The 53,901-nt window shown below is 69.6% G+C and carries 48 protein-coding genes and 1 pseudogene; 20 read left to right on the top strand and 29 right to left on the bottom strand.

Annotated elements, in window-relative coordinates:
- A partial coding sequence (locus TSO221_RS17690) for an acireductone dioxygenase (protein ID WP_109119839.1) occupies positions 1 to 426 on the bottom strand: 426 nt, incomplete at its 3' end.
- Between the two features lie 52 nt (positions 427 to 478).
- Positions 479 to 1,669, bottom strand: a complete 1,191-nt coding sequence (locus tag TSO221_RS17695) for an MFS transporter (RefSeq protein ID WP_109119840.1) — start codon at positions 1,667 to 1,669, stop codon at positions 479 to 481.
- 168 nt (positions 1,670 to 1,837) lie between these two features.
- Here TSO221_RS17695 and TSO221_RS17700 point away from each other — a divergent pair, with 168 nt between their 5' ends.
- Entirely contained in the window at positions 1,838 to 2,092 is a 255-nt protein-coding gene (locus tag TSO221_RS17700) for a hypothetical protein (protein ID WP_199229520.1), read from the top strand.
- Complete coding sequence (locus TSO221_RS17705; RefSeq protein ID WP_109119842.1) at positions 2,089 to 2,544, top strand: SRPBCC family protein; 456 nt, start codon at positions 2,089 to 2,091, stop codon at positions 2,542 to 2,544. The genes TSO221_RS17700 and TSO221_RS17705 overlap by 4 nt, the downstream gene beginning before the upstream one ends.
- A gap of 8 nt (positions 2,545 to 2,552) precedes the next feature.
- Here TSO221_RS17705 and TSO221_RS17710 read toward each other — a convergent pair whose 3' ends face one another.
- From TSO221_RS17710 to TSO221_RS17730, 5 genes are all read right to left on the bottom strand, one after another.
- Positions 2,553 to 3,269: a histidine phosphatase family protein gene (locus tag TSO221_RS17710; protein WP_109119843.1), complete on the bottom strand. Its 717-nt coding sequence runs from the start codon at positions 3,267 to 3,269 to the stop codon at positions 2,553 to 2,555.
- Positions 3,266 to 3,607, bottom strand: coding sequence for a DUF6285 domain-containing protein (locus TSO221_RS17715; protein WP_109119883.1), 342 nt, complete (start codon positions 3,605 to 3,607; stop codon positions 3,266 to 3,268). Before TSO221_RS17715 ends, TSO221_RS17710 begins: the two co-directional genes overlap by 4 nt.
- A gap of 146 nt (positions 3,608 to 3,753) precedes the next feature.
- Positions 3,754 to 4,776: a phosphotransferase family protein gene (locus TSO221_RS17720; protein WP_109119844.1), complete on the bottom strand. Its 1,023-nt coding sequence runs from the start codon at positions 4,774 to 4,776 to the stop codon at positions 3,754 to 3,756.
- A gap of 2 nt (positions 4,777 to 4,778) precedes the next feature.
- A complete protein-coding gene (locus TSO221_RS17725) occupies positions 4,779 to 5,975 on the bottom strand; it encodes an acyl-CoA dehydrogenase family protein (protein ID WP_109119845.1) in 1,197 nt (398 codons plus the stop codon).
- Between the two features lie 12 nt (positions 5,976 to 5,987).
- Positions 5,988 to 6,755: a glucose 1-dehydrogenase gene (locus TSO221_RS17730; RefSeq protein WP_109119846.1), complete on the bottom strand. Its 768-nt coding sequence runs from the start codon at positions 6,753 to 6,755 to the stop codon at positions 5,988 to 5,990.
- 100 nt (positions 6,756 to 6,855) lie between these two features.
- On the opposite strand from TSO221_RS17730, the gene TSO221_RS17735 reads away from it, so the two are divergent.
- Positions 6,856 to 7,569, top strand: coding sequence for a TetR/AcrR family transcriptional regulator (locus tag TSO221_RS17735; RefSeq protein ID WP_109119847.1), 714 nt, complete (start codon positions 6,856 to 6,858; stop codon positions 7,567 to 7,569).
- Here the strand turns inward: TSO221_RS17735 and TSO221_RS17740 are convergent.
- Positions 7,532 to 8,119 carry a TetR/AcrR family transcriptional regulator gene (locus TSO221_RS17740; protein WP_158284126.1) on the bottom strand — a complete coding sequence of 196 codons (588 nt, stop codon included), beginning with the start codon at positions 8,117 to 8,119 and terminating at the stop codon, positions 7,532 to 7,534. The genes TSO221_RS17735 and TSO221_RS17740 overlap by 38 nt on opposite strands.
- 99 nt (positions 8,120 to 8,218) lie before the next feature.
- Between TSO221_RS17740 and TSO221_RS17745 the strand changes: the two genes are divergently transcribed.
- The 5 genes from TSO221_RS17745 to TSO221_RS17765 all read left to right on the top strand — a co-directional run bounded on the left by TSO221_RS17745 (position 8,219) and on the right by TSO221_RS17765 (position 12,149).
- Entirely contained in the window at positions 8,219 to 9,331 is a 1,113-nt protein-coding gene (locus TSO221_RS17745) for a branched-chain amino acid ABC transporter substrate-binding protein (protein WP_109119849.1), read from the top strand.
- 172 nt (positions 9,332 to 9,503) lie between these two features.
- Positions 9,504 to 10,781, top strand: coding sequence for an acetylornithine deacetylase/succinyl-diaminopimelate desuccinylase family protein (locus TSO221_RS17750; protein WP_109119850.1), 1,278 nt, complete (start codon positions 9,504 to 9,506; stop codon positions 10,779 to 10,781).
- Positions 10,782 to 10,843: 62 nt separating this feature from the next.
- On the top strand, positions 10,844 to 11,029 hold the full coding sequence (locus TSO221_RS17755; protein WP_109119851.1) for a hypothetical protein: 186 nt from the start codon (positions 10,844 to 10,846) through the stop codon (positions 11,027 to 11,029).
- A gap of 2 nt (positions 11,030 to 11,031) precedes the next feature.
- A complete protein-coding gene (locus TSO221_RS17760) occupies positions 11,032 to 11,217 on the top strand; it encodes a hypothetical protein (RefSeq protein WP_109119852.1) in 186 nt (61 codons plus the stop codon).
- Positions 11,218 to 11,483: 266 nt separating this feature from the next.
- Positions 11,484 to 12,149 carry a hypothetical protein gene (locus tag TSO221_RS17765; protein ID WP_146208838.1) on the top strand — a complete coding sequence of 222 codons (666 nt, stop codon included), beginning with the start codon at positions 11,484 to 11,486 and terminating at the stop codon, positions 12,147 to 12,149.
- 190 nt (positions 12,150 to 12,339) lie between these two features.
- Here TSO221_RS17765 and clpB read toward each other — a convergent pair whose 3' ends face one another.
- Positions 12,340 to 14,988: an ATP-dependent chaperone ClpB gene (clpB, locus tag TSO221_RS17770; RefSeq protein WP_109119854.1), complete on the bottom strand. Its 2,649-nt coding sequence runs from the start codon at positions 14,986 to 14,988 to the stop codon at positions 12,340 to 12,342.
- 211 nt (positions 14,989 to 15,199) lie between these two features.
- Between clpB and TSO221_RS17775 the strand changes: the two genes are divergently transcribed.
- Both TSO221_RS17775 and TSO221_RS17780 read left to right on the top strand, forming a co-directional pair.
- Positions 15,200 to 16,123 (top strand): BON domain-containing protein, encoded by a 924-nt coding sequence (locus TSO221_RS17775; RefSeq protein ID WP_109119855.1) that lies wholly within the window; start codon positions 15,200 to 15,202, stop codon positions 16,121 to 16,123.
- Between the two features lie 60 nt (positions 16,124 to 16,183).
- A complete protein-coding gene (locus TSO221_RS17780) occupies positions 16,184 to 16,549 on the top strand; it encodes a hypothetical protein (RefSeq protein WP_109119856.1) in 366 nt (121 codons plus the stop codon).
- A 4-nt stretch (positions 16,550 to 16,553) separates the two neighbouring features.
- On the opposite strand, the gene TSO221_RS17785 is transcribed toward TSO221_RS17780, so the two are convergent.
- From TSO221_RS17785 to TSO221_RS17875, 20 genes are all read right to left on the bottom strand, one after another.
- On the bottom strand, positions 16,554 to 18,239 hold the full coding sequence (locus TSO221_RS17785) for a histidine kinase dimerization/phosphoacceptor domain -containing protein (protein ID WP_109119857.1): 1,686 nt from the start codon (positions 18,237 to 18,239) through the stop codon (positions 16,554 to 16,556).
- Positions 18,229 to 18,606: a response regulator gene (locus TSO221_RS17790; RefSeq protein ID WP_158284127.1), complete on the bottom strand. Its 378-nt coding sequence runs from the start codon at positions 18,604 to 18,606 to the stop codon at positions 18,229 to 18,231. Before TSO221_RS17790 ends, TSO221_RS17785 begins: the two co-directional genes overlap by 11 nt.
- A 34-nt stretch (positions 18,607 to 18,640) precedes the next feature.
- Positions 18,641 to 20,755, bottom strand: a complete 2,115-nt coding sequence (locus TSO221_RS17795; RefSeq protein WP_146208839.1) for a response regulator — start codon at positions 20,753 to 20,755, stop codon at positions 18,641 to 18,643.
- A complete protein-coding gene (locus TSO221_RS17800; protein WP_109119860.1) occupies positions 20,740 to 27,111 on the bottom strand; it encodes a HAMP domain-containing protein in 6,372 nt (2,123 codons plus the stop codon). The genes TSO221_RS17795 and TSO221_RS17800 overlap by 16 nt, the downstream gene beginning before the upstream one ends.
- Before the next feature lie 350 nt (positions 27,112 to 27,461).
- Complete coding sequence (locus TSO221_RS17805; RefSeq protein ID WP_146208840.1) at positions 27,462 to 27,836, bottom strand: hypothetical protein; 375 nt, start codon at positions 27,834 to 27,836, stop codon at positions 27,462 to 27,464.
- Positions 27,820 to 28,554 carry a hypothetical protein gene (locus TSO221_RS17810; protein ID WP_109119862.1) on the bottom strand — a complete coding sequence of 245 codons (735 nt, stop codon included), beginning with the start codon at positions 28,552 to 28,554 and terminating at the stop codon, positions 27,820 to 27,822. Before TSO221_RS17810 ends, TSO221_RS17805 begins: the two co-directional genes overlap by 17 nt.
- A gap of 70 nt (positions 28,555 to 28,624) precedes the next feature.
- Positions 28,625 to 29,272 (bottom strand): urease accessory protein UreG, encoded by a 648-nt coding sequence (ureG, locus tag TSO221_RS17815; protein WP_109119863.1) that lies wholly within the window; start codon positions 29,270 to 29,272, stop codon positions 28,625 to 28,627.
- A complete protein-coding gene (locus tag TSO221_RS17820; protein ID WP_199229522.1) occupies positions 29,269 to 29,943 on the bottom strand; it encodes an urease accessory protein UreF in 675 nt (224 codons plus the stop codon). Before TSO221_RS17820 ends, ureG begins: the two co-directional genes overlap by 4 nt.
- 196 nt (positions 29,944 to 30,139) lie before the next feature.
- Positions 30,140 to 30,604, bottom strand: coding sequence for an urease accessory protein UreE (gene ureE, locus TSO221_RS17825; RefSeq protein WP_109119864.1), 465 nt, complete (start codon positions 30,602 to 30,604; stop codon positions 30,140 to 30,142).
- Positions 30,605 to 30,626: 22 nt separating this feature from the next.
- Entirely contained in the window at positions 30,627 to 32,336 is a 1,710-nt protein-coding gene (ureC, locus tag TSO221_RS17830; RefSeq protein WP_109119865.1) for an urease subunit alpha, read from the bottom strand.
- Positions 32,337 to 32,348: 12 nt separating this feature from the next.
- Complete coding sequence (locus TSO221_RS17835) at positions 32,349 to 32,654, bottom strand: urease subunit beta (RefSeq protein WP_109119866.1); 306 nt, start codon at positions 32,652 to 32,654, stop codon at positions 32,349 to 32,351.
- Positions 32,655 to 32,662: 8 nt separating this feature from the next.
- The gene (locus tag TSO221_RS35060) at positions 32,663 to 33,241 is read right to left on the bottom strand and encodes a hypothetical protein (protein WP_146208841.1); all 579 of its coding nucleotides are present in this window, start codon (positions 33,239 to 33,241) and stop codon (positions 32,663 to 32,665) included.
- Between the two features lie 8 nt (positions 33,242 to 33,249).
- Entirely contained in the window at positions 33,250 to 33,552 is a 303-nt protein-coding gene (locus TSO221_RS17840) for an urease subunit gamma (protein WP_109119867.1), read from the bottom strand.
- Positions 33,553 to 33,639: 87 nt separating this feature from the next.
- On the bottom strand, positions 33,640 to 34,470 hold the full coding sequence (locus tag TSO221_RS17845) for an urease accessory protein UreD (protein ID WP_109119868.1): 831 nt from the start codon (positions 34,468 to 34,470) through the stop codon (positions 33,640 to 33,642).
- Between the two features lie 9 nt (positions 34,471 to 34,479).
- Positions 34,480 to 35,175 carry an urea ABC transporter ATP-binding subunit UrtE gene (urtE, locus tag TSO221_RS17850; RefSeq protein ID WP_109119869.1) on the bottom strand — a complete coding sequence of 232 codons (696 nt, stop codon included), beginning with the start codon at positions 35,173 to 35,175 and terminating at the stop codon, positions 34,480 to 34,482.
- Between the two features lie 3 nt (positions 35,176 to 35,178).
- Positions 35,179 to 35,985, bottom strand: a complete 807-nt coding sequence (urtD, locus tag TSO221_RS17855; protein ID WP_109119870.1) for an urea ABC transporter ATP-binding protein UrtD — start codon at positions 35,983 to 35,985, stop codon at positions 35,179 to 35,181.
- Positions 35,978 to 37,117, bottom strand: a complete 1,140-nt coding sequence (gene urtC / locus TSO221_RS17860) for an urea ABC transporter permease subunit UrtC (protein ID WP_109119871.1) — start codon at positions 37,115 to 37,117, stop codon at positions 35,978 to 35,980. The genes urtD and urtC overlap by 8 nt, the downstream gene beginning before the upstream one ends.
- Before the next feature lie 3 nt (positions 37,118 to 37,120).
- Positions 37,121 to 38,737 carry an urea ABC transporter permease subunit UrtB gene (gene urtB / locus TSO221_RS17865; RefSeq protein ID WP_109119872.1) on the bottom strand — a complete coding sequence of 539 codons (1,617 nt, stop codon included), beginning with the start codon at positions 38,735 to 38,737 and terminating at the stop codon, positions 37,121 to 37,123.
- Positions 38,738 to 38,876: 139 nt separating this feature from the next.
- Complete coding sequence (gene urtA, locus TSO221_RS17870; RefSeq protein ID WP_247878110.1) at positions 38,877 to 40,091, bottom strand: urea ABC transporter substrate-binding protein; 1,215 nt, start codon at positions 40,089 to 40,091, stop codon at positions 38,877 to 38,879.
- 383 nt (positions 40,092 to 40,474) lie between these two features.
- Positions 40,475 to 40,849: a hypothetical protein gene (locus tag TSO221_RS17875; protein ID WP_109119873.1), complete on the bottom strand. Its 375-nt coding sequence runs from the start codon at positions 40,847 to 40,849 to the stop codon at positions 40,475 to 40,477.
- A gap of 157 nt (positions 40,850 to 41,006) precedes the next feature.
- Here TSO221_RS17875 and TSO221_RS17880 point away from each other — a divergent pair, with 157 nt between their 5' ends.
- From TSO221_RS17880 to TSO221_RS17925, 10 genes and pseudogenes are all read left to right on the top strand, one after another.
- The gene (locus TSO221_RS17880) at positions 41,007 to 41,936 is read left to right on the top strand and encodes a helix-turn-helix domain-containing GNAT family N-acetyltransferase (RefSeq protein WP_109119874.1); all 930 of its coding nucleotides are present in this window, start codon (positions 41,007 to 41,009) and stop codon (positions 41,934 to 41,936) included.
- Between the two features lie 109 nt (positions 41,937 to 42,045).
- Positions 42,046 to 42,930 carry a DMT family transporter gene (locus tag TSO221_RS17885; RefSeq protein WP_109119875.1) on the top strand — a complete coding sequence of 295 codons (885 nt, stop codon included), beginning with the start codon at positions 42,046 to 42,048 and terminating at the stop codon, positions 42,928 to 42,930.
- A 106-nt stretch (positions 42,931 to 43,036) separates the two neighbouring features.
- Positions 43,037 to 44,188: an acetylornithine deacetylase gene (gene argE, locus TSO221_RS17890; protein ID WP_109119876.1), complete on the top strand. Its 1,152-nt coding sequence runs from the start codon at positions 43,037 to 43,039 to the stop codon at positions 44,186 to 44,188.
- Between the two features lie 42 nt (positions 44,189 to 44,230).
- On the top strand, positions 44,231 to 45,835 hold the full coding sequence (locus tag TSO221_RS17895; protein ID WP_109119877.1) for an ABC transporter substrate-binding protein: 1,605 nt from the start codon (positions 44,231 to 44,233) through the stop codon (positions 45,833 to 45,835).
- A 151-nt stretch (positions 45,836 to 45,986) separates the two neighbouring features.
- Positions 45,987 to 46,961 (top strand): ABC transporter permease, encoded by a 975-nt coding sequence (locus TSO221_RS17900; RefSeq protein WP_109119878.1) that lies wholly within the window; start codon positions 45,987 to 45,989, stop codon positions 46,959 to 46,961.
- The gene (locus TSO221_RS17905) at positions 46,958 to 47,869 is read left to right on the top strand and encodes an ABC transporter permease (protein ID WP_109119879.1); all 912 of its coding nucleotides are present in this window, start codon (positions 46,958 to 46,960) and stop codon (positions 47,867 to 47,869) included. The genes TSO221_RS17900 and TSO221_RS17905 overlap by 4 nt, the downstream gene beginning before the upstream one ends.
- 9 nt (positions 47,870 to 47,878) lie before the next feature.
- Positions 47,879 to 49,618, top strand: a complete 1,740-nt coding sequence (locus TSO221_RS17910; RefSeq protein WP_109119880.1) for an ABC transporter ATP-binding protein — start codon at positions 47,879 to 47,881, stop codon at positions 49,616 to 49,618.
- A 234-nt stretch (positions 49,619 to 49,852) separates the two neighbouring features.
- Positions 49,853 to 52,024 carry an ATP-binding protein gene (locus tag TSO221_RS17915; RefSeq protein ID WP_109119881.1) on the top strand — a complete coding sequence of 724 codons (2,172 nt, stop codon included), beginning with the start codon at positions 49,853 to 49,855 and terminating at the stop codon, positions 52,022 to 52,024.
- A 37-nt stretch (positions 52,025 to 52,061) separates the two neighbouring features.
- On the top strand, positions 52,062 to 53,075 hold the full coding sequence (locus TSO221_RS17920; RefSeq protein WP_109119882.1) for a glutathione S-transferase family protein: 1,014 nt from the start codon (positions 52,062 to 52,064) through the stop codon (positions 53,073 to 53,075).
- A 453-nt stretch (positions 53,076 to 53,528) separates the two neighbouring features.
- Positions 53,529 to 53,901, top strand: a pseudogene (locus TSO221_RS17925) (hypothetical protein); the annotation flags it as partial.

A 53,901-nucleotide genomic window follows, 5' to 3' on the forward strand; every position in this document is an offset into this window, starting at 1 on the left:
CGGGGGGGGGGCCCCCGCCGGTACGCTGATCAGGTCGCCGCGCTCGCAGCGCACCCGGTACACCTTGCGTTCCAGATGCAGGAAGAAGGTGCCGGAACCGGCGACGAAGAAGCGCGCCTCGTCCTCGGTGTGGGTGTGCTCGGCCAGGAACTTGGCGCGCAGGGCCTCCAGGCCGGGGGTGTCGGGCGTCACCCGCACCACGTCGAAGGACTGGAAGGCGCGGTGCAGCTTCAGCCGTTCGATCGCCTCGCCGTAGACGGCAGAGACCGCCGCCTCGTCGGCGTCGGCCGGCAGCTCGGTGGTGGCGTCCCACCGCTCGAACAGGACGCCGGCGTGGGCGAGGTGCGCCGACACCACCAGCGGGTCGCTGGTCTGGACGTCCGCCGTGGCCGGGTCGGTGTCCCAATGGATGGCGAGGCTGGTCATGCGTCCGTTTCCCTACTGATTGGACATAGAATGCCTTCTCGTGCATTCCTTTTCAATGGCGCAACCGCAGCGCGATCAACGCCGCCGCCCCCAGCATGGCGCCGACCAGCGCCGCCACGCCGCCCCAGCCCATCCCCGTCCAGAACCAGCCGCCGGCGTAGCCGGTCAGCGTCGCCCCCATGTAGTAGCTGAACAGGTAGATGGCCGAGGCCTGGGCACGCGCCGTGCGGGCGCGCTGGCCGATCCAGCCGCTGGCGATGGTGTGGGCGCCGAAGAAGGCCATCGTGAACAGGGTCAGCCCCGCCACCACCGCCGGCAGCGAGTCCGGCAGCATCAGCGCCACGCCCGCCAGGTTCAGCAGCACCGCCGCCAGCAGCACCCGCCCGTTGCCGTGCCTGGCCGCCCGCGCCCCGAACCACGGCGAGGCCACCGCCCCCGCCACGTAGACCAGGAACACCGCGCCGGCCACCGCCGGCCGCAGCTCGAACGGCGGAGCCGCGAAACGGAAGCCCACGTAATTGTACAGCGTGATGAAGGCGCCCATGATGAGAAAGCCGACGGCGAACAGCCCGCGCAGCGTCGGGTCGGCCAGATGCCCGCGCCACGCCGCCGCCAGCCCGCTCAGGCCCGCCGGCCGCCGCACGAAGCGCCGGGAGGCCGGCAGCCCGGCCCACAGCCAGCCCGCCGCCGCCAGCCCCAGCACGCCAACCGCCGCCATGGCGACGCGCCAGTTCGCCACGTCGGAGACCAGCGCGGTCAGCACGCGCCCGCACATGCCGCCCAGCGCCGTGCCGCCGATGTACAGCCCCATCATCAGCCCGGTCGATCGCGGCTCGACCTCCTCGCCGATGTAGGCCATGGCGACGGCCGGCAGGCCGGCGAGCGCCGCACCCTCCAGCGCCCGCACCGCCAGCAGCGCGTGCCAGCCCGGCACCAGCGCGCCGACCACGCCCAGCGCGCCCGACGCCAGCAGCGAAGCGACCATCACCGCCTTGCGCCCCAGCGAATCCGACACCGCCCCCGCCACCAGCAGCGCGAACGCCAGCATGCCCGTGGGCAGCGACAGCGCCAGGGCGGACTGCGCCGGGCTCACCCCGAACTCGGCGGCGAACTCCGGCATCAGCGGCTGCACGCACCACAGCGTGGCGAAGGTCGAGAACCCCGCCACCGCCAGCGCCCAGCGTGCCCGTCGGAACGCCGGGGTGCCGGCAACCAGAAACCCGCTCTCCTCGCCGCCCGTCACCGCGTGCTCCGACCTCGTCCGTGTGCGGCGCAGTGTGGGCAGCGGCGCCCCGGCTGTCCAACGGAAGGGATCTGCGCTCCGGTGGGTGCAGCCATGAGCGGCCGCCAGCACGCTTGCCAATGCGGCAGTTATCGATGTACCAATGTACCATAAATGGCGAGGCGCATCATGATCGTCGAACGCGTGCAGACGGGCGTCCGGCTCGAGAAGCGGATGCTGAAGGTCCTCAAGGCCCTGGCCGAATACAAGGACATGAGCCTCGGCGACCTGCTGGAGGGCATCGTGCTGCACGCCTTCGAGGGGCGGTGCGCGTTCGGCCCGGAAACGCAGCAGACCATCGCCGAGCTCAAGCGGATCTACGGCCTCGATCTCACCGCGGCCGACAGCCACGCCTTGCGGGACGAGGAGGGAGGACAGGCATGACCGGTTCCACGCACATCGAGCGCCGCCACGCCATCGTGGTGGACGCCCCGGCCGACCGGGTGTTCCCCCTGCTCACGCCGCTCGGCGAGCGGCGCTGGGTGGCGGGGTGGGAGCCGGAGTTCCTGCACCCGCCCTCCGGCGACACGCAGGACGGCATGGTCTTCCGCACCGGCCATGGCGGCGAGACCACGCTGTGGAGCTGCGTGCGCTGGGAGCCGGAGCATCACCGCGTCCGCTACGCCCGCGTGACGCCGGGGTCACGCTTCGGCTTCGTCGATGTGGCCTGCGACGCGGCCGGTCCAGGGCGCACCCGCGCCACCATCGCCTACGCCTACACCGCCCTCTCCGACGCGGGCGCCGCGACGCTCGCCGCGCTGACCGACGACGCCTTCCGCGCCATGATCGACGGCTGGAAGCCATTGCTGGAAGCGTGCCTGCGCACGCCGGCCTGACCGGCGCGTCAGTCCAGCGCCAGCAGCGGGCGGAAGACCTGCTCCATGCCGGTCTCGTGCCGCCCGACCTTGGACAGGTTGCCCGGCGTGACGTTGACCGCCTTGAGGATGCGGCGGGTGACGCGCCCCTCCTCCACGTCGAAATCCAGCACGCTGAACGCGGCGTAGTCCTGATCGAAGCTGCCCACCGCCGACAGCCCGGCGCCGCAGGCCCAGGACAGCAGCAGCCGGTTCACCCCGTCGTGCGCCGCCAGCAGCAGATGGGTCCAGTCCGGTTCCGCCAGCCACCGCTCCAGCGCCGCGACGACGCGCGCCCGCACCTCGGCAATCACGTCGCCCCCGGCGAAGCGGGCGCCGGGGAGGTGCGCGCCATCGAAGCCGTAGAGGTAGGCCGCGGTTCGTTCTTCCTTCGGAATCAGGCGGTAGCGGCCGGCGCGGATCTCCAGGAAACCGGGATCGTCCTCCACCGCCAGCCCGCGCCCGTCCGCCACGATCTCCGCCGTCTCGCGGGTGCGCGGCAGGCCGGAGCAGACGATGCGGCCGAACGGCACGTCCCGCAGCGCCTCGGCCGCCGCGCGCACCTGCGCCCGCCCCTCGTCGGTGAGCGGCGCCGTCTTGGGGTTCAGCGGCTGCCCGGCGGGGTCGTAGTACGACACGTGTCCGTGCCGCATCAGCACGACGCGCCGCCGCGCCGCGGTTCCCGCCAGCGGCGTGAAGGCGGTCATTTCTGCAGATACTTGGGATTGGAGACCACCAGCCGCGCGCGGGTGATCTCCCACAGCACCGGGCGCAGTTCCGCGCTGCCGTCGAAGCGGCCCTCGTCGATCGCCGCGCACAGCCGGCGCGACAGCGTGTCGGCGTCGCCCTCCTCGCCCAGCAAGCGCCTCAACGCCTCGGCCGGGCCGGCGGCGCCCTTCAACTCGCGCTCGGCGATGGACAGCGCGTTGGCGATCATCAGCGCCGGGAAGCGCTGCTCCGCCGGCACGGCGGGCAGCAGCACCTCGCGGAAGGTCTTCAGCGCGATCTCCACGAGTCCGCGGGCGTCCGGCTGGTCGATGCTCATGCGCTCCTCCATCATCCCTCTCCCGCCCCGGGAGAGGGTGGCCGTGCAGCGGCCGGGTGAGGGTGAAATCAAGGATCCTTGGACTTGCCCTCACCCTCCCGCTCGTTCCGAGCAGGCCCCACCCTCTCCCGGGGCGGGAGAGGGGGTTATGCCTCCAGGGAATCCAGGTGCAGCAGCAGGTCGTGCTCGATCTCCGGCAGCATGCGGCCGGTCAGCGCCAGTTCCAGCGACGGCTCGGTGCCGGAGGTGTGGCGGCACCCCTGCTGGATGGCGATGGCCGCCCAGCGCAGGTAGGCCGACGCCTCCCAGTACGCCACCCGCACCGGATCGACCCGGCGCCCGGCCGTCTCCTCGTAGCCGGCGTAGAGGTCGGCGCGGTCGGCGATGCCCCCCGCCTCGCGGTCGGACCGACCGAAGCGCCAGGAGCGTGCGCAGAACCAGCCCAGATCCTCCATCGGGTCCGACCAGCCGGCGAACTCCCAGTCGAGGATCGCCGTCAGCCCGCCATCCTTCACCAGGTAGTTGCCGGTGCGGTAGTCGCGGTGGCACAGCACCAGCTCACCGGGCGGCGGCGCGTTGACCTCCAGCCAGCGCAGCCCGTAGGCGAGCACCGGGTCGCGCTCCGCCACCTCGCCGGCCCACTCCCGGTACAGGCGGGCAGCGTCCAGCGCCGGCCCGCGCTCCGGCCGCGGCAGGAATTCCAGTCCCGGCGTGCTCGGCCGCACATAGTGCAGCTTGCCCAACTGCCGCCCGAGTTCGCGGGCCAGTTCGCGCTGCGGCTCGTCGGTCTTGACCACGCGGAAGCCGGCCGCGACGCCCTCGGCCCGCCGCATGACGTAGAAGGCACGGCCGAGCAGCCCTTTGTCCTCGCACGCGACGATGGGCTCCGGCGCCGCCACGCCGGCCGCGAAGGCGGCGCGCAGCACGGCGAACTCCTGCGCCTTGTTCAGGCTGGCCGACACCTCCATGGGCGGCGCGGCGCGCAGCACCACCGCGTGCCGCCCGTCCAGCCGCCCGCCCTGCACGGCCAGCGTGAGCGCCAGATTCTCCGAAATGGCGCCGCCGCTCAGCCGGCTGACGTCGTCGACGGCGACGCTGGTCGCGCCCAGCTGTTCCGCCAGCCATGCCTCAAGCCGCGGCCGCGTCTCCTCGTTGATCAGCCCGCTCATGCTCATCCCCAGCTCCAGAAGCCGTCGCCTTCCTTCAGGTAGAAGCCGCTGAGCACCATCTTGTGCACCTCGGAGGCGCCGTCCACCAGCTTGGCCTGCCGGGCGTAGCGGTAGATCCACTCCAGCACCGTGTCCTTGGAATAGCCGCGGGCGCCGCACAGCTGGATGGCGGTGTCCGCCGCCTTGAACAGCGTGTCGGCCATCAGCACCTTGGCCATGGACAGCTCCTTCTTGGCGAAGCCGCCCTGGTCCAGCGTCCACGCCGCCTTCATGACCATCAGCCGGCCCAGCTCGATTTGCATCGCCGCGTCGCCGAGCATCCACTGCACGCCCTCGTGCTGCGCCAGCGTCATGCCGAAGCTCTCGCGCTCCTTGACGTAGGCCCCGGCGATCTCCAGGCAGCGCTTGGCCAGCCCGGTCCAGCGCATGCAGTGGGTCAGCCGCGCCGTGCCCAGGCGGATCTGCGTCACCTTGAGCCCGTCGCCGACGTTCATCAGCACGTTCTCGCCGGGGATCTCCAGCCCGTCGAACGCCATCTCGCAGTGGCCGCCGTGCTCCTCCGGCCCCATGATCGGAATCCGGCGCACCAGTTCCCAGCCCGGCTGGTCCTTGTCGAACAGGAAGGCGGTCAGCCCCTTGCGCTTGTCGTCGGATGTGCGGGCAATCAGGATGAAGTGCTGCGCCCCCTCGGCCCCGGTGATGAACCACTTGCGCCCGTGCACCACCCAGCGGTCGCCCTTGCGCTCCGCCGTCGTCAGCATCATCGAGGGATCCGAACCGCCGCCCGGATGCGGCTCGGTCATGGCGAAGGCGGAGCGCACCTTGCCGTCGATGATCGGCTGCAGCCAGCGCTCCTTCTGCGCCTCGGTGCCGACCTTGTTGAGCACCATCATGTTGCCGTCGTCCGGCGCCGAGGAGTTGAAGCACACCGGCCCGAAGATCGAGCGGTTCATCTCCTCGTAGCAGGCCGCCATGCCGACCACCGGCAGCCCCTGCCCGCCGCGTGCCTTCGGCATCTGCAAGGCCCATAGCCCCGCCGCCTTCGCCTTGGCGCGGAGATTTTCCAGCGCCGGCAGGGCGATCATCCCGTGCTCGTCCCAGTTGGCGCGATCCGCCTCGACCGGGAGGATCTCATCGTTCACGAAGGCGCGCACGCGGCGGCGGTAGTCGTCGATCTCGGGCGACAGGGCGAAGTCCATGGGTGTCTCCGTCTAAAGCGAACTGACCAGATGCCCGCCGTCGGCGGCGATCACCGAGCCGGTCATGAAGGACGAGGCGTCGGAACACAGCAGCAGCAGCGGCCCGTCCAGCTCCTCCAGCTGACCGAGCCGGCGCTGCGGCACGCGCTTGATCAGCGCCTGCCCCGCCTCCGAGGCGAAGAAATCACGGTTGAGGTCGGTCTCGATGTAGCCGGGGCACAGCGCGTTGACGCGGATGCGGTGCCGCGCCAACTCCAGCGCCATCGCCTTGGTCAGCTGGATCAGCCCGGCCTTCGAGGTGACGTACGGCGCCACCTGCCCGGCCACCCGCAGCCCGAGGATCGAGGCGACGTTGACGATGCTGCCGCCGCGCCCGTGCTCGCGCATGGCGCGCGCCGCCTGCTGCGCCACCAGGAAGCAGCCCTTGAGGTTGGTGTCGAGCACGCCGTCCCACTCCGCCTCCCCGATGTCGAGGACCGGCTTGGTCAGCGTGGTGCCCGCGTTGTTGACCAGGATGTCCAGCCCGCCCAGCCCCTCGGCGGCGTCGGCCACCGCCTCACGCACCGAGGCGGCGTCGGTGACGTCCATCGGCACGGCCACCGCCTCGCCGCCGTCGCGCACGATGTCCTCGCGGACGCGCTCCAGGCTCTCGATGCGCCGCGCCGCCAGCGCCACCTTGGCGCCGGAACGGGCCAGCACCTGCGCGAAATGCCGCCCCAGGCCGCTCGACGCCCCGGTCACCAGCGCGGCGCGGCCGGTCAGGTCCACCTCGAAGCTCACGGTTTGCCTCCCCTGCTTCCGCGCCGTTTCCGCTGGAAAAATCGAGCGAGCGCTCGCTATTTTATGCGGGCGCGCCGGGCGGCGCAACAGGAGAGACGGTATGGGCACGCTGAACGAATTCCAGTCCGGCCGGGACCTGTCGATGGAGGGTCTGTGCACCCGCCTGCTGGAGCGCCATCGCGAGATCGTCCGCATCAAGAAACCGCACGTGGCGGTCGCCAACCTCGCCCGCATCGTCGAGACGACGCTGACCATCGCCAACCGCAAGGGCTTCCATTCCATGAGCCTGCGCGATCTGGCCGAGGGCTCGGGCCTCAGCATGGGCGGGCTCTACGCCTACTTTGACGGCAAGGAGACGCTGCTGATGATGATCCTCGACACCGTGGCGGCGGCGGTCGACGAGGTGCTGGGCGCCCCGCCGCCGGACCTCGCGGGCGATCCGCGCGCCCGCCTGCGCTGGCTGCTGGAGACGCACGTCTATCTGACCGAGGCGATGCAGCCCTGGTTCACCTTCGCCTACATGGAAGCCAAGGCCTTCCCCCAGGCCGGCCGCGACGCCGCGACGCGCAGCGAGCTGGCGACCGAGGCGCTGATCGCCGACATCCTGGCCGACGGCGTGGCGCGGGGCGTGTTCCGGGTGGCCGACGTGACGATGACCGCCGCCCTGGTGAAGCCGCTGCTGCAGGACTGGTACGTCAAGCGGAGCAAGTATCGCCGCCGCGGCGTGACGCCCGAGCGGTACGCGCGCAGCGTGATCGCCTTTGTCGAGGCGGCCGTCACCCCTCCGGCGGATCGAAGCCCGACAGCACCTTGAAGTAGGCGGGGAACAACGCCTCGCGCACCTTCCGGCTCTCGACGATGCCCAGCGCGTAGTAGCCGACCTGATGGTAGTAGGTGACGCGCGCCCGCACCTCCGCCTCGTCGGGCCCGTAACCCAGCGCCTGGAAGATCCGCCGCAGGACGTCGGTGCGCGTGGCGTCGGCGGCGCGCACCAGGGCGGCCACCCGCTTGGAGCCGCGCGCCCAGTCGCGCATGGCGGAGTCGAGGTCCGGGTCGAAGGCGTCGGCGCCCAGCCACACCCCGACGAAGCGCTTCAGGCGCAGCAGCGGCGGCGCCTCGCCCGCCTCGACGCGCAGGAACGGCTCGACGTTGGCGTGCCGCCATTCCTCCAGCAGCGCGTCGAGCAGTTCGGCCCGGCTCCTGAAGTGCCAGTAGAAGCTGCCGCGCGTCACCGCGATGCGGGCGGCCAGCCGGTCGACCTTCACCTCGGCGATGCCGCCCTCGACCAGCGCGCGGCGCGCGGCGGCGATCCAGTCGGCGCGGCTCAGGCGTTCGGCCGCCGCTCCTCCGTCCTTCTTCGCCATGCCCTGCGCCCCCCGCCCCGCTTGACGCCCGCGCGAGCGCCGCCCCATGCTGTTCTGTATGGTCTTAGCAGAACGCAAACCAGAAACGGGGAGGAAAGCATGAGGCGGAGTGTGCTGTTGGGCATGGCGCTGCTGGCCGGCGTCGCCGCCGGTCCGTTGCAGGCGGCGGAGCTGAGCGTCGCTGTCGTCGGCCCGATGACCGGCCAGCTCGCCGCCATCGGCGAGCAGATGAAGCGCGGCGTCCAGGCCGCCATCGACGAGATCAACGCCAAGGGCGGCGTGCAGGGCAACACGCTGAAGATCGAGGTCGGCGACGACCAGTGCGATCCCAAGCAGGCGGTCGCCGTCGCCAACCAGTTGGTCAGCAAGGGCGTGAAGTTCGTGGTCGGCCACGCCTGCTCCGGCTCGTCCATCCCCGCCTCGCAGGTCTACGGCGAGAACGAGGTGTTCATGATCAGCCCGGCCTCGTCGGCGCCGAACTTCACCGACGCCGCCGCCAAGGCCGGCTGGAACACCGTCATGCGCACCTACGGCCGCGACGACGCCCAGGGCACCTTCGTCGGCACATGGCTGGCCGACACCAGGAAGGGCAAGCGCGTCGCCATCCTTCACGACAAGTCGGCGTACGGCAAAGGCCTCGCCGACGAGGTGAAGAAGGCGATGAACGCCGGCGGCCTCCAGGAGGTCACCTACGAGGCGATCACCGCCGGCGAGAAGGACTTCTCCGCGCTGGTCACCAAGCTCAAGCAGACCGGCGTCGACATCATCTACCTCGGCGGCTACCACGGCGAGGCCGGGCTGCTGATCCGTCAGGCGCGCGATCAGGGCCTGAACGCCACGCTGATGACCGGTGATTCGCTGGCCAGCCCGGAGTTCTGGAAGATCGCCGGCCCGTCCGGCGAGGGCACGTTGATGAGCTTCCCCAAGGAGCCGCGCAACGTCCCCGCCGCCAAGGCGACGGTGGAGAAGATGAAGGCGCAGGGGTTCGACCCCGAGGGCTTCACCTTGTTCAGCACCGCCGCCGTGCAGGTGATCGCCAGCGGCATCGAGCGCGCCAAGGCCGCCAAGCCCGAGGCCGTCGCCAAGGCCCTCAAGGAGGGCGCGCCGAGCGACACGGTGCTGGGGCCGCTGAGCTTCGACGCCAAGGGCGACGTGAAGAACCCCGCCTACTCGATCTATGTCTGGCACGACGGGAACTATCGGGAAATGTAACCCCCCTCCCAACCTCCCCCCGCTGGGCGGGGGGAGGAGTTAAATTCCCTCCCCCGCCCAGCTCACGGCGGATCTTCGATCCGCCTGACGCGGCAGGCGGAACCAAAGGTTCCGCCGAGAGCGGGGGAGGGTTAGGGTGGGGGCAATACACAAGGGAAGTCTGGGAGGACCGATGCCGCTCGCCCAACAGGACACGCTGTCCCGCCTGATCGCCGGACGCACCGACGAGCTGGTCGAGCTGACCCGCGACCTCATCCGCATCCCCACCGTCAACCCGCCCGGCGACGTCTACACCGAGTGCGCCGAGTTCATCGGCCGCCGCCTCGCCGCGCGCGGCTTCCGGGTCGAGTACGTCCGCGCCGAGGGCGTCACCGGCGACAGCGACCGCTACCCGCGCACCAACGTCATCGCCCGCATCGAGGGCGGCAGCCCCGGCCCCTGCGTGCACTTCAACGGCCACATCGACGTGGTGCCGGCCGGGCGCGGCTGGACGGTGGACCCGTTCGGCGGCGTGGTGAAGGACGGCAAGGTCTACGGCCGCGGCGCCTGCGACATGAAGGGCGGCATCGCCGCATCGATCATCGCCGTCGAGGCGATCCTCGATTCCGGCCTGCCCTTCCCGGGCGCCCTGGAGATCTCCGGCACGGTGGACGAGGAGTCCGGCGGCTACGGCGGCGTCGGCTACCTGGCGAAGAAGGGCTGGTTCTCCAAGCCCCGCGTCGACCACGTCATCATCCCCGAGCCGCTGAACGTCGACCGCGTCTGCATCGGCCACCGCGGCGTCTGGTGGGCCGAGATCGAGACCAAGGGCCGCGTCGCGCATGGCTCCATGCCGTTCCTCGGCAACTGCGCGATCCGCCACATGGGCGAGGTGCTGCACCGCATCGAGCACGAGCTGATCCCCCGCCTCGCCGCCAAGCGCACGGCCATGCCCGTGGTGCCGGAGGGGGCGCGGCAGTCCACCATCAACATCAACGCCATCCACGGCGGGCAGGTGGAGAACCGCGAGGGGCTGCCGAGCCCGATGGTGCCGGACTCCTGCCGCATGGTGATCGACCGCCGCTACCTGATCGAGGAGGACCCCGAGGAGGTGAAGGGCGAGATCGTCGCCATCCTCGACGAGCTGCGCCGCACCCGCCCCGGCTTCGACTACGACCTGCGCGAGGTGCTGGCCTTCCTGCCGACGATGACCGATGCGGACTCGCCCGTCGTCCGCGCCGTGGAGGCCGCCATCGAAACCGTGCTCGGCCGCAAGGCGGAGCACGTGGTGTCGCCCGGCACCTACGACCAGAAGCACATCGTCCGTGTGGGACACCTCAAGGACTGCATCGCCTACGGCCCCGGCATCCTCGACCTCGCCCACCAGCCGGACGAGTACGTCGGCATCGACGACATGGTGCACTCGGCGCAGGTCATGGCGATGGCGGCGCTCGACCTGCTGCGCCGCTGACGCGGGAACCGCCGCGCCGGGTTCCTGTTGTCCAGGGTCCGAACCCGCGAGGAGGTGGACCCATGACCAAGCACATGCCCCCCGTGCCGCCGGCCGGCCGCAGCGACAAGGGCCCCGGCGGCGCGCCCGAGGTCGAGGCCGACACCGCCGGCCCGAACCGCGGCGTGCCGGAGAACGCGGACCAGCAGGGCCGCACCGGCAACACCAGGATCAACACCACCCATCAGGGCCACCAGCAGGACCGTTGACCATGACCAAGTCCGATCACGGCCGGCCCGCCACGCAGACCGACAACCGGGTGGACGAGAAGCAGACCACCGAAGACCGCGCCGGCCCCAAGCCCGGCGAGCCGACCAACCCCGACCGCAGCCGCACATCCGGCGGCGGCGGCGAGCGCGACGCGCGCCACTCGCACGATCCCGACCGCAAGGCGTAAGCCGCGGCCGTCACCATCGCAAACACCGAAGTCCCGTCGGGCCGCGTCGTCGCGGCCCGCTTGCGTTTTGCTCCCCTTCTGCTTTCTTGCGGTGCTCCATCGGGAACCAAAGCCCGGTCAAGAACCTTATCGGATAGCAACGGCGCTTTTCCGGAGAGGCCGCCGCACCCCTTTCGCAGAGGAGGTTCGCCATGCGCCCGCGCCCGCATGTCCGTCCGATTCACCCGGGAGCCACCGTGGTGCGGGACTCCGATCCCGCTGTCCCCATGCCATCCCGTCATGGGCCGGTGCTGGTGCGCGGGCTGGGCGAGGTCGGCTCGGCCGTCGCCTATTGGCTGTTCACCGCCGGCTGCGCGGTGGCCCTGCACGACGAGGCGCCGGAGCGCGTGCTGCGCCGCGGCCACAGCTTCGCCGACGCGGCCATCGAGGGCTTCGCCCGCCTGGAAGGCATCGGCGCGCACCGCCTGCGCGACCCGGCCGAAATCGGGGAGAGCCTGTTTCGCGCCCCGACCATCCCGGTGCTCTGCATGGACGCCGATGCGGCGCTGACCGCGGCACCCTGGCGCGCCGTCGTCGATGCGCGTCCGCACGATCCCGGCCTGCCGGACGGCAGCGTCGTGCTCACCTCCCCCATGGGCGGCCTGTTCCGCACGCTGCTGTCCATTGGTGCATGGGTGCCGCGCGGGAAATTCGTCGGCATGGTCGGCAACGCGCTGCTGTGGGCGCCGCAGGACGGCGTGCTGACCGGCCTGATGCGCGACGGCACGCGGGTGGAGCGCGACATGCCCCTGATCGAGATCGGCCCGCCCGGCGCCTGCCCCTTCGGCATCGCCCCGGCGCCCCGCCGCATCGCCGAGGACGTGCTGCAAGGACTCCCGTCGCCGGTTGGGACCGGACCGCCAAGCCGCCGGAGCGGCCGACGACCGCGCTGACGCTGTTCCTGCCGATATGGAACAGTGTGGAACACCGTGGAACAGTGTGCAGGGGCTGTTCAGTTCACCTTTCCCTTACGGCCCCTGCGCGTGCGTGCACACCGCTTTCCGAGACCATAGTCCCGTCACGCCACATCCGGCCGCAGCAAGAAAAAAACCCCTCTCCGAAGAGAGGGGCTTTTTCCCGCCGTCAGTGCACCGAGGCGCTCCGCCCGCTCAGCGCGAAGCCGAGCGGCGGGCGTTCCGGCGCCTTGAAGCCGTGGCCGCGGTCGTCCTCGACCGGCAGGCCGTCCAGCGCCAGCTTGCCGTCCACCACGGACAGGGCGAGCGTGGTGCGCTCCTCCTCCTCGCGGTCGAGCAGCAATTCGGCGATGGGATCCTCGACGTAGGTCTGCACCGCCCGCTTCAGCGGACGCGCACCGAACGCCGGATCCCAGCCGAGGTCGCCGAGGCGCCGCTTGGCCTCGCCGTCCGCCACCAGCGTCAGGCCGCGCTCGGCCAGCCGCTCGTTCACGCGGGCGAGCTGGATGTCGACGATGCTCGCCATCTGCTCGCGGCCCAGGCGGCGGAAGATCAGCACGTCGTCCAGCCGGTTCAGGAACTCCGGCCGGAAGGCGCGGCGCACCGCGTCCATCACCTCGACCCGGACGCCGTCCATGGACTCGCCCTCGCCGAGGGCGGTGAGCGCCTCGGCGCCGAGGTTCGACGTCATGATCAGGATGGCGTGGCGGAAGTCCGCCGTGCGCCCCTGCCCGTCCGTCAGCCGCCCGTCGTCGAGCGCCTGGAGCAGCACGTTCAGCACGTCCGGGTGCGCCTTCTCGACCTCGTCGAGCAGGATCACCTGATACGGCCGGCGCCGGATCTTCTCGGCCAGCGTGCCGCCGTCGTCGTAGCCGACGTAGCCCGGCGGCGAGCCGACCATCCGGCTGACCGTGTGCTTCTCCATGTACTCGCTCATGTCGAGGCGGGTGATCGCCGTCTCGTCGTCGAACAGGAACCCGGCCAGCGCCTTGGCCAGCTCGGTCTTGCCGACGCCGGTCGGGCCCAGGAACAGGAACGAGCCGGTCGGCCGGTTCGGGTCCTTCAGGCCGGCACGGGCGCGCCGCACCGCCTTGGACACCGCCCGGACGGCCTCCGCCTGCCCGACGACGCGCTCGCCCAGCTTGTCCTCCATGCCCTTGAGGCGGGTGCGCTCACCCTCCAGCATCTTGTCCACCGGGATGCCGGTCCAACGCGTCACCACGTTGGCGATGTCGCGGGAGGTGACCTCCTCGCGCTCGGTCGAGGCGCGCGCCTCGGCCTCGGCGAGGCGCTTCTCCAGGTCGGGGACGACGCCGTAGGCCAGCTCGCCGGCCTTCGCCCACTCGCCGTCGCGCTGGGCGCGCTCCAGCGCGGTGCGGGCCTGGTCCAGCTCCTCCTTGAGGCGCCGGCCCTCGGTGCGGCGGCTCTGCGAGGCGCGCCACTCCTCCTCCATGGAGGACTGGCGGGCCTCCGCGTCGGCCAGCTCGTGCTCCAGCTTCTCCAGGCGGTCGCGCGAGGCGGCGTCCGGCTCGGCCTTCAGGGCCTCGCGCTCGATCTTCAGCTGGGCGACGCGGCGGCCGACGGCGTCGAGCGCCTCCGGCTTGCTGTCGATGGCCATGCGCAGGCGGCTGGCGGCCTCGTCCACGAGGTCGATGGCCTTGTCGGGCAGCCGGCGGTCGCCGATGTAGCGCGCCGACAGGCTCACCGCCGCGACCACCGCCGCGTCGGCGATGCGCACGCCGTGGTGCACCTCGTACTTGCCCTTGATGCCGCGCAGGATCGACACGGCGTCCTCGGCCGAGGGCTCGTCCACGTTCACCGGCTGAAAGCGCCGGGCCAGGGCGGCGTCCTTCTCGATGTAGCGGCGGTACTCGTCCGGCGTGGTGGCGCCGACGCAGCGCAGTTCGCCACGCGCCAGCGCCGGCTTCAGCATGTTGGCGGCGTCCATGGCGCCGTCGCCGCGGCCGGCGCCGATCAGCGTGTGCAGTTCGTCGATGAACAGGATGATCCGCCCCTGGGCGGCCTGCACCTCGGTCAGCACGGCCTTCAGCCGCTCCTCGAACTCGCCGCGGAACTTGGCGCCGGCCAGCAGCGCGGTGAGGTCGAGCGCCAGCACCCGGCGGTCCTTCAGGCCCTCCGGCACGTCGCCGGATGCCAGGCGCTGGGCCAGCCCTTCCACCACGGCGGTCTTGCCGACGCCGGGTTCGCCGATCAGCACCGGGTTGTTCTTGGTGCGGCGGGCGAGGACCTGGATGGTCCGGCGGATCTCGTCGTCGCGGCCGATGATGGGGTCGATCTTGCCTTGCCGCGCCTCCTCGGTGAGGTCGCGGGCGTACTTCTTCAGGGCTTCCCAGCCCTGCTCGGCGTCCTCCGCCTCGGCCTTGCGGCCCTGGCGCAGGTGCTGCACCGCCTGGGTCAGGCCCTGCGGGTCGACGCCGGCGCGCAGGAACTCGCTGCGCAGCGGCGTCGCCAGGCCCTCCAGCAGGCGCTCGGCGGTGACGAAGCGGTCGCCGGAGGCGCGGGCGGCCTGCACGGCGCCGTTCAGCACGCCGGCCAGCGCCGGGGACATGTAGATCGGGTGCGGGCCGGGGCCCTCGTTGGTCGGCTGGCGCTCCAGCGTCTCCTCGGCGGCGGCGAGCAGCAGGTCGGGGTCGCCGCCGGCATCGCGCACGATGCGGCGCGTCTGCCCGTCGGCGTCGTCGAGCAGCGCCTTCACGAGGTGTTCGGGGAGCAAATTCTGGTGGCGGCCGGCCAGGGCCGTCATCTGCGCAGCCTGGATCGCGCCGCGCGCACGTTCGGTGAATTGACCGAAGTCCATAAGGCACTCCGTTATGGTTCCGCCCTCTTCCCGAGGCGCGGCGAGAGCACCGGAGGATCGGCCCGCACCATGCGCAGCCGCCCGTCGCCCTCAGGCCTATCAGGTGGGCGAACCCACGCCTGCGTTCAAGTCCGGGGAGGAACCTCCGAGGTGCCCCGCCGGTTTGCAGGGCAAGAGCCCGAGGCTCAGCACACCAAGGAGGGACGACGCCATGAGGGATTACGAGGACCGTTGGGGACGCGGGCGCCGGGATTGGGACGACACCCGCGAGTACGCGCGGCGCGACTACCAGTACCGCGGCCCCGGCGACTACCGGACCGACATGGACCGCGACCGCAGTTACGGCCGGGGCGTGGAGCGCGCGATCGACCGCGGCGCCGACTACGCCCGCGGCATGATGGACGACATGCGCCGCTATGCCCGCGGCGACTATGATCGCGACGACGACCGGCGCCGGGACTACGGCTACCGCGATTACGGCAGCGACATGGGCAGCGGCTACGGCGAGGACCGCAGCTACGGCTACGAGCGCGACCGCGCCATGGGCGGGCGCGACACGTACGGCAGCGGCTCCTACGGGCGCTCGCGCGCCGAACAGTGGGGCACCGGCGGCCGTGGCCGCGATGAGGATCGCGGCTTCCTGGAACGGGCCGGCGACGAGGTCGCCTCCTGGTTCGGCGACGAGGACGCCGAGCGCCGCCGCCGCATGGACGAGATACGCGACCACCGCGGCCGCGGCCCGCGCGGCTACACCCGCTCCGACGACCGCATCCGCGAGGATGTCAGCGACCGGCTGACCGACGACCGGTACGTCGATGCCTCCGACATCGACATCGGCGTCAGCAACGGCGAGGTCACGCTGACCGGTCACGTCGACCACCGCAGCGCCAAGCGCCGCGCCGAGGACCTCGCCGAGGCGGTCTCCGGCGTGACCCACGTGCAGAACAACCTGCGCGTCCGCCAGAGCCCGGGCATGGGGACCGGCACGGGCTCGGCGACCAGCGCCGGCGCCAGCGCCATGGCCGGCATGGGCGGCACCACGACGGGTTCCGGCACGACCACCGGAACCGGGACCAGCACCACAGGCACCACCACCGGGGCCGGCACCGGGGCCGGCACCCGGACGCGCACCTGAGGCACCCGGCGCCCGGCGGACGGTCCGCCGGGCGCCGCTTTCGGCATGGAGAGGACGACGATGCGCTCAGTTCTGATCGGCACGGCGGCGGCCCTGGCCCTCGCCATGGGCGGCGCCTTGGCGGCGGATCTCGGTTATTCGGGAGGGGCGCCCGGCGCCACCAACTGGGACGGCCGCGGCACGGCGCCGATGGCCGGTTCGACGCAGACCTACACCTACGGCTCCGGCGGCAGCACGACGACGACCACGACGACCACGACGCTGTACCCGCCGTCGGTGCCGCTGACCGGCTACACGCCGTACGGGCCGAGCGACTACACGGCGCCCGACCAGGGCACCTCCGGCTCGTCGCCGCACGCCAGCCAGATCCCGACCGGCACGCACTGCCCGCCGGGCACGCCGGACTGCGGCGGGGCGTACCGGTAGGCGCCTACAGCGCGCCCACCGCGTCGGCCGGAAGATCCGCGTCCGCGGCGGCGGCGTTGCCGAGCGGGAAGACCAGGGTGAAGCAGGTGGCGCCGGCCGTGGTCAGCGACGCCTCGCCGCCCAGCTTGGTGGCCAGCGACTGCACGATCTGCAGGCCGAGGCTGCTCGCCTTGCGCCAGTCGAAGCCGGCCGGCAGGCCGACGCCGTCGTCCCGCATGGTCAGGCGCGCCCGCGCCCCCTGCCGCTCCAGCGCGATGCGCAGCTCGCCGGGGTGGCCGGGCGGGAACGCGTGCTTCAGCGCGTTCGAGAAGATCTCGTTGACGATCAGCGCCAGCAGGATGCCCTGCGTCATGTCGAGGGTGAGGTCGTCGCACGCGATGGCGATCGCCACCCGGTCGCCGGCGCCGTAGGATTCCTTGAGCTGGTCGGTGAGGTCGCGGAGGTACTCGCGGAATTCCAGGCCGGCGCGGTCGCCGGCGCCGCTCAGCATCTCGTGCACAAGGCTCATGGCGTGGACGCGGTTGACCGAGTCCTGCAGGGCCTTGCGCACGCCGTCGTCGCTCATCTGGATCGACTGCAGGCGCAGCATGCTGGAGATGACCTGGAGGTTGTTCTTCACCCGGTGGTGCACCTCCTGCACCAGCACCTCCAGTTGCCGGTTGGCGCTGCGCAGGTCGGAGGTGCGGGCCTCCACCGTGCTCTCCAGCAGGCGCTTGGCCTCCTCGTCGCGGCGCGCCTGCCGGAAGACGAAGACGGTCAGGGCGCCCAGCGCCGCCAGCGCCACCGCCGCCGTGGCGCCGGGCACCCGCGATTCATCCAGCCAGACGCGCAGCAGCGCCGGCCGGTCGATGGCGACGCTGACGTACAGCGGCACGTTCTCGATCTTGGCGTAGCCGAGGATCAGCTCCTCCCCGCCGGCCTTGCCCGACACCGTCGCCAGTTCGGTCGAGGGGGAGTCGCCGAGCGCCTTGCGGATCAGCGCCTCCCCCGGCAGGCGGCCCGGGTTGTCGGGCTCGACGGTGCCGGGCTGGCGCACCAGCGGCTGGAAGTCGGCGCGGAACAGCGAGACCGTCGGCTCGAAGGGCAGGTTGATGGAGCGGTAGAACTCCGCCAGATAGTTAGTCGCGATGATCGCGGCGGCGACGCCGCGGAACTCCCCGTCGTCGCCGTAGATGCCGCGGCTCAGCACGAAGCCGGGATTGCCTGTGGTGCGGCTGATCAGCAGGCGGCTGACGTACAGGCCGCGGCGCCCCTCGCGGTGGCTGGTGAAGTACTCGCGGTCCGAGACGTCGACGTCCGGCGCCGGGAAGCTGTTGCTGACCAGCCGGATGCGGCCCTCGGTGTCGGTCAGGAACAGCGCGTCGGTGTAGGGGAAGCGGTCGCTCAACCGCTCCAGCGCCTGGGCGGCGCGGCGGGACCCGGACACCTTCTCCCACGGCTCGCCCTCCAGCGCGGCGACCGCCTCGCTGGTGGCGAGGTCGGCCGCCTCGAACAGGCGGGAGCCGTGGTCGGCGAAGAAGAAGGCGGTGTCGTGCGCCTGCTGCTCGGCCCGCGTGACGAGCCGGTCGTAGCTCGCCACGGCGAACAGGCCGAACACGCCGGCCACCACGCCCAGGCAGGCCAGCGCCGCGTAGCCGGCCAGCCGCTCGCGGACGAACCGGCGGGAGCGCGCCGCGCCGCTATCGGCCATTGCCCGTCACCGTCTGGCCCATGACCGTCTGGATCGCCTGCCGCAGCACCGAGGGCAGGTACGGCTTGCCGATCGCCATGGCGTCGGGCAGGCCGCGGTCGCGCAATTCGCGCCAGTTGCCGGTGACGAACAGAACCGGGATGCGCGCGCGCGCCTGGATCGCCTTCACCGCGTCGATGCCGTCCATCGGGCCGGGCAGGCGGATGTCGGCGAGGATCAGGTCGAGGCGCTCGCGCCCGGCGGCCTCCAGCGCCTCCTCGGCGGTGCCGGCGACGGCGGCCACCTCGCAGCCCAGCTCCCCCAGGATCGCCTTGAGGTCGAGGACGATGAGCGGTTCGTCCTCGATGATCAGCACCCTAATGGGCATGGTCTCGTCCTTCGTCATGGGTCGGCGGCCCGCGTTACGGTGCCGTCACCTCCCTGGTCGCCGGCTGGTCGAGCTGCCCCCGCAGCGCGCGGGCCAGCTCGTGCCGGTAGTAGGGCTTCTGCAGCAGCGGCGCCTCGATGCGCACCTGCTTGGAGCGGGCGAGCGCGAACTCCGGATAGGCGGAGGTGTAGAGCACCCGCAGGCCCGGCCGCTCCGCCACCGCGGTGGCGGCGAGGTCGAAGCCGTTCATGCCGCCGGGCATGGCGATGTCGGTGAACAGGATGTCCGGCGTCGCCCCCTCGTCCAGCCGCTCCAGCGCCGCCGCGGCGTGCGGCGCCTCGACGACGGTGTAGCCGAGGTCGCGCAGTTCCTCCGCCGCCATCTGGCGCACGCCGTGGTCGTCCTCGACCAGCAGCACCGTCTCGCCGGCCCGGGCCGGCGGGCAGTCGGCCTCCTCGGCCAGGGTCAGCACCGGCTTCGGCGCCGGCCCGGCCGAGCGCGGCAGCAGGATGCGGATGCTCGTGCCCCGGCCGACCTCGCTGTCGATGCGGATGGCGCCGCCCGACTGCTTGACGAAGCCGTAGATCATGCTGAGCCCCAAGCCGGTGCCGCGGCCCAGCTCCTTGGTGGTGAAGAACGGCTCGAAGGCGCGGTCGCGCACCTCGGGCGGCATGCCGGTGCCGGTGTCCGCCACGGCAAGGTGGATGTAGTCGCCGGGCGCGGCCTCGGGGAACACCCGGTCGCCGTCGCCGATGGTCAGGTTCTCCGTCCCGATGGTGATGGTGCCGCCGTCCGGCATGGCGTCGCGGGCGTTGACCACGAGGTTGAGCAGCATGGACTCGACCTGCGCCCGATCCACCACCAGCGTGCCGAGATCGGCCGCCAGCTTGGTGTCGATGGCGATCTCGTCCTCCAGCGTGCGGTGGAACATCTGCATCATGTCCCGCACCATCCCGTTGACGTCGAGCGGCGCCGCCTGCAACGGCTGGCGCCGCGCGAAGGCGAGCAGCTGGCGCGTCAGGTCGGAGCAGCGCAGCGCCCCCTGCATCGCCATGTCCACGCGCATCGCCAGCTTGGCGTCGCCGGTCTGCAACTGGGTCTGCACCCGCTCCAGGTTGCCGATGATGACGGCCAGCATGTTGTTGAAGTCGTGCGCGATGCCGCCGGTCAGCTGGCCCAGCGCATCGATCTTCTGCACCTGGGCGAGCTGCTGCTCGGCCTTGCGGCGGTCGGTGATGTCGAGCCATGTGCCGACCAGCTCGCGCGCCGACGTCGCGCCGTTGCCGGCGGCGCGCACCAGCACGCCCTGGTCGAGGATGTGGCGGTACTCGCCATCCGCCGCCTTCCAGCGGTACTCGATGGTGAAGGCGCCCGACGCCAGAGCCGCCGCCTTCTCGGTCAGCGCGCGGCTGAGGTCGTCGGGATGGATGCGCGACCGCCAGAGGTCCGGCGCGTCGGCGAAGGCCTGCGCCGGGAATCCGGACAGGCTCTGGATGGTGTCGCCGACGAACTGCGGCCCGGGCAGGCCGTCGCTCTCGGTGTTGGCCAGATCGACGCTGTAGAGCGCCACCGGCAGCGAGCGGACGATGGCGCCGCGCCGCTCCTCGACGCGCTGCAGCGCCTCCTCGGCCATGCGGCGTTCGGCGTTGGCGCGGATGTTGTCGTCCAGCAGCTTCTGCTTGATGGCGACCTGCCGCTGCAGCTCCCGCGACTTGTTGAACAGGTCGACGAACACCGCGACCTTGGAACGCAGCACCACCGGGTCGGCCGGCTTCAGGACGTAGTCGACCGCCCCGGCGGAATAGCCGCGGAAGAAGTGCACGTCGTCCTTGTCGACGCCCGACAGGAAGATGATCGGCACGTTGCGGTTGCGCTCGCGCTGGCGGACCATGGACGCCACCTCGTAGCCGTTCAGGCCCGGCAGGTGGACGTCCAGCAGGATCAGCGCAAAGTCGCGCTTGAGCAGGTGGCGCAGCGCCGCCTCGCCCGACGCGGCCTTGACCGCGTCGATGTCGAGGGTGGACAGCGCCTGTTCCAGCGCGAACAGGTTGTGCGGGTCGTCGTCGACGAGCAGGACGCTCGCCCGCGTCTCGGTCCCGAAGCCCAACGCCCCGGTATCCCCGTTGCCGGCGATCATCGATGCAGCCACGCCCGCAGCGTGGCGAGCAGGCGGTCGACCTCGACCGGCTTGGCGATGTAGTCGCTGGCCCCGGCCTCCAGGCACTTCTCGCGGTCGCCCTGCATGGCCTTCGCCGTCACGGCGATGACCGGCAGGCGCTGGAAATCCTCGATGGCGCGGATCTCCCGCATCACCTCGTAGCCGTCCATCTCCGGCATCATGACATCGACCAGGGCGACGTCCACGTGCGCGTTGGACTTCAGCAGGTTGATGCCGTCGCGGCCGTTTTCGGCGAACAGGACGTTCATCCGGTGCTGCTCCAGGACGCTGGTCATGGAGAAGATGTTGCGGATGTCGTCATCGACAATGAGGATCGTCCGGCCGGTCAGGGCGCTCTGCTCCTGCCGCAGCGCCTCGACCTTCTGCCGGTCTTCCGGCGTCAGGTTGGACAGCGGCCGGTGCAGCAGCTTGGCCGTCTCGTCGAGCAGCTGGTCCGGCGTCCCGGCGTGGCGCAGCAGGACGGTCTGGCCCAGCACGTCCAGCTTCTCCGCCTCGGCGTCGGTCAGCGGCTTCTTCAGGTAGACCACCACCGGCAGCGCCGGGTTGCTGTCGCGGATCCGCTCGATCAGCGGGATCATCGCCGAGCGCGGCAGGCCGGAGCTGAGGACGACGCAGTCGAACGGCTCCTTCTCCAGCACGCGCTGCGCCTCCTTGGCCGTGGCGGCCTCGGTGATCTGCACGTCCTCGCCGGCGATCTGCGCCGACAGCTCGGCGCGCAGGTCGGCGTCGCTGACCACCAGCAGCACCCGCATCAGGTCGCGCGCCACCACGCCGCGCAGCGCGGTGAAGGCGGCGCCGAGCTTCTGCAGGTCCACCGGCGTCGTGGTGACGCCGAAGGCGCCGACGTCGCGGCAGCGCTGCCGGCTCTCCTCGGGTGCTATGACGTGCACCGGGATGTGCCGCAGCTCCAGGTCGTGCTTGATGAGTTCGAGCAAGGCCACGCCGTCGATGTCCGGCAGGTGCAGGTCGATGGTGACGGCGCTGGGCTTCACCTTGCGGATCAGCGGGATGGCGCCGTTGCCGGTCTGCGACAGCACGACCTTGAAGTCCTTCTCGCGCGCCAGCTCCATGATCGAGCGGGCGGCGGTCGGGTCGGGCTCCACCACCACCATGATGACGTCGTTGCCGCTCAGGGCCTCGCGGTCGTCGCGGTGGTCGGTCTGCACCAGCACGAAGCGCTCGGCCGCCGCGGCCACCGGGCTGGCCGGCGTGTGCGCGGCCGGCTTCTCCGCACCCGGCTCCAGGCGCATCGGCAGGTACAGGGTGAAGGTGCTGCCCTCGCCCGGCGCGCTGGCGACGCGGATCTCGCCGCCCAGGCGCTGCGCGATCTCGCGGCTGATGGAGAGGCCCAGGCCGGTGCCGCCGTACTTGCGGCTGGTGGTGCCGTCGGCCTGCTGGAACGCCTCGAAGATGATGCGCTGCTTGTCCTCGGCGATGCCGATTCCGGTGTCGGTGACCGAGAAGGCGAGCACCTGCTCCGCCCCGGCCAAGGCACCGTTCTGCGGGTCCCAGCCCTCCGGCACCGGAGCGATGCCGAGCGTCACGCCGCCCGTATCGGTGAACTTGAAGGCGTTGGCCAGCAGGTTGTTGATGACCTGCTGCAGGCGCTTCTCGTCGGTGCGGATGATCTTCGGCACCACCTCGTCCACGGCGATCCTGAACGACAGCTTCTTGTTCTGCGCCACCTGACGGAACGAGCGCTCCAGGTGCTCCACCATGTCGGGGAGCTGGACGTCGCCCACCTCGATGGACACCGTGCCGGACTCGATCTTCGACAGGTCGAGGATGTCGTTGATCAGCGCCAGCAGGTCGGAGCCGGCGGCGTGGATGGTGCGCGAGAACTCGATCTGCTTGTCGTTCAGGTTGCCCTGCGGGTTGTCGGCCAGCAGCTTCGACAGGATCAGCAGGGAGTTCAGCGGCGTGCGCAGCTCGTGGCTCATGTTGGCCAGGAACTCGCTCTTGTACTTGGAGGTGAGGGCCAGCTGCTCGGCCTTCTCCTCCAGCGCCCGCTTGGCCATCTCGACCTCGCGGTTCTTCGCCTCCACCTGCATCTTCTGGCGGGACAGCAGCTCCGCCTTCTCCTCCAGCTCCTCGTTGGTGCGGCGCAGCTCGTCCTGCTGGGACTTGAGCATCTCCTCGGATTGGCGCAGCGAGGTGGCCTGCTGCTCCAGCCGGTCGTTGGTCTTCTTCAGCTCCTCCTGCTGGCTCTGCAGCTCGGCGGTCAGCAGCTGCGACTGCTTCAGCAGGCCCTCGGTGCGCATGGTCGCCGCGATCGTGTTCAGCACGATGCCGATCGATTCCATGAGCTGGTCGAGGAAGCTGCGGTGCGTCTCGCTGAACAGGCTGAAGGAAGCCAGCTCCAGCACCGCCTTCACCTCGCCCTCGAAGAGGACGGGCAGCACGATGATGCTCATCGGCGGCGATTCGCCCAGGCCCGAGTTGATCTGGATATAGTCGCTGGGCACGTTGGTCAGCAGGATCGGCTGCTTCTCGAACGCGCACTGGCCGACCAGGCTCTCGCGCAGCTTGAAGCTGTTGGAGAGGTGCTTGCGGGTCTTGTAGGCGTAGGACGCCACGAGGTCGAAGCTGACCTCCTCGTCCTCGGTGTTGGCGATGTAGAAGACGCCGTGCTGCGCCAGCACCAGCGGCGCCAGCTCGGACAGGATCAGGTTGGAGACCGTCACCAGATCGCGCTCGCCCTGCAGCATGCGGGTGAACTTGGCGAGGTTGGTCTTCAGCCAGTCCTGCTCCGCGTTCTTCAAGGTGGTGTCCTTGAGGTTGCGGATCATCTCGTTGATGTTGTCCTTCAGCGCCGCGACCTCGCCCGAGGCCTCGACGGTGATGGACCGGGTCAGGTCGCCCTTGGTCACGGCGGTGGCGACCTCGGCGATGGCGCGCACCTGGGTGGTCAGGTTGGCGGCCATGGCGTTGACGTTGTCGGTCAGGTCGCGCCACACGCCGGTGGCGCCCGGCACCTTGGCCTGCCCGCCCAGCTTGCCCTCGATGCCGACCTCGCGGGCGACGTTGGTCACCTGATCGGCGAAGATGGCCAGCGTCTCGATCATGCCGTTGATGGTGTCGGCCAGCGCCGCGATCTCGCCCTTGGCGTCCACCGTCAGCTTGCGCTTCAGGTTGCCCTGGGCAACCGCGGTGACCACCTCGGCGATGCCGCGCACCTGGTTGGTCAGGTTGGTCGCCATCATGTTGACGTTGTCGGTCAGGTCCTTCCAGGTGCCGGCCACGCCCTTCACCACCGCCTGACCGCCGAGACGGCCTTCCGTGCCGACCTCGCGGGCCACGCGGGTCACTTCCGAGGCGAAGCTGTTCAGCTGGTCCACCATGGTGTTGATGGTGTTCTTCAGCTCCAGGATCTCGCCCTTCACGTCCACCGTGATCTTCTTCGACAGGTCGCCGTTCGCCACGGCGGTCGTCACCTCGGCGATGTTGCGCACCTGACCGGTCAGGTTCGCCGCCATCAGGTTGACGTTGTCGGTCAGGTCCTTCCACGTGCCGGCAACGCCCTTCACCACCGCCTGGCCGCCCAGCTTGCCCTCCGTGCCGACCTCGCGGGCGACGCGCGTCACCTCGCTGGCGAAGCTGTTCAGCTGGTCCACCATCGTGTTGATGGTGTTCTTCAGCTCCAGGATCTCGCCGCGGACGTCCACCGTGATCTTCTTCGACAGGTCGCCGTTCGCCACCGCCGTCGTCACCTCGGCGATGTTGCGCACCTGGTTGGTCAGGTTCGCCGCCATCGCGTTGACGTTGTCGGTCAGGTCCTTCCACGTGCCGGCCACGCCCTCGACCTGCGCCTGACCGCCCAGCTTGCCCTCGGTGCCGACCTCGCGGGCCACGCGGGTCACCTCCGAGGCGAAGGATCCCAGCTGGTCCACCATGATGTTGATGGTGTTCTTCAGCTCCAGGATCTCGCCCTTCACGTCCACCGTGATCTTCTTCGACAGGTCGCCCTTCGCCACCGCCGTCGTCACCTCGGCGATGTTGCGCACCTGATAGGTCAGGTTCGACGCCATCAGGTTGACGTTGTCGGTCAGGTCCTTCCACGTGCCGGCCACGCCCTTCACCACCGCCTGACCGCCGAGACGGCCTTCCGTGCCGACCTCGCGGGCCACGCGGGTGACTTCCGAGGCGAAGGATCCCAGCTGGTCCACCATCGTGTTGATGGTGTTCTTCAGCTCCAGGATCTCGCCCTTCACGTCCACCGTGATCTTCTTCGACAGGTCGCCGTTCGCCACCGCCGTCGTCACCTCGGCGATGTTGCGGACCTGACCCGTCAGGTTCGCCGCCATCAGGTTGACGTTGTCGGTCAGGTCCTTCCACGTGCCGGCGACACCCTCCACCTGCGCCTGACCGCCGAGCTTGCCTTCCGACCCCACCTCGCGCGCCACGCGCGTCACTTCCGAGGCGAAGCTGTTGAGCTGGTCCACCATGATGTTGATGGTGTTCTTCAGCTCCAGAATCTCGCCCTTCACATCGACGGTGATCTTCTTCGACAGGTCGCCCTTCGCCACGGCGGTCGTCACCTCGGCGATGTTGCGCACCTGCGCGGTCAGGTTCGTCGCCATCAGGTTGACGTTGTCGGTCAGGTCCTTCCAGGTGCCGGCCACGCCTTCCACGCGGGCCTGACCGCCGAGGCGGCCTTCGGTGCCGACCTCGCGGGCCACGCGGGTCACCTCCGAGGCGAAGCTGTTGAGCTGGTCCACCATGGTGTTGATGGTGTTCTTCAGCTCCAGGATCTCGCCCTTCACGTCCACCGTGATCTTCTTCGACAGATCGCCGTTGGCGACGGCCGTCGTCACCTCGGCGATGTTGCGCACCTGACCGGTCAGGTTGGCGGCCATCAGGTTCACCGAGTCCGTGAGGTCCTTCCAGGTGCCGGCGACGCCCTTGACCTGCGCCTGACCGCCGAGCTTGCCTTCCGAGCCCACCTCGCGGGCGACGCGCGTCACTTCCGAAGCAAAGCTGTTCAGCTGGTCCACCATGGTGTTGATGGTGTTCTTCAGCTCCAGGATCTCACCCTTCACATCGACGGTGATCTTCTTCGACAGGTCGCCGTTCGCCACCGCCGTCGTCACCTCGGCGATGTTGCGCACCTGATTGGTCAGGTTCGCCGCCATGGCGTTGACGTTGTCGGTCAGGTCCTTCCAGGTGCCGGCCACGCCCTCGACCTGGGCCTGACCGCCCAGCTTGCCCTCGGTGCCCACCTCGCGGGCGACGCGGGTCACTTCCGAAGCGAAGGAGCCGAGCTGGTCCACCATGGTGTTGATGGTGTTCTTCAGCTCCAGGATCTCGCCCTTCACGTCGACGGTGATCTTCTTCGACAAGTCGCCCTTCGCCACCGCCGTCGTCACCTCGGCGATGTTGCGCACCTGCGCGGTCAGGTTCGTCGCCATCAGGTTGACGTTGTCGGTCAGATCCTTCCACGTGCCGGCCACGCCCTTCACCACGGCCTGACCGCCGAGACGGCCTTCCGTGCCGACCTCGCGAGCGACGCGCGTCACCTCCGAGGCGAAGGAGCCGAGCTGGTCCACCATGATGTTGATGGTGTTCTTCAGCTCCAGGATCTCGCCCTTCACGTCCACGGTGATCTTCTTCGACAGGTCGCCGTTCGCCACGGCGGTCGTCACGTCGGCGATGTTGCGCACCTGGGCGGTCAGGTTGGCCGCCATGGCGTTGACGTTGTCGGTCAGGTCCTTCCAGGTGCCGGCCACGCCTTCCACGCGGGCCTGACCGCCCAGCTTGCCCTCCGTGCCCACCTCGCGGGCGACACGGGTCACCTCGCTGGCGAAGCTGTTGAGCTGGCCCACCATGGTGTTCACGATCTTGCCGATGCGCAGGAACTCGCCGCGCAGCGGGCGCCCGTCGATCTCCAGCAGCATGGTCTGCGACAGGTCGCCCTTGGCCACCGCGCCGATCACGCGCGCCACCTCGTTGGTCGGCTGCACGAGGTCGCCGATCAGCGTGTTGACCGAATCGACGCACTTCTCCCATTTGCCAGTGGCGCCGCCGAGCTTGGCGCGCTGGCTGATCTTGCCTTCCTTGCCCACCACCGAGCTGAGCCGGCCGAACTCCTCGGTCATCTGCTCGTTCAGCTCGACCACGTCGTTGAAGGCCTCGGCGATCTCGCCGTCGATGCCCGTCAGATGCAGCGGCAGGCGGACGGAGAAGTCGCCCTTCTTGAAACGGCGAAGCGCGGCCAGAAGGTCGCGCGCGGTCAGCTCGACGGAGGTCGTCTCGGCCATCGTGATCCTCAGGATCGGCTTGTTCTTGTTTCCCGGTGCCTTGGGGGTGGACTGGCGCTCGTCGGTCATCGGGCGCACCTTCGCCAGATCGGGCCGGTGCGCGCCCGGTGCTGACCGCCTCCGGCCAAGGTCGGATTGCCCCCTCCAGACATGCCCATCCCCATGACGTTACACTTAGGGTTGGGTTGAGAATGTAATCGCACTCGATACCAAGCTCCTCCCTGAAGAGGTTCTATATGACCAAAGCCATAAAGCATAAAACCGGGAGCAATTCGGTATTTCCCTACATCATTTCGGCTATTACCCCGACAAATTGCGGCGCGCTGTCGCGGCGATGATTTGAACATTCGAAGATTTGACACGCGACATCACCGCCGCCGCCAGCAGCAACGTGAACGCGTTCATGGTTGTGAAAGTTTTTATTGCAATCCGGCGGTTCGGGCGGCCAGCACCCGTTCGGCGAGCGCCACGCTGAGCTTCGCCTCGGCGTGCGACACCGGGTCCTCCAGGCCGCGCTCGGCGCGCAGGCTGGCCAGCCACAGCGTGTTCCAGTGCCGCCGCGCCAGCCGAATGAAGGCCGGCGCCGAGGCGGTGTCGGCCGCCGTCAACGCCTCGCGCACCGCGCGGGTGTTGCCGGCGAAAGTGGTGGGGTCGAGGTCCACCGCCGCCGCCACGGTCAGGAACACCGCGTCGTAGGCGAAGCGGGTCGCGGCGCGCCAGTGCGCTTCCCCGGCCTGCGGCGAGGCCAGCGTCTCGCGGGCGAGGGCGAGGTAATGGTCAGGCAGCATGGTCACGGGCGACGAACCTCAAGGCGAGACCGCCGCACAGGTGCGGCGCCATGGTTTCCACGTGGTCGTGCATGGCATCGACCATGGCGGCGAGCCGGACCGTGTCCTCCAGCAGGTCGCGGGCGACCGGGATGACCATCTCGTAGACGATCATGTCGCCGGCGATGCTGGGGTGCAGCGACATCTCCTCCGGCGTGCCGCCAGCCTCGGCCAGCGCGGCGGTGTACAGCTCGCCCGCCACCACCAGCGTCAGATCGGGCACGCGGCGGCGGCCGATGGCCAGCGCGCGGTGGCGCATCTGGCGGATGATGGTCAGCCACTCGTCCTGGAAGCGTTCCGCCGCCTCGGTGACGTCGCGGACCACGGCCTGCACCTTCTGCGGCATCTGCAGCTTGCGGGCCAGCGCCTTGTACTCGCGGATCACCTCGTTGCCGAGGCGCTTGATCTCCGCCTCGTGCTCGCCGGCCACCTCGATCAGCTGCTCGTGCACCGGGAAGCCGTCGGCGGCGGCGCGCTCGGCCAGGTACATCAGCCGCTCGGCGTCGTAGCGCACCTCGGCGATCACGCGGTTGGCGATGAGTTCCATGGTCTGCTCGACGCGGCGCACGTGCTCCGCGTCCAGGTCGTTGCGGCGCTCCAGCACGTTGTGGATCAGCGCGACGTACTGCTGCGCGACCTTCAGCGGCTGTTCGGGGGTGAAGGGGTCGAGTGCGAGACGGGCCATGCCCGCACCCTGCCGCCGCTGCGCCGATTAAGTCAATCTGACCAATGGCCTGTGCACTACGGCCAAAGGATCAGCCCGGTTCGGGCAGGCCGCCGGCGGTGACGATGAACTGGATGATGTCGTCCAGCCCCTGCCCGCTCTTCAGGTTGGAGAACAGGAACGGCCGCTCGCCTCGCATCTTGCGGGCGTCGCGGTCCATCACCTCCAGGCTGGCGCCGACCAGCGGGGCGAGGTCGATCTTGTTGATCACCAGGAGATCGGAGCGGGTGATCCCAGGCCCGCCCTTGCGCGGGATCTTGTCGCCGGCCGAGACGTCGATGACGTAGATCGTGATGTCCGCCAGCTCCGGCGAGAAGGTCGCGGCGAGGTTGTCGCCGCCCGACTCGATGAAGATCAGGTCGAGGTTCGGGAAGCGCTTCACCATCTCGTCCACGGCGGCGAGGTTGATGGAGGCGTCCTCGCGGATGGCGGTGTGCGGGCAGCCGCCGGTCTCCACGCCCATGATGCGCTCGGGCGCCAGCGCGCCGGAGCGGGTGAGGAACTGCGCGTCCTCCTTGGTGTAGATGTCGTTGGTGATGGCGGCGACCTCCCAGCCCTCCCGCATGCGCTTGCACAGCGCGTCGGTGAGCGCGGTCTTGCCGGAGCCGACCGGCCCACCGATGCCGACGCGCAGCGGTCCGGAATGGCTCTTGGTGATCGGGGCGGCGGTCAGGGTCATGAGCGGAACAGCCTCGTGTACTGGGTTTCGTGAATCATGGAGGTCCAATCGACCATCGGCGCGCAGCCGCCGAGGTCGTCGGGGGATGCGCTCTCGGCCCAGGCGGCGACGCGGGCGGCGACGGGCTCCAGCGCGGCGAGCGCGCGCTGCCCGTCGGTCTGGCCGAGCGGGACGAGGCGCACGCCGGCGGAGACGAGGTTCGCCGCGACGGCATGCAGGAAGCCGGCGAGCGCGGCATTCAGCGGGATGCCGGCCAGCGCGGCGCACAGCGCGACGGCGACGGCGTGCGCCGGGGGGCGGAATTCGGCGCCGATGATGGTCTGCCAACGGTCCAGGCCGGGGAGCGGCCACGCGGCGGCGACGGTGGACAGGAACGCGGTGCCCTGGGCGGAGGATTCCAGCGCCATCTCGCGGCTGCCGCGCATCGCGTCGGCGCGTTCGAGCGCCCAGCGGAAGGCCGGTTCGTCGCCGGCTTCGACGGCACGGTGGGCGGTGGCGAACAGCACGGCATCGCTGCGGCCGGCGCCGTGTTCGAGGATGAAGGCGACCCAGTCGGCCAGCGTGGCGCGGTCGCGCACGAAGCCGGCCTCCACCGCCTGCTCGACGCCGTGCGAGTAGGTGTAGCCGCCGATCGGGAACGAGGGGCTGAGCCACGCGAGGAGGCGGAGCAAACCCTCTCCCGCCTCTCGCGCTGGCCGAAGGCCAGCGCTGCCGGCGTCAGGCGGATGCCCTTGGCATCCGCCGAGAGCCCCGGGAGAGGGAGGGGCCCGCTCGGGACGAGCGGGAGGGTGAGGGTTCGTGCAAGGATCCTTGACGTCACCCTCACCCGGCCGCTGCGCGGCCACCCTCTCCCGGGGCGGGAGAGGGTTAGTCATGGTCATGGTGGTGATGCCCGCCTCCACCCGAATACGCCCCCTGCTCCGGCGTGAAGGGCGCCATCACCTCGTGCACGTGCGCGCCCAGCCCGTGCAGCATGCCGACGATCACGTGGTCCCAGCGCAGCCGCACCACGCCCTTGCCGATCTCCACCGGCAGGTGCCGGTTGCCCAGGTGCCACGCGACACGGGCGAGGTCGCCCTCGCCATGGCAGTGCACCTCGGCCAGCCGCTCCGGCGCGGCGCGGACGCGCAGATAGCCGCCGCCCTCCAGGTCCAGCCCGTCGCCCTCGTTCAGCACCTGCGCGCGGGCGAGGTCGAGCAGGAACGGCTCGCCAGCGTCGTCGGTCAGCCGCACGCGGCGGCGGAAGCGGTCATCGTAGGTCAAGGTGACACTGCCGGACGCCTGCGCTTCGGGCCAGGAGCCGGCGGCGTGCACCGCGGTCGCTCGTCTCATGACTCTGTCTTTTCCTTGGGCCTCAGAACAGGAAGTAGCGTTGCGCCATCGGCAGAACCGCGGCGGGCTCGCAGATCAGCAGCTCGCCGTCGGCGCGCACCTCGTAGGTCTCCGGATCGACCTCGATGTGCGGCGTGGCGTTGTTATGGATCATCCCCGCCTTGCCGATCGAGCGGCAGCCCTGCACCGCCAGCAGCTGGCGCGTCAGGCCGAGCCGGTCGCCCACCCCGGCGTCCAGCGCCGCCGCGCTGACGAAGGTCACCGAGCTGGCCGGCATCGCCTTGCCGAAGGCGCCGAACATCGGGCGGTAGTGCACCGGCTGCGGCGTCGGGATGGAGGCGTTCGGGTCGCCCATGGGCGCCGCGGCGATGGTGCCGCATTTGAGCACCATGTCCGGCTTCACCCCGAAGAAGGCCGGCGACCAGACCACCAGATCGGCCAGCTTGCCCACCTCGACGGAGCCGACATGGCTGGCGATGCCGTGCGCCAGCGCCGGGTTGATGGTGTATTTGGCGACGTAGCGCTTCACCCGCGCGTTGTCGTTCTCGCCCGCCTCGCCCGGCAGCCGGCCGCGCTGCACCTTCATCTTGTGTGCGGTCTGCCAGGTGCGGATCACCACCTCGCCGACCCGGCCCATGGCCTGGCTGTCGCTCGACAGCATGGAGAAGACGCCGAGGTCATGCAGGATGTCCTCGGCCGCGATGGTCTCGCGGCGGATGCGGCTCTCGGCGAAGGCGACGTCCTCGGGGATGCGCGGGCTGAGGTGGTGGCACACCATCAGCATGTCCAGGTGCTCGTCCACCGTGTTGACGGTGAACGGGCGGGTGGGGTTGGTCGAGCTGGGAAGCACGTTGGCCAGCCCGGCCACCTTGATGATGTCCGGCGCGTGGCCGCCGCCGGCACCCTCGGTGTGGAAGGCGTGGATGGTGCGGCCCTTGAACGCCGCGATGGTGTCCTCGACGAAGCCGGACTCGTTCAGCGTGTCGGTGTGGATCGCCACCTGGACGTCGTACTGGTCGGCGACGGTCAGGCAGGTGTCGATGGCCTTCGGCGTGGTGCCCCAGTCCTCGTGCAGCTTGAGGCCGCAGGCGCCCGCCATGATCTGCTCGATCAGCGCGTCGGGGCGGCTGGCGTTGCCCTTGCCGAAGAAGCCCAGGTTGATCGGCAGCCCCTCGGCGGCCTGGAGCATGCGCGCCATGTGCCACGGCCCCGGCGTGCAGGTGGTGGCGTTGGTCCCGGCCGCCGGACCGGTGCCGCCGCCCAGCATGGTGGTGACGCCGGAATACAGCGCCTCGTCCACCTGCTGCGGACAGATGAAGTGGATGTGGCTGTCGATGCCGCCGGCGGTGACGATCTTGCCCTCGCCGGCGATCACCTCGGTGCCGGGGCCGATGACGATGGTGACGCCCGGCTGGACGTCGGGGTTGCCCGCCTTGCCGATGCCGGCGATGCGGCCGTCCTTCAGGCCGATGTCGGCCTTGACGATGCCCCAGTGATCGAGGATCAGCGCGTTGGTGATGACGGTGTCAACGGCGCCCTCGGCGCGGGTCGCCTGCCCCTGCCCCATGCCGTCGCGGATCACCTTGCCGCCGCCGAACTTCACCTCCTCGCCGGGGATGGTGTGATCGCGCTCGACCTCGATGATCAGATCGGTGTCGGCGAGGCGGACGCGGTCGCCGGTGGTGGGGCCGTAGTGCGCGGCGTATTCGGCGCGCTCGATGCGATGAGCCATGGTCCGTCCCCCTTACAGCGCGCCGTTGATCTTGCCGTTGAAGCCGTGCACCACCCGCGCGCCGGTGTAGGCGACCAGCGTGACGGTTCGCGTCTGCCCCGGCTCGAAGCGCACCGCGGTGCCGGCCGGGATGTCCAGGCGCATGCCGCGCGCCCGCTCGCGGTCGAAGGAGAGCGCCGTGTTGGTCTCGTGGAAGTGATAGTGCGAGCCGACCTGGATCGGCCGGTCGCCGGTGTTGGCGACGTCAAGCGTGACCGTGGGACGGCCGGCGTTCAGCTCGATCTCGCCGGGGCCGGTGATGATTTCGCCGGGGATCATGACGTGCCTCATTTCCTGAATCCGAAAGGGCCAGTTGAGTAATACGCCTCCTGTACCTTCGCACTCCATCGGTACAGCATGCGTTTAATTTCCTCTTTTTGCTTTTCGAAATTCGATCCAACCGAGATTTCTTTCACCATTATTTCTGATGTGCCCAGATCGAATATGCCACCCTGGACACCATTTTCCTTAATAACTAGCAAAGGGAGCCCCAGCGCGTAGAGAATTCCAGCCTCCAAATTATTCCAGGGACTTGGGAAATGCGCAGGCTTGGAAATTTCATCCTGCTTCTCAGTTCCTTCCTTAAAAATTCCAGAATCTGCACGAAATTGAGAAAATCCAAGCACGATCCCTCCGGAACAGTGCCTTGCAATCGCATACACCTCTCGCAGCGGGGGATCTATCCCATAATCAGACTTACCAAGTGCACGACCCTCAAAATACAATCCCCGCAAAACCTCATTTATATAATCCTTAACAAGATCTTGAGCAGCATTAAGAGATGTCGCACACGACACAAATACCGGTATCTTCGATAAATCACGCCGATCGGCGGCTTCTCTATTTGAAGATATGCTGTCGCTCATGGCATTTATCACCGAATCGGGTTGTGGACGGTGACGAGCTTGGTGCCGTCGGGGAAGGTGGCTTCCACCTGGATCTCGTGGATCATCTCGGGGATGCCCTCCATCACCTGCTCGCGGGTGAGGACGGAAGCGCCGTCGCGCATCAGTTCGGCAACCGACCTGCCGTCGCGCGCGCCCTCGACCACGAAGTCGGTGATCAGCGCCACCGCCTCCGGGTGGTTGAGCTTGACGCCGCGCTCCAGGCGCCGGCGCGCCACCATGGCCGCCATGGCGACCAGCAGCTTGTCCTTTTCCCTCGGTGTCAGGTTCATGGTGTCGTTCCCCTCGTTTCTTCTTTTTCGTCAACGCTGCGCAGAATTATGGATCCCCGCCTTCGCGGGGATGACGGTCAGAGAAAACTACACATGCCACAGCCTCGGCAGCCGTGCCGGTAAGCCATTCAGTTCTTTGCGCAGCCCCGCCCACACCCGCCCGAAGTCCGCGCGCAGCCGCTGCGCGTCGCGGCCAAGCAGCCGGATCACCAGCACCTCGTCGAGCACCGTCGCCCCGGCGCGCGGCGCCGCGTCCTCCAGCAGGGCGCGGGCGGCGTCCAGGCGGTCCGCGGCATCCCCGCCGACGTACACGATGGTGCCGTACGCCGTCGCCCCGGCGAACCCCGCGGGATGATCGAGCAGCGCCGCCACGTCGCCATCCAGATGCAGCGCGTCGGCCCACGCCAGCCGGCCGTCGCGGCGCACCTCCCAGGCGTCGCGCGCCAGCCCCTGCGTGAAGCGCTCGCCCCGCGCGATGCGGCCGAACACCAGCAGCTCGCCGGCCAGCAGCCGGCCGGAGCCGTTCACCGCCACCGAGGTGGTGCGGCGCAAACGGGCGGCGTCGAACAGAATGGTCTCCTGCGGCAGCCATTCCAGCCAGCCGCCGTCCCCGACCGCCAGCCGCACGTCGACGCGCACGTCCTCGCCGGCCGAGCGGTAGACCTTCTCTGCCGCCTGGGCGGTGACCAGGGCGGACGCCCCCTCGCCGACCGAGACCGCGATCTCCAGCCGGTCGCCGCCGACCAGCCCGCCCGAGGTGGTCACCACCACGGCGGTTACCGGATCGCCGGAGGCCGGCGTCGGGAACAGCAGGCGCAGCGGGTCGGTGTGGTAGACCTCGCGCAGGCGCCCACGGTCGAACGCGACGGTCGCGCGGCCGTGGATGGTCAGGCGCTTGGGCACGGCGGCGATGGCCAAGGGACGGCCTCAGACGGTCAGGTGGCGGCGCACGTCGGACTCGACCATGTCGGATGCGGTCCCGGCAAGCACGATCTCGCCGCGGTCCATCACGGCGAAGCGGTCGGCCAGTTCGCGGGCGAAGTCGAAATACTGTTCGACCAGCAGGATCGCCATGTCGCCGCGCGCCGCCAGCGTCCTGATAACCTCGCCGATCAGCTTGATGATCGAGGGCTGGATGCCCTCGGTCGGCTCGTCGAGGATCAGCAGGCGCGGACGCGTCACCAGGGCGCGGGCGATGGCCAGCTGCTGCTGCTGCCCGCCCGACAGGTCGCCGCCGCGCCGGTGCAGCATCTCCTTCAGCACCGGGAACAGCGTGAAGATCTCGTCGGGGATCGAGCGCTGCGCCTTGGGCAGGGGGGCGAATCCGGTCTGCAGGTTCTCCAGCACGGTGAGGCGCGGGAAGATCTCGCGGCCCTGCGGCACGAAGCCGATGCCGCGCCGCGCCCGGTCGGCGGTGGCGAGCCGGCCGATCTCCTGCCCTTCCCAGCCGATGCGGCCGGAGCGGGCGGATTCCAGCCCCATGATGGCGCGCAGCGTGCTGGTCTTGCCGACGCCGTTGCGGCCGAGCAGGCAGGTCACCGCCCCCTTGGGCGCCTCCAGCGAGACGCCGCGCAGCGCGTGGCTGGCGCCGTAGTACAGGTGCACGTTCTCGACGGTCAGCATGGTCTAGCGCCCCAGATAGACTTCGATCACCCGCTGGTCGGCCTGCACCGTCTCCAGCGAGCCCTCGGCCAGCACCGAACCCTCGTGCAGCACCGTCACCTTGGCGCCCAGGCGGCGCACGAACTCCATGTCGTGCTCCACCACCACCACCGAGCGGTCCTGGTTGATCTCCAGGATCAGGTCGGCGGTGCGCTCGGTCTCGGCGTCGGTCATGCCGGCCACCGGCTCGTCGAGCAGGACGAGCTTCGGTTCCTGCATCAGCAGCATGCCGATCTCCAGCCACTGCTTCTGGCCGTGGCTGAGCGCCCCGGCCGGGCTGCCGAGGCGGTCGCCCAGGCGGATCAGCGCCACCACCTCGTCGATGCGGCGGGCCTGCTCGCGGCTCAGCATGAAGAACAGCGTCCTCATGGTGCGGCGGTCGCATTTGAGCGCCAGTTCCAGGTTCTCGAACACCGTCAGGTGCTCGAACACCGTGGGCTTCTGGAACTTGCGGCCTATCCCCAAGTTGGCGATGCGCGTCTCGTCCAGCTTGGTGAGATCCACGCCGCCGTCGAACAGCACGTCACCCTTATCGGGCTTGGTCTTGCCGGTGACGATGTCCATCATCGTCGTCTTACCGGCGCCGTTCGGGCCGATGATGGTGCGCAGCTCGCCGGGGGCCAGGACCAGACTGAGGTTGTTGATCGCCTTGAAGCCGTCGAAGGCGACCGAGACGCCGTCCAGGTAGAGGATCGAGCCGTGCGCCGGGTGCGGGTCGCCGGCGACGCCGTAGGACGGCTCGGCCAGCGAGACGCTGTTGTCGTCAGGCATTGCGGTTCTGCGCCACCGGGACGCCCCCCTTCTTGATCCGGGCCTTGAGCTGCCCGGCGAGGCCCATCAGCCCCTTCGGCATGAACAGGGTGACGAGGATGAACAGGCCGCCCAGGAAGAACAGCCAGATCTCCGGCGCCGCCCCGGTGAAGTAGCTCTTGGCGCCGTTCACCGTGAAGGCGCCGAGGATCGAGCCGACCAGCGTGCCGCGCCCGCCGACCGCCACCCAGATCGCCACCTCGATGGAGTTGGCGGCCGAGAATTCGGACGGGTTGATGATGCCGACCTGCGGCACGTACAGCGCGCCCGCCAGCCCGGCCAGCACCGCCGAGACCGTGAAGACGAACAGCTTGGCCGCCGTCACGTCGTAGCCGAGGAAGCGCACCCGGCTCTCGGCGTCGCGGATCGCCATCAGCACGCGGCCGAGCTTCGACGACACGATGAAGCGCGCCGCCAGGTAGCCCGCCGCCAGCAGCAGCGCCGAGGCGACGTACAGCCCGACGCGCGTGCCGGTCGCCTGCATGGGGAAGCCCAGGACGTCCTTGAAGTCGGTCAGGCCGTTGTTGCCGCCGAAGCCCATCTCGTTGCGGAAGAAGGCGAGCATCAGCGCGAAGGTCATCGCCTGCGTGATGATCGAGAAGTAGACGCCGTTGATGCGCGAGCGGAAGGCGAACCAGCCCATGACGAAGGCCAGCAGCCCCGGCACGGCGACGACCATCAGCAGCGTCCACACCGGGTTGTCGAAGCCCCACCAGTACCAGGGCAGCTCCTTCCAGTTCAGGAACACCATGAAGTCGGGCAGGCTGGCGTTGCCGTAGACGCCGCGGGTGCCGATCTGCCGCATCAGGTGCATGCCCATGCAGTAGCCGCCCAGCGCGAAGAACGCGCCGTGCCCCAGCGACAGCGCCCCCGCGTAGCCCCACACGAGGTCGAGGCTGAGCGCCAGCAGCGCGTAGCACAGGTACTTGCCGAGCAGGCTGACCATGTAGGCCGGCACGTGGAACACCGAGTCCGGCGGGGTGGCGAGGTGCAGCACCGGCACCAGCCCGGCGGCCACCACCAGCAGCCCCATGAACACCGACCAGCCGCGCCGGGATTCCAAGGCGAGGAGACGTGATGTCAACGGACCCATCGCTTACGCCTCCGCCGCGCGGCCCTTGAGCGCGAACAGGCCGCGCGGGCGCTTCTGGATGAACAGGATGATGAAGACCAGCACCAGGATCTTGCCCAGCATGGCGCCGGCGTACGGCTCGAGGATCTTGTTGACCACGCCCAGGCTGAGCGCCCCGGCGAGCACGCCCCACAGGCTGCCCACCCCGCCGAACACCACCACCATGAAGCTATCGACGATGTAGCCCTGCCCGAGGTTCGGGCTGACGTTGCCGACCTGGGACAGCGCCACGCCGGCCACCCCGGCGATGCCGGAGCCGAGGCCGAAGGTCAGCGCGTCCACCCAGCCGGTGCGGATGCCCATGCTGGCCGCCATGGACCGGTTCTGCGTCACCGCGCGCATCTGCAGGCCGAGGCTGGTGTAGCGCAGCGTCGCCGCCAGCGCGCCGATCACCGCCAGCGCGAAGACGACGATGGCGATGCGGTTCCAGGTCAGCACGAGGCCCGGCAGGGCCTCCCAGGCGCCGGTCATCCAGGCGGGATTGGCGACCTCCTTGTTCGGCGCGCCGAAGATCGAGCGCACCACCTGCTGGAGCATCAGCGAGATACCCCAGGTCGCCAGCATGGTCTCCAGCGGGCGGCCGTAGAGGAAGCGGATGATGCCGCGCTCCAGCGCCACGCCAACCGCTCCGGCGACCAGGAAGGCGGCGGGGATGGAGACGATCAGATAGAGGCCGAAGACGCCCGGCGGCAGGAAGGCGCGGAACGCCTCCTGCACCACGAAGGCGGTGTAGGCGCCGAGCATGATCATCTCGCCGTGCGCCATGTTGATGACGCCCATCACGCCGAAGGTGATGGCGAGGCCGACCGCGGCGAGCAGCAGCACCGAGCCGAGGCTCAGCCCCTGGAACAGGGTGAGCGCGCCGGCGGTCAGCATCTCGCGGCGCTCGATGGCGGCGACCAGGGCTTCGGCCGCGGCGCGCACCTGGGCGTCCGGGTCCTTGGCCAGCGGCGCCACCAGGGTGCGCGTCTCGGCGGTCTGGACGGCGGACAGCTCCTCGACGGCCTTCAGGCGCTCGGCGGCGTCGGGGCTGGCGAGGGCGGCGCGGGCGAAGGCGCGGGCGATGACCAGCTTGACGCTCGCGTCGGTCTCGCGGGCCAGCGCGTCGCGCAGCTTGGCGGCGGTCTCCGGCGTGGCGTTGCGCGCCATGCTCTCGACGGCGGCGAGGCGGCGCGCCGGGTCCGGCGACGTCAGGTCGAGCCGCCCGACGGCGGCGGAGATCGCGCTGCGCAGCGCGTTGTTCACGGTGATCTTGGTCAGGTCGCGGCTGGCGACGGTGCCCAGCGTGGCGCCGGTCAGCGGGTCGGTGAGGGTGACCTCGCGCCCGTTCACCGCGCCGGTGACGACCTTGTTGTCGTCCTTGCGCACGAACAGGGTGCCGGCCTCCATGGCCTGAAGGACGGGCAGCGCGCGGGCGTCGCCGGTGGCGGCGACCCGCTCGGCGGCGGCGGCCTTCTCGGCGAACCCCTCGGCGGCGAGGCCGGACAGCGCGGCGGAGAACGCGGCGTCGTCGGCGCGGGCGGGGGCGGCGAGAAGAGTTACGAATAGGAGGGCTGCGGAGAGCAGGCGGACGAACGGCATGTGGAGGTCCCCTTATCTCCCTCCCCCGCCCCGGGGGAGGGCCAGGGTGGGGGTAAAACCAAGGATCCTTGGCTTTACCCTCACCCGACGCCTTCGGCGTCACCCTCTCCCGGGACGGGAGAGGGTTTGCACACTTCGCTTACTTCAGCTTGCCGTACTTCGGCTCGGCGCAGTTGCCGCAGACCCAGGGGAAGGTCCAGTCGGCGGTCAGCTTGGCGCTCTCCGGGATGAACGGCGACCAGGCGTCGGCCTTGATGGCGGCCTTGGTCTGGTTGACGATCTGGAACTGGCCGTTGGCCTGGATCTCGCCGATCATCACCGGCTTCGACAGGTGGTGGTTGGTGTTCATCGCGATGTCGTAGCCCGACGGCGAGCGGACCTTCTGGCCGTACATGGCCTGACGCACCGCGTCGACGTCGGTGGTGCCGGCCTGCGCGACCGCCTGCGTCCACATCTTGAAGCCGATGTAGGTGGCCTCCATGGGATCGTTGGTCACGCGCTTGTCGTTCTTGATGAACGTCTTCCACTGCTTGATGAACGCGTCGTTCTCGGCCGAGTCCACCGACTGGAAGTAGTTCCAGGCGGCCAGGTGGCCGACCAGGTTCTTGGTGTCGATGCCGGCCAGCTCCTCCTCACCGACCGAGAAGGCCACCACCGGGATGTCGGTCGCCTTGATGCCCTGGTTCGCCAGCTCCTTGTAGAACGGCACGTTGGCGTCGCCGTTGATGGTCGACACCACGGCCGTCTTCTTGCCGGCCGAGGCGAACTTCTTGATGTCCGCGACGATCGTCTGCCAGTCGGCGTGGCCGAACGGCGTGTAGTTGATCATGATGTCGTCCTTGGGCACACCCTTGGAGATCAGGTACGCCTCGAGGATCTTGTTGGTCGTGCGCGGGTAGACGTAGTCGGTGCCGGCCAGCACCCAGCGCTTGGCCTCGCCGCCGTCCTTGCCCATCAGGTAGTCGACCGCGGGGATCGCCTGCTGGTTGGGCGCGGCGCCGGTGTAGAAGACGTTGCGCGAGGACTCCTCGCCCTCGTACTGCACGGGGTAGAAGAGCATGCCGTTCAGCTCCTCGAACACCGGGAGCACCGACTTGCGGCTCACCGAGGTCCAGCAGCCGAACACCGCGGCGACCTTCTCCTTCTGCAGCAGCTCGCGCGCCTTCTCGGCGAACAGCGGCCAGTTGGAGGCCGGATCGACCACCACCGCCTCGACCTTGCGGCCGAGCAGACCGCCCTTCTTGTTGATGTCGTCCACCATCATCAGGACGGTGTCCTTCAGCGTCGTCTCGCTGATCGCCATCGTGCCCGACAGCGAGTGCAGGACGCCGATCTTGATCGGGTCCGCCGCCATCGCCGCCGTGGCGAACAAGCCCGCGGCCAGCGCGCAGCCCGCCACCATGCCCTTCATCGCAAGCGCTTTGATGCCCATCTGTCTCCCCTTTTTTTAGCTGGGTCGGTTCACGACAGGGCGAGCATTCGCAAACGCGATGCCAAGACCGTTCGCCGCCCGGAAACCCAAGGGGTCTAAGCGTTTGGAGGCGAGAGCGGGCGTGCCGCCGCCGGTCGCCGGATGCCCGCTTCCTGGGCAAGCCCGTTTGGAAGGCAGGAAACTGCACAAAATTTGCGCGATCGCCGCAACGACCGAGGTTCAAGGCGCTGAACGGTGCATGCACGCGGGTGTCGGGCCGAGGCGAACCTCGGCCCGGAGGCCTTCGGCCCTCCGTTGACGACGGATCAGTTCACCGTGCGCCAGCTGCCGTCCGCCTGCTGGCAGGCGGTGCCGAACGCCCGCTGCGGCGTGCCGTCGACCGTGACCGTCGTCTGGTACTCGCGGCAGGTCTGCCCGTTGCGGGTGTAGGGCGGCGACGCCGGCGTCGCCGACAGGCCGGCGCCGGCCATCGGCGCGTACACCACGGCCGGCGGGGGCGGCTGGTAGACCACGACCGGTGGCGGCGCACCGTACACCACCACGGGCGGCGGATAATGACGGTGCCGGTGCACCGGATACACCGGAATCCCAGCGCCCAGGAAAACCGTCGTGTCCGCCATCGCCGGCAGCGGCACCGCCAGCGCGGCCACACCCAAGACCAGTCCGACCCACGCGCGCATCGTCGTACTCCAGATTCGATGCGCCCAGTATATGGGCGTCCCGCCCGCTCCCGCATCTTCGCAAGTGTAACAGATGGTTACAGCGCATCCCTTGACCCCGTCCGGGAAATATTTGACTATGTCAATTAATTCTCACCCACCCTGGAGGGTGTCCGTCATGCTGGATCCGGACCGTCTGCGGCGCATCGAGGCGGTGCGCCGGTTCAGCCGCTTCTACACGCGGAAAGTCGGCGTGCTGCACGAGGGGCTGCTGGGCAGTCCGTTCTCGCTCGCCGAGGCGCGCGTCGTCTACGAACTGGCGCACCACGAGACCACCACCGCCAACGAACTGTGCGAGGAGCTGGAACTCGACGCGGGCTACCTCAGCCGCATCCTGCGCGGCTTCGAGCAGAAGGGGCTGATCAGCAAGCAGCCCTCCCCCGCCGACGCGCGGCAGAACCTGCTGGCGCTCACGGCCGAGGGGCAGGAGGCGTTCGCCCGCCTCAACGACCGCTCCCGCTACGAGATCGGCGCGATGCTGGACACCCTGCCCGACGCCGACCAGGAACGGCTGGTCGATGCCATGCGCGTGGTCGAGGACCTGCTGGGCGAGCGGCCGCCGCGCAAGGTGCCCTACATCCTGCGCCCGCCGCGCCCCGGGGACATGGGCTGGGTGATCGAGCGGCACGGCACGCTGTACGCCCAGGAATACGGCTGGGACGAGAGTTTCGAGGCGCTGGTCGCCGAGATCGCCGCCGGCTTCCTCCGCAACTACGACCCGAAGCGCGAGCGCTGCTGGATCGCCGAGATGGACGGCCGCAACGTCGGTTCGGTTTTCATCGTGAAGGCATCCGACGACGTCGCGAAGCTGCGCATGCTGATCGTCGATCCGTCGGCGCGCGGCCTGGGCATCGGCCACCGCCTCGTGGACGAGTGCCTGCGCTTCGCCCGGCAGGCCGGCTACCGCCGCATGACGCTGTGGACCAACAGCATCCTGCTGGCGGCCCGCGGCATCTATGTGAAGGCCGGCTTCGAACTGGTGGCGTCGGAGCCGTACCACAGCTTCGGCAAGGATCTGGTCAGCGAGACGTGGGAACGGGATTTGTGAGCACGTCATCACTTGCCCCCACCCCGACCCTCCCCCGCTTCGCAGGGGAGGGGGGAGAGCGGCGGAGTTCCCTCCCCTGCGACAGCGGGGGAGGGTTAGGGTGGGGGCAATGAACGACCGCCACGCCCGCCTCGCCATCCTCGCCGCCGCCGCGGTCGGCGTGCAGGTCGGCGCGGCCATCGTCGCCACACGCTTCGTCGTCGGGCAGACCGGGCCGGCGTCGCTGGCGCTGCTGCGCTACGCCATCGGCTTCCTGTGCCTGCTGCCGCCGGTGCTGGCCTCCCGCCGCCTGCGTTTCGACGCCAAGGACGTGATACCGATCGCGCTACTGGGTATTATCCAGTTTGCGGTGGTCATCGCGCTGCTGAATTTCGCCCTGCAGACCGTGCCCTCCGGGCGGGTGGCGCTGCTGTTCGCCAGCTTTCCGCTGATGACCATGCTGCTCGCCGCCGGGCTGGGACGGGAAAGGCTCGGCCTGCGCAAGTCGGCCGGCGTGGCGCTGACGCTGGCCGGAGTCGGCATCGTGCTGGGCGAGAAGGCGTTCGCCGCCGGCACCTCGCCCGAGGAATGGCTGGGCACCCTGGCGGTGCTGGGCAGCGCGTTCGCCGGAGCGCTGTGCAGCGTGCTGTACCGGCCGTATCTGCGCAAGTACGACCCGCTGCCGGTCAGCGCCTTCGCCATGCTGGCCTCGGTGGGGTTCCTGGCGCTGCTGGCCGGCGGCGAGGGCTTCTTCGACGGCGCGCCGCGCATCACGCCGGCCGGCTGGGCGGCGGTCGTCTTCATCGGGGTGAGCAGCGGCGTGGGCTATTTCCTGTGGCTCTGGGCGCTGCGCCACACCACGCCGACGCGCGTCACCGTCTTCCTGGCGCTCAGCCCGGTGACCGCCGCGGCGCTCAGCGCGCTGCTGCTGGGCGAGCCGGTGACGGTGCAGCTGGCGTCGGCCATCGCGGTGCTGTCGGCCGGGTTGTGGCTGGCGCTGCGGGCACCGGCCTGACGCGATTTGCCATTTGACTCGCATAGTTTCACCGCGACATCATTTCGACTCTGAGACATCCGCACGAGCCCGCAAAGGGCCGGCAGGCAACAGGGACAAACAGGGTTTGGACAAGACCTCACGGGACGTGATCGCCCGGCTGGTGGGATTCGACACCGTTTCGCGCCACTCCAACATGGCCCTCATCGACTGGGTCAGGAACTATCTGGCGGGGCTGGGAGTCGAAAGCCGGCTGGTACCCAACGAAGACGGCAGCAAGGCCAACCTCTACGCCACCATCGGCCCGATGGCCGAGGGTGGAGTCGTCCTCTCCGGCCACACCGACGTGGTGCCGGTGGACGGGCAGGCCTGGGACACCGATCCCTTCACCCTGGTCGAGCGCGACGGCAAGCTGTACGGCCGCGGCACCGCCGACATGAAAAGCTTCTCCGCCATCGCGCTGGCCCTGGTGCCGGAGATGCTGGCGGCGAACCTCAAGCGCCCCATCCACCTCGCCCTCTCCTATGATGAAGAGATCGGCTGCTTCGGCGCCCCCTTCATGATCCAGCGCATGGTGCAGGAGCTGCCGCCGGTCGGCGCCGTCATCGTCGGCGAGCCGACCAGCATGGGCGTGGTGCTGGCGCACAAGGGCTGCTACGCGCTGCGCACCACCGTCACCGGGCACGAGGTGCACTCCAGCCAGGTGAACCGCGGCGTCAGCGCGGTGATGGTGGCGGCGCGGCTGGCCACCTTCGTCGCCGACATGATGGCGGAGAACAAGGCCGCCGCCGACCCGGCCTCGCCGTTCGACCCGCCCTACACGACGCTGCACGTCGGGACGATCAACGGCGGCACGGCGCTCAACATCATGGCGAAGCGCTGCGACTTCCTGTGGGACATCCGCACCGTCACCGGCGACGACTGGCGGACCTATCTGAACCGCTTCCAGGCCTTCTGCGACACGCTGCTGCCGGAGATGTCGGCGATCTCCCCCGACTGCGGCATCGTCACCGAGGTGCTGGCCGGCGCCCCCGGCCTCGCCCCCGACCCGCAGGGCCGCGCGGCGCAGCTGGTGCACGCGCTGACCGGGCGCAACGACACCACGGTCGTCGCCTACGGCGCCGAGGCCGGGCAGTTCCAGGAGGCCGGCTACTCCACCGTGATGTGCGGCCCGGGTTCCATCGACCAGGCGCACCAGGCCAACGAGTTCATCGAGATCGACCAGGTCACCGCCTGCGAGCGGTTCCTGCGCGGACTGATCACACGCCTATCTGCCTAACGACAAAAGCCCCAGAGGGCGGACAACAGGGAGACACAGGACATGAAGATCGCGACCGTACTCCTCCGATCGGCCGCCGTGATCGCGCTCGCCGGCGCCGTCTTCGCGGGGGCCGCCGAGGCCAAGACCCTGCGCTGGTCCTATCAGGGCGACGCCACCACCATGGACCCGTACGGCCTGAACGAGACGTTCACGCTGGGCTTCCAGGGCAACATCTACGAGCCGCTGGTCGGCTACGACGCCAAGTTGCAGCCGGTGCCGATGCTGGCGGAGAAGTGGGAGAACCCCGAGCCCACCAAGTGGGTCTTCCACCTGCGCAAGGGCGTCACCTTCCACGACGGCTCGCCCTTCACCGCCGACGACGTGATCTTCTCGTGGAAGCGCACGCTGACCGAAGGCTCGGACATGAAGGGCTACGGCGCCAAGGCGAAGGAGATCCGCAAGATCGACGACCACACGGTCGAGGTCATCACGCCGACGCCGAACCCGATCCTGGAGCGCGAGTGGTCGCTCTTCTACATCATGTCGAAGACGTGGTCGGAGATGAACAACACGACCGAGGCGACCAACGTCAAGGGCTCCAACCAGGGCAACCACGCCAACCGCGCGGCCAACGGCACCGGCCCCTTCGTGCTGACCGAGCGGCAGCCGGACTCCAAGACGGTGCTGAAGCGCTTCCCCAACTACTGGGACAAGTCGATCAAGACCAACGTGGACGAGGTGGTGTTCACCCCCGTCTCGCAGCCGGCGACCCGCGTCGCGGCGCTGATGTCGGGCGAGCTGGACGTGATCCAGCCGGTGCCGGTGCAGGACTGGGAGCGCCTGGAGCAGACCAAGGGCGTCAAGCCGCTGACCGGCGCCGAGGCGCGCGCCATCTTCGTCAGCTTCGATCAGGTCCGCGACGAGCTGAAGTACTCCGACGTCAAGGGCAAGAACCCGTTCAAGGACGTGCGGGTGCGCGCCGCCTTCGTGCACGCGGTGAACCTGGAGGCGATCAACAAGCAGATCATGCGCGGCTCCGCCGTGCCGCTCGGCACGCTGATCGCGCCGGAGGTCAACGGCTTCGACAAGTCGTTCGGCGCCCCCTACCCCTACGACCCGGAGAAGTCGAAGAAGCTGCTGGCCGAGGCCGGCTACCCGAACGGCTTCACCGTGACCATGGACTGCCCGAACGACCGCTACGTCAACGACGAGAAGGTCTGCCAGGCGGTGGCCGGCATGCTGGCCAAGGTCGGCGTCAAGATCGACCTGCTGGCGCAGACCAAGGGCAAGTATTTCGGCAAGGTGCTGGCGCAGGCCGGCTACGACACCAGCTTCTACATGCTGGGCTGGACGCCGAGTTCCATCGACAGCCACAACTCGCTGCTCAACCTCGCGGGCTGCCGCAACAAGGAGACGCAGTCGGGCCTGTTCAACCTGGGCGGCTACTGCAACCCGAAGGTCGATGAGCTGACGACGAAGATCGGCGCCGAGACCGACCAGGCCAAGCGCAACGCCATGATCAAGGAGGCGTGGGAGATCGTCCGCGCCGACTACGGTTACATGCCGCTGCACGCGCAACCGATGTCGTGGGGCGTGCGCGAGGGCGTGCAGGTGGTGCAGCGCGCCGACGACGTGCTCGACCTGCGCTCGGCGGTGGTTCCGTAATAATTCCCCTCTCCCGCCCCGGGAGAGGGAGGGGCCCGCTCGGAACGAGCGGGAGGGTGAGGGTAAATCCAAGGATCCTTGGCTGTACCCTCACCCGGCCGGCTTCGCCGGCCACCCTCTCCCGGGGCGGGAGAGGGACTCAAGGCGCCCCATGCTCACCTTCATCCTCCACCGCCTGCTGCAGTCCGTCCTGGTCATCCTGGCCGTGGCGCTGATCGCCTTCTCGCTGTTCCGCTACGTGGGCGACCCGGTCAACGCCATGACCGGGCAGGACACCACGCTGCAGCAGCGCGAGGAACTGCGCGAGCGCCTCGGCCTCAACGACCCGTTCCTGGTGCAGTACGGCCGCTTCGTCGCCGACGCCGCGCAGGCCGAGTTCGGCATCTCCTACCGCCATCGCCGCCCGGTGCGCGAGCTGCTGGCCGAACGCCTCCCCGCGACACTGGAGCTGTCCATCGTCTCCATGGCGCTGGCGCTGCTGCTGGGCATCCCCATGGGCGTCTATACGGCGCTGAAGCCCAAGGGCATCCTGTCCCGGGGCTTCATGTCGCTGTCGCTGGTCGGCGTGTCGCTGCCGACCTTCCTGATCGGCATCCTGCTGATCCTGCTGTTCGGCGTGGTGCTGCGCTGGCTGCCGACCTTCGGGCGGGGCGAGGTGGTCCACTTAAGCGGCTGGACGACCGGGCTGCTGACCAAGTCGGGCCTGCAATCCCTGATCCTGCCGGCCTTCACGCTGGCGCTGTTCCAGATGACGCTGATCATGCGCCTGGTGCGCTCGGAGATGCTGGAGGTGCTGCGCACCGACTTCATCAAGTTCTGCCGCGCCCGCGGCCTGCCCAGCCGGCTGGTGCACTTCCGCCACGCGCTGAAGAACACGCTGGTGCCGGTCATCACCATCACCGGCCTGCAACTGGGCTCGATCATCGCCTTCGCCATCATCACCGAGAGCGTGTTCCAGTGGCCCGGCATGGGCCTGCTGTTCATCCAGGCGATCACCACCGTCGATATCCCGGTGATGGCGGCGTACCTGTGCATGGTCGCCTTCTTCTTCGTCGTCATCAATCTGGTGGTCGACCTGCTGTACTTCGCCGTCGATCCGCGGCTGCGTGTCCGGAGGGCGGCATGAGCTTCCTGAGCGGCTTCACCGACAGCGACCTCTGGCACAGCTTCATCCGCACGCCGACGGCGCTGGTCTCGGCGCTGCTGACCCTGATCCTGATCGCCGGCGCGCTGGCCGCCCCGCTGGTGGCACCGCACAACCCGTTCGACCTCGCGTCGCTCGACATCATGAGCGCCCACCTGCCGCCAGTGTGGATGAAGGACGGCGACCCCGCCTTCCTGCTGGGCACCGACGACCAGGGGCGCGACGTGCTGTCGGCCATCTTCTACGGCGCGCGCATCTCGCTGCTGGTCGGCTTCGCCTCGGTGCTGCTGGCGGTGCTGATCGGGGTGACGCTCGGGCTGGTCAGCGGCTACCTCGGCGGCCGGGCCGACGCAGCGATCATGCGGGTGGCCGACGTGCAGCTCTCCTTCCCCGCCATCCTGATCGCGCTGCTGATCGACGGCGTGGCGCGCGGCGTGCTGCCGCGCGAGGCGCAGGAGCACATGGCGGTGTACGTGCTGGTGTTCGCCATCGGCATCTCCAACTGGGTGCAGTACGCCCGCACCGTGCGCGGCGCGGCGATGGTCGAGAGCCGCAAGGAGTACGTGCAGGCCGCCCGCATCATCGGCATCGGCCCGGTGGCGATCCTGTGGCGGCACATCCTGCCCAACGTGCTGGGCCCGGTGCTGGTGATCGCCACCATCAACCTGGCGCTGGCCATCATCACCGAGGCGACGCTGAGCTTCCTCGGCGTCGGCGTGCCGCCGACCACGCCGTCGCTCGGCACGCTGATCCGCATCGGCAACGACTACCTGTTCAGCGGCGAGTGGTGGATCTCCATCTTCCCCGGCGTCGTGCTGGTCCTGCTGGTTCTTTCGGTGAACCTGCTGGGCGACTGGCTGCGCGACGCCCTCAACCCCAAGCTCCGGTGAGGTGGGGGCATGGCGCTCCTCGACGTCGAGAACCTGTCGGTCGAATTCCCCAGCCGTCGCGGCACCTTCGTCGCCGTGAACGGGGTGACCATCGCCGTTCAGCCCGGCGAGATCCTCGGCGTGGTCGGCGAGTCCGGCGCCGGCAAGTCCACCATCGGCAACGCGGTGATCGGCCTGCTGGAGCCGCCCGGCCGCATCGGCGCGGGCCAGATCCGCCTGGACGGCCAGCGCATCGACGACCTGGACGACGACGCCAAGCGCCGCATCCGCGGCCGGCGCGTGTCCATGATCTTCCAGGACCCGCAGACCTCGCTCGACCCGCTGCAGACCATCGAGAGCCAACTGGTCGAGACCATCCGGGTGCACCTGGGCCTCGACCACCGCGCCGCGCAGGCGCGCGCCGTGGACCTGCTGCGCCAGGTCGGCATCCCGGAGCCGGAGCTGCGCGTCAAGCTCTACCCGCACCAGTTCTCCGGCGGCATGCGCCAGCGCGTCGTCATCGCGCTCGCCCTGTGCGCCGAGCCCGAGGTGGTGGTGGCGGACGAGCCGACCACCGCGCTCGACGTCTCCATCCAGGCGCAGATCCTCACGCTGCTGAAGCGGCTGTGCCGGGACAAGCGCGTCGGCATGATCGTCATCACCCACGACATGGGCGTGATCGCCGAGATCACCGACCGCGTCGCCGTGATGTACCGCGGCAAGGTGGTGGAGGAAGGCCCGACGTCGAAGATCCTCGGCGACCCGGACCACCCCTACACCCGCGCGCTGATCGGCGCGGTGCCGCGCCCGGACCTGCGGCTGCACCGCTTCCCCTACGTCGACTACATCGAGGGCATCGCCGAGAAGCCCGCCGCGATCAGCCTCAAGGACCACTGGCTGGGCCGCAGCCGCGACTTTCAGCGCCGGCACGACGGCCCGCTGCTGGAGCTGCGCGACCTGTCCATCCGCTTCCCGCTGAACACCGCGTGGCTGGAGCGCAACCGGCGCTACGTGGACGCGGTGAAGGGCGTCAGCTTCGCCATCCGCGAGGGCGAGACCTTCGGTCTGGTCGGCGAGAGCGGCAGCGGCAAATCCACCATCGCCCGCCTGATCACCCAGCTCTACCGCCCGTCCGGCGGCTCGGTGGTCTTCGACGGAACGGACGTGACGGCGCTGAAGCGCGACCGCGACCTGAACCCGTTCCGCCGGCAGATCCAGATGGTGTTCCAGGACCCGTATTCGTCGCTGAACCCCCGCATGCGCGTGCTCGACATCGTCGCCGAGCCGATCCGCTTCCACAGGCTGGCCGGCAGCCGGGCCGAGGTGAACCGGATCGTCCGCGACCTGCTCGACCACGTCGGCCTGGGCGCCAAGGCCGCCGAGAAGTACCCGCACGAGTTCTCCGGCGGCCAGCGCCAGCGCATCGTCATCGCCCGCGCGCTGGCGACCCGCCCGCGCTTCCTGATCTGCGACGAACCGACCTCCGCGCTCGACGTGTCGATCCAGGCGCAGATCCTCAACCTGCTGAAGGACCTGCAGGAGGAACTGCGGCTGACCATGCTGTTCATCAGCCACGACCTGCCGGTGATCCGGCAGATGTGCGACCGCGTCGGCGTCATGCGCTTCGGCCAGCTGCTGGAAGTGGCGCCCACCGAGGAGCTGTTCGTCAGTCCACAGCACCCCTACACCCAGGAGTTGCTGTCGCTGATGCCGAACTTCCGCGGCCTGACGCACCGCGGGCTGGACGTCGAGGATCGGGCGACAGGTTAGATCTCACCCGCAAGGAAACAGCGAAGCTCGGTTAAAACAGCTTTTAAATTCCAAAGAATTTTATTTTCAAATTCCCATTTATTGGAGAAACCGCCCTGCGGTTTCCCTCAACCCAACCTTGACCTTTGCTCAAACATATTCGAATCATCTTGACTGCTGACGGTTGCTTGACAACCCTATCGAGTACACAAGAATTCATTAACCCTTTCGGAAGGGCTAGCCCCCGGCGCGCGCATGCACGACCACAGCCAGACCGTCACCGCGGAGCGTGTCCGCCTGCTGTACCGGCAGATGCCGCTGGTGCTGGCGATCAACGTCGTGAACGCGACGCTGGTCGGTGTCGCGCTGTGGGGACCGGCAACGGCGCCGACGCTGGCCCTGTGGATGGGCGCGCTGGCGCTGGTCACCGCGGTGCGCGCCGCGCTGTGGCGCCGGTACGTGCATCGCCGGCCGGACGATGCCGGAATGGCCGCGTGGGGCCGCCGCTTCGCCGTCGCCTCGGCGGCGTCGGGGGCGCTGTGGGGTGCCACGGCGCTGCTGTTCATGGACTTCGAGCAGCCGCAGACGGTGCTGCTGATCGCCTTCGTCGTTGCCGGCATGGCGGCGGGTGCGGTCACCGGGCTGGCGAGCCACCTGCCCACCTTCTACGCCTACCTGCTGGCCAGCGTGCCGCTGATGGCCCTGCGGCTGTTCATCGAGGGCGACCGCATCAGCGTCAGCATGGGCGCGCTGGTGCTGATCTTCACCGCCGGACTCGTGCTGATCGGCCGCACCTTCAACGCCACGCTGACCCGCCGCATCCAGCTGGCGGCGGAGATGCAGCGCCTCGCCGGCGGGCTGGAGCACGAGGTGCGCGAGCGCACCGACGCCCTCCAGGCGCTCAACGACCGCTTCCACGGCATCCTGTCGAGCATCGACGACCACGTCTTCATGATCGGCCGCTCCGGCGCGCTGCTCTACGTCAGCCCGTCGGCGCTGCGCGACTTCGGCGCCGCCGGCGGGCCGGACCGCATCGCGGCCTGGAACGACCTCGGCCTGCCGCCCGACGAGACGGCGGTGATCGAAGCCCTCCACCGCGAGGTCCTCGACACCGGCATCGGCATCACCGGCGAGGTCACTCACCTCCGTCCCGACGGGCCGCGGAGCCACGAGTACCGCCTGAACCCGCTGACCGGTCCGGACGGCGCGATCCGCGCGGTGGTCGCCGTCTCGCGCGACATCACCGAGCGGCGGCAGGCCGAAGAGGCGCTGGAGGAAGCACGCGCCGCCGCCGAGCAGGCCAACCAGGCGAAGTCGCGCTTCCTCGCCGCCGCCAGCCACGACCTGCGCCAGCCCATGCAGTCGATGTTCCTGTTCGCCGGCGCCCTGCGTGCCCGGCTGGACGACCCGCAGGGGCAGGACATGCTGACCATGCTGGAGCGCGGGCTGGACACGCTGAAGGGGCTGCTGGACAGCCTGCTCGACGTCTCCCGGCTTGACGCCAACGTGATCGAGCCGCGGCTGGAGGCGATGCCGATCCGCCCCTTCCTCGCCGACATCGTCGCCGCCTACCAGCCGGTGGCGGCGTCGCGCGGGCTGGACGTGCGCCTCGGCGAGCACGCCGAGGTGCAGGTGCGCAGCGACCCGATGCTGCTCGGACGCATGGTGCGCAACCTCGTCGAGAACGCCATCCGCTACACCGAGCGCGGCGGCGTCGTGGTGGATTGCATGATCGACGGCGACGCCGTGCTGATCGAGGTGCGCGACACCGGCATCGGCATCGCCCCGGACCAGCTCGACCGCATCTTCGAGGAGTTCCACCAGATCGGCAATCCCGGCCGCGACAAGGCGCGCGGGCTGGGCCTGGGCCTCGCCATCGTGCAGCGGCTGTCGGGGATCCTCGACCATCCGGTGGCGGTGCGCTCGGCGCCCGGGCGCGGTTCGGTGTTCTCGGTCCGCGTGCCGCTGGACCCGGTCTCGCCGCTCCCGTCGCCGATCCCCGAACCGCACGCCGAGGCGCAGCCCGACGGCAAGCTGGTGGTGCTGGTGGACGATGACGCCATCGTGCTGCTCGGCCTGCGGGCCACGCTGGAGTCCTGCGGCTATCAGACGTTGATCGCCGGCTCCATCGACCAGGCGCTCGACCGCCTGTCGGCCGACGGCCGCACACCGGACTTGGTGATCGCCGACTACCGTCTGCGCGGAGGCGCGGTGGGCACCGACGCCGTGCAGGCGATCCGCGAGCGCACCGGCCGGCCGCTGCCCGGCATCATCCTGACCGGCGAGACCGGCGCGGAGTGCGCCCGCGACGCCGCCGAACACAGCTGCAGCATCATCCTCAAGCCGGTCACCCCGCGCCAGCTGGCCGCGTGCCTGGAACGGCTGACCGGCGAATCCCGCGAAGCAAAGCCCGCCACGCCCTGTTAGGATCCCATCGACTGATCGACTTCGAAGGGGACGAGCAATGCCCGGCCTGGTGAACGGCGCGTGGGTCAAGGGACCGATCGCGGCGAGCGAGATCAAGGACGGCGCCTTCCACCGGGAGCCGACGCGCTTCCGCCGCTGGATCACCGCGGACGGCGCGCCGGCCCCCGACGGCACGCCGGCGCTGCCGGCCGAGGCCGGGCGCTACCACCTCTACGTCGCCTACCTATGCCCGTGGGCGTCCCGGACGCTGATCTTCCGGACGCTGAAGGGGCTGGAGGGCGTCGTCGGCGTCTCGGTGGCGGAGCCGGTGATCGGCGAGAATGGCTGGACCTTCACCGAGCCGCCGGACGCCGGCCCCAGGGTCGGCCGCTTCCAGCACCTCCACCAGCTCTACACCGCGTCGGATCCGACCTACACCGGCAAGGTCTCGGTGCCGGTGCTGTGGGACCGCAAGGACGGGCGGATCGTCAACAACGAGTCCGCGGACATCATCCGCATCCTCAACACCGCGTTCGACGGGCTGACCGGCAACACCCTCGATCTCTACCCCGAACCGCTGCGCGCGGAGATCGACGCCTGGAACGAGCGCATCTACGTCACCGTCAACAACGGCGTCTACCGCGCCGGCTTCGCCAAGACGCAGGCCAGCTACGACGAGGCGGTCGCCGCCCTGTTCGAGACGCTGGACGCCCTGGAGCAGCGCCTGTCGGCCAGCCGCTATCTGGCGGGCGAGTTCCTCACCGAGGCCGACTGGCGGCTGTTCGTCACGCTGGTGCGCTTCGACGTCGCCTACCACGGTGCCTTCAAGTGCAACCTGCGGCGCATCGAGGACTATCCGGCGCTGTCCAACACCCTGCGCGAGCTGTACCAGTGGCCGGGCATCCGGGCGACGGTGAACATCGAGCACATCAAGCGCGGCTACTACGTCAACCCGGCGATCAACCCGACGCTGATCGTGCCCAAGGGGCCGCTCATCGACCTCGACCGCCCGCACGACCGCCACCGCCTGCCGGGGCGGGGGATCTGGGCAGAAAAAAGGCCGCTGCGGTAAGGCAGCGGCCTCGAGTCTAAGGGAGGAAACGCATAAAGCGTGGAAGGAACCGTATCACGATCGGCCGTATGACGTTTGACTCAGATCAAGCGGCGGGCGCATTCGGAACGCCGCCGCGCGATGTCACAGCGCCGTAGCGCGCCGCGCCTCCATCGGCGCACCGGACGCCCCACCCATCCGACATACGGCCTCCGAACGGCGGCACGGGCCGGGGGCTCCCGGCGTTCTCTGGACACGGGTCTTCCCCAACCCGCCTGAAACCGCCCGAGCACGCCGGGCGGCCGGCACGGCGACCTCCCCCCGGCCGCCGCGCCCGTCGAGCGGCAGCCGCGCATCCCCCTCGCGCGGTTGCCGCCCGTCCCTGTCCAGGCGGGCCCTGTCCAGGCGGCCATGCCCGCGACACCCGCCCCCGCCGGCTGTTCTGTATCGGGCCACGCAACGCCGGAGACGACGGTGACGGCATCGACGCAGGTTCACAGGCGCACGCATGTCAAGGCGGACGGGCGCAAGCTCTTCCTGTACGGCTGGCGTCCGCACGGACTGCCGCTGACCGAGGAGCTGGAGCCCGGCCCGGCACCGCAGCCGCACCTGCGCTGGCACCCGCTGCGCGGGGAATGGGTCGGCTACGCCAGCCACCGGCAGGAGCGCACCTTCAAGCCGCCGGCCGAGTTCTGCCCGCTCTGCCCCGTCCAGCCGCACGGCTTCCCCGGCGAGGTCCCGTTCGCCGATTTCGAGATCGCCGTGTTCGAGAACCGCTTCCCCGCCTTCCACCCCGACGCCCCCGCCCCGCCCGAGCTGCCCATCCCCACCGCCCCCGCCAAGGGGC

Source organism: Azospirillum sp. TSO22-1, assembly GCF_003116015.1.
GTDB lineage: Bacteria > Pseudomonadota > Alphaproteobacteria > Azospirillales > Azospirillaceae > Azospirillum.

Excerpts from the sequence above, each read along its gene's own strand:
- urtA (WP_247878110.1), bottom strand. The coding sequence starts at position 40,091 with ATGGCGGCGGACCCGATCAAGATCGGCGTCCTGCACTCGCTGTCGGGC.
- TSO221_RS17780 (WP_109119856.1), top strand. The coding sequence starts at position 16,184 with ATGCGCTCAGTTCTGATCGGCACGGCGGCGGCCCTGGCCCTCGCCATG.
- urtE (WP_109119869.1), bottom strand. The coding sequence starts at position 35,175 with ATGCTGACCGTCGAGAACGTGCACCTGTACTACGGCGCCAGCCACGCG.
- urtB (WP_109119872.1), bottom strand. The coding sequence starts at position 38,737 with ATGCCGTTCGTCCGCCTGCTCTCCGCAGCCCTCCTATTCGTAACTCTT.
- TSO221_RS17920 (WP_109119882.1), top strand. The coding sequence starts at position 52,062 with ATGCCCGGCCTGGTGAACGGCGCGTGGGTCAAGGGACCGATCGCGGCG.
- TSO221_RS17910 (WP_109119880.1), top strand. The coding sequence starts at position 47,879 with ATGGCGCTCCTCGACGTCGAGAACCTGTCGGTCGAATTCCCCAGCCGT.
- TSO221_RS17800 (WP_109119860.1), bottom strand. The coding sequence starts at position 27,111 with ATGACCGACGAGCGCCAGTCCACCCCCAAGGCACCGGGAAACAAGAAC.
- TSO221_RS35060 (WP_146208841.1), bottom strand. The coding sequence starts at position 33,241 with ATGAGCGACAGCATATCTTCAAATAGAGAAGCCGCCGATCGGCGTGAT.
- ureC (WP_109119865.1), bottom strand. The coding sequence starts at position 32,336 with ATGGCTCATCGCATCGAGCGCGCCGAATACGCCGCGCACTACGGCCCC.
- TSO221_RS17765 (WP_146208838.1), top strand. The coding sequence starts at position 11,484 with ATGCCATCCCGTCATGGGCCGGTGCTGGTGCGCGGGCTGGGCGAGGTC.
- TSO221_RS17745 (WP_109119849.1), top strand. The coding sequence starts at position 8,219 with ATGAGGCGGAGTGTGCTGTTGGGCATGGCGCTGCTGGCCGGCGTCGCC.
- TSO221_RS17915 (WP_109119881.1), top strand. The coding sequence starts at position 49,853 with ATGCACGACCACAGCCAGACCGTCACCGCGGAGCGTGTCCGCCTGCTG.
- TSO221_RS17715 (WP_109119883.1), bottom strand. The coding sequence starts at position 3,607 with ATGAGCATCGACCAGCCGGACGCCCGCGGACTCGTGGAGATCGCGCTG.
- TSO221_RS17880 (WP_109119874.1), top strand. The coding sequence starts at position 41,007 with ATGCTGGATCCGGACCGTCTGCGGCGCATCGAGGCGGTGCGCCGGTTC.
- TSO221_RS17900 (WP_109119878.1), top strand. The coding sequence starts at position 45,987 with ATGCTCACCTTCATCCTCCACCGCCTGCTGCAGTCCGTCCTGGTCATC.
- urtC (WP_109119871.1), bottom strand. The coding sequence starts at position 37,117 with ATGGGTCCGTTGACATCACGTCTCCTCGCCTTGGAATCCCGGCGCGGC.
- TSO221_RS17885 (WP_109119875.1), top strand. The coding sequence starts at position 42,046 with ATGAACGACCGCCACGCCCGCCTCGCCATCCTCGCCGCCGCCGCGGTC.
- TSO221_RS17740 (WP_158284126.1), bottom strand. The coding sequence starts at position 8,119 with ATGGCGAAGAAGGACGGAGGAGCGGCGGCCGAACGCCTGAGCCGCGCC.
- TSO221_RS17705 (WP_109119842.1), top strand. The coding sequence starts at position 2,089 with ATGACCGGTTCCACGCACATCGAGCGCCGCCACGCCATCGTGGTGGAC.
- TSO221_RS17785 (WP_109119857.1), bottom strand. The coding sequence starts at position 18,239 with ATGGCCGATAGCGGCGCGGCGCGCTCCCGCCGGTTCGTCCGCGAGCGG.
- TSO221_RS17895 (WP_109119877.1), top strand. The coding sequence starts at position 44,231 with ATGAAGATCGCGACCGTACTCCTCCGATCGGCCGCCGTGATCGCGCTC.
- clpB (WP_109119854.1), bottom strand. The coding sequence starts at position 14,988 with ATGGACTTCGGTCAATTCACCGAACGTGCGCGCGGCGCGATCCAGGCT.
- TSO221_RS17700 (WP_199229520.1), top strand. The coding sequence starts at position 1,838 with ATGATCGTCGAACGCGTGCAGACGGGCGTCCGGCTCGAGAAGCGGATG.
- TSO221_RS17775 (WP_109119855.1), top strand. The coding sequence starts at position 15,200 with ATGAGGGATTACGAGGACCGTTGGGGACGCGGGCGCCGGGATTGGGAC.
- TSO221_RS17835 (WP_109119866.1), bottom strand. The coding sequence starts at position 32,654 with ATGATCCCCGGCGAAATCATCACCGGCCCCGGCGAGATCGAGCTGAAC.
- TSO221_RS17760 (WP_109119852.1), top strand. The coding sequence starts at position 11,032 with ATGACCAAGTCCGATCACGGCCGGCCCGCCACGCAGACCGACAACCGG.
- ureG (WP_109119863.1), bottom strand. The coding sequence starts at position 29,272 with ATGACCCTGACCGCCGCCCCGATCACCAAGAGCCATTCCGGACCGCTG.
- TSO221_RS17840 (WP_109119867.1), bottom strand. The coding sequence starts at position 33,552 with ATGAACCTGACACCGAGGGAAAAGGACAAGCTGCTGGTCGCCATGGCG.
- TSO221_RS17735 (WP_109119847.1), top strand. The coding sequence starts at position 6,856 with ATGGGCACGCTGAACGAATTCCAGTCCGGCCGGGACCTGTCGATGGAG.
- TSO221_RS17810 (WP_109119862.1), bottom strand. The coding sequence starts at position 28,554 with ATGGCCCGTCTCGCACTCGACCCCTTCACCCCCGAACAGCCGCTGAAG.
- TSO221_RS17720 (WP_109119844.1), bottom strand. The coding sequence starts at position 4,776 with ATGAGCGGGCTGATCAACGAGGAGACGCGGCCGCGGCTTGAGGCATGG.
- TSO221_RS17710 (WP_109119843.1), bottom strand. The coding sequence starts at position 3,269 with ATGACCGCCTTCACGCCGCTGGCGGGAACCGCGGCGCGGCGGCGCGTC.
- TSO221_RS17790 (WP_158284127.1), bottom strand. The coding sequence starts at position 18,606 with ATGCCCATTAGGGTGCTGATCATCGAGGACGAACCGCTCATCGTCCTC.
- TSO221_RS17905 (WP_109119879.1), top strand. The coding sequence starts at position 46,958 with ATGAGCTTCCTGAGCGGCTTCACCGACAGCGACCTCTGGCACAGCTTC.
- ureE (WP_109119864.1), bottom strand. The coding sequence starts at position 30,604 with ATGAGACGAGCGACCGCGGTGCACGCCGCCGGCTCCTGGCCCGAAGCG.
- TSO221_RS17725 (WP_109119845.1), bottom strand. The coding sequence starts at position 5,975 with ATGGACTTCGCCCTGTCGCCCGAGATCGACGACTACCGCCGCCGCGTG.
- TSO221_RS17755 (WP_109119851.1), top strand. The coding sequence starts at position 10,844 with ATGACCAAGCACATGCCCCCCGTGCCGCCGGCCGGCCGCAGCGACAAG.
- urtD (WP_109119870.1), bottom strand. The coding sequence starts at position 35,985 with ATGCCTGACGACAACAGCGTCTCGCTGGCCGAGCCGTCCTACGGCGTC.
- TSO221_RS17875 (WP_109119873.1), bottom strand. The coding sequence starts at position 40,849 with ATGCGCGCGTGGGTCGGACTGGTCTTGGGTGTGGCCGCGCTGGCGGTG.
- TSO221_RS17750 (WP_109119850.1), top strand. The coding sequence starts at position 9,504 with ATGCCGCTCGCCCAACAGGACACGCTGTCCCGCCTGATCGCCGGACGC.